General features: G+C 74.4%; 49 protein-coding genes (1 of these 49 cut by a window edge). 29 read left to right on the forward strand and 20 right to left on the reverse strand.

What is annotated here, in order from left to right; translation table 11 throughout:
* The first annotated feature begins 258 nt into the window (after positions 1-258).
* The 4 genes from ACZ45Q_RS19355 to ACZ45Q_RS19370 all read left to right on the forward strand — a co-directional run bounded on the left by ACZ45Q_RS19355 (position 259) and on the right by ACZ45Q_RS19370 (position 4,265).
* Positions 259-1,422, forward strand: a complete 1,164-nt coding sequence (locus ACZ45Q_RS19355) for a WD40/YVTN/BNR-like repeat-containing protein (protein ID WP_468262528.1) — start codon at positions 259-261, stop codon at positions 1,420-1,422.
* Between the two features lie 126 nt (positions 1,423-1,548).
* The gene (locus ACZ45Q_RS19360) at positions 1,549-2,226 is read left to right on the forward strand and encodes a uracil-DNA glycosylase (protein WP_468262531.1); all 678 of its coding nucleotides are present in this window, start codon (positions 1,549-1,551) and stop codon (positions 2,224-2,226) included.
* Positions 2,223-3,203: an N-acetylglucosamine kinase gene (locus ACZ45Q_RS19365; protein WP_468262534.1), complete on the forward strand. Its 981-nt coding sequence runs from the start codon at positions 2,223-2,225 to the stop codon at positions 3,201-3,203. The genes ACZ45Q_RS19360 and ACZ45Q_RS19365 overlap by 4 nt, the downstream gene beginning before the upstream one ends.
* Positions 3,204-3,341: 138 nt before the next feature.
* On the forward strand, positions 3,342-4,265 hold the full coding sequence (locus tag ACZ45Q_RS19370) for a sirohydrochlorin chelatase (protein WP_468262537.1): 924 nt from the start codon (positions 3,342-3,344) through the stop codon (positions 4,263-4,265).
* Between the two features lie 420 nt (positions 4,266-4,685).
* Here ACZ45Q_RS19370 and ACZ45Q_RS19375 read toward each other — a convergent pair whose 3' ends face one another.
* Together ACZ45Q_RS19375 and ACZ45Q_RS19380 are read right to left on the reverse strand one after the other, a co-directional pair.
* Entirely contained in the window at positions 4,686-5,720 is a 1,035-nt protein-coding gene (locus tag ACZ45Q_RS19375; protein ID WP_468262540.1) for a lactonase family protein, read from the reverse strand.
* 105 nt (positions 5,721-5,825) lie between these two features.
* Entirely contained in the window at positions 5,826-7,316 is a 1,491-nt protein-coding gene (locus ACZ45Q_RS19380) for an FUSC family protein (protein ID WP_468262543.1), read from the reverse strand.
* 276 nt (positions 7,317-7,592) lie between these two features.
* On the opposite strand from ACZ45Q_RS19380, the gene ACZ45Q_RS19385 reads away from it, so the two are divergent.
* From ACZ45Q_RS19385 to ACZ45Q_RS19400, 4 genes are all read left to right on the forward strand, one after another.
* Positions 7,593-8,069, forward strand: coding sequence for an Lrp/AsnC family transcriptional regulator (locus ACZ45Q_RS19385; RefSeq protein WP_468262546.1), 477 nt, complete (start codon positions 7,593-7,595; stop codon positions 8,067-8,069).
* A gap of 20 nt (positions 8,070-8,089) precedes the next feature.
* Positions 8,090-8,782, forward strand: coding sequence for an HAD family hydrolase (locus tag ACZ45Q_RS19390; RefSeq protein WP_468262548.1), 693 nt, complete (start codon positions 8,090-8,092; stop codon positions 8,780-8,782).
* Between the two features lie 125 nt (positions 8,783-8,907).
* Complete coding sequence (locus tag ACZ45Q_RS19395) at positions 8,908-11,724, forward strand: beta-L-arabinofuranosidase domain-containing protein (RefSeq protein WP_468262551.1); 2,817 nt, start codon at positions 8,908-8,910, stop codon at positions 11,722-11,724.
* 121 nt (positions 11,725-11,845) lie between these two features.
* Positions 11,846-12,589, forward strand: coding sequence for a DUF4142 domain-containing protein (locus tag ACZ45Q_RS19400; protein WP_468262554.1), 744 nt, complete (start codon positions 11,846-11,848; stop codon positions 12,587-12,589).
* A gap of 16 nt (positions 12,590-12,605) precedes the next feature.
* Here the strand turns inward: ACZ45Q_RS19400 and ACZ45Q_RS19405 are convergent, their stop codons facing one another.
* The gene (locus tag ACZ45Q_RS19405; protein ID WP_468262557.1) at positions 12,606-13,436 is read right to left on the reverse strand and encodes a LysR substrate-binding domain-containing protein; all 831 of its coding nucleotides are present in this window, start codon (positions 13,434-13,436) and stop codon (positions 12,606-12,608) included.
* An 83-nt stretch (positions 13,437-13,519) separates the two neighbouring features.
* Here ACZ45Q_RS19405 and ACZ45Q_RS19410 point away from each other — a divergent pair, with 83 nt between their 5' ends.
* A complete protein-coding gene (locus tag ACZ45Q_RS19410) occupies positions 13,520-13,909 on the forward strand; it encodes a DUF5997 family protein (RefSeq protein WP_468262560.1) in 390 nt (129 codons plus the stop codon).
* 176 nt (positions 13,910-14,085) lie between these two features.
* Positions 14,086-14,514, forward strand: a complete 429-nt coding sequence (locus ACZ45Q_RS19415) for a DUF2267 domain-containing protein (protein WP_468262563.1) — start codon at positions 14,086-14,088, stop codon at positions 14,512-14,514.
* Positions 14,515-14,520: 6 nt separating this feature from the next.
* On the opposite strand, the gene ACZ45Q_RS19420 is transcribed toward ACZ45Q_RS19415, so the two are convergent.
* From ACZ45Q_RS19420 to ACZ45Q_RS19435, 4 genes are all read right to left on the reverse strand, one after another.
* Positions 14,521-15,075, reverse strand: coding sequence for an AAA family ATPase (locus ACZ45Q_RS19420; protein WP_468262565.1), 555 nt, complete (start codon positions 15,073-15,075; stop codon positions 14,521-14,523).
* Positions 15,076-15,080: 5 nt separating this feature from the next.
* A complete protein-coding gene (locus ACZ45Q_RS19425; RefSeq protein WP_468262567.1) occupies positions 15,081-15,572 on the reverse strand; it encodes a DUF1360 domain-containing protein in 492 nt (163 codons plus the stop codon).
* The gene (locus ACZ45Q_RS19430; RefSeq protein ID WP_468262570.1) at positions 15,569-15,994 is read right to left on the reverse strand and encodes a DUF2267 domain-containing protein; all 426 of its coding nucleotides are present in this window, start codon (positions 15,992-15,994) and stop codon (positions 15,569-15,571) included. The genes ACZ45Q_RS19425 and ACZ45Q_RS19430 overlap by 4 nt, the downstream gene beginning before the upstream one ends.
* A 72-nt stretch (positions 15,995-16,066) precedes the next feature.
* The gene (locus ACZ45Q_RS19435; protein ID WP_468262573.1) at positions 16,067-17,461 is read right to left on the reverse strand and encodes an MGDG synthase family glycosyltransferase; all 1,395 of its coding nucleotides are present in this window, start codon (positions 17,459-17,461) and stop codon (positions 16,067-16,069) included.
* 184 nt (positions 17,462-17,645) lie between these two features.
* On the opposite strand from ACZ45Q_RS19435, the gene ACZ45Q_RS19440 reads away from it, so the two are divergent.
* Genes ACZ45Q_RS19440 through ACZ45Q_RS19450 form a run of 3 tightly spaced genes read left to right on the forward strand, consistent with a single transcriptional unit; the run spans position 17,646 to position 20,209 of the window.
* Entirely contained in the window at positions 17,646-18,497 is an 852-nt protein-coding gene (locus ACZ45Q_RS19440) for an SDR family NAD(P)-dependent oxidoreductase (protein WP_468262576.1), read from the forward strand.
* Between the two features lie 22 nt (positions 18,498-18,519).
* A complete protein-coding gene (locus ACZ45Q_RS19445; RefSeq protein WP_468262580.1) occupies positions 18,520-19,404 on the forward strand; it encodes a DMT family transporter in 885 nt (294 codons plus the stop codon).
* Between the two features lie 52 nt (positions 19,405-19,456).
* Positions 19,457-20,209, forward strand: coding sequence for a polysaccharide deacetylase family protein (locus ACZ45Q_RS19450; protein ID WP_468262582.1), 753 nt, complete (start codon positions 19,457-19,459; stop codon positions 20,207-20,209).
* Positions 20,210-20,295: 86 nt separating this feature from the next.
* Here the strand turns inward: ACZ45Q_RS19450 and ACZ45Q_RS19455 are convergent, their stop codons facing one another.
* From ACZ45Q_RS19455 to ACZ45Q_RS19470, 4 genes are read right to left on the reverse strand one after another with little or no spacing between them, the layout of a single operon-like run.
* The gene (locus ACZ45Q_RS19455; protein ID WP_468262585.1) at positions 20,296-21,414 is read right to left on the reverse strand and encodes an XdhC family protein; all 1,119 of its coding nucleotides are present in this window, start codon (positions 21,412-21,414) and stop codon (positions 20,296-20,298) included.
* The gene (locus ACZ45Q_RS19460) at positions 21,407-23,536 is read right to left on the reverse strand and encodes a xanthine dehydrogenase family protein molybdopterin-binding subunit (RefSeq protein ID WP_468262588.1); all 2,130 of its coding nucleotides are present in this window, start codon (positions 23,534-23,536) and stop codon (positions 21,407-21,409) included. The genes ACZ45Q_RS19455 and ACZ45Q_RS19460 overlap by 8 nt, the downstream gene beginning before the upstream one ends.
* A complete protein-coding gene (locus ACZ45Q_RS19465) occupies positions 23,533-24,525 on the reverse strand; it encodes an FAD binding domain-containing protein (RefSeq protein WP_468262591.1) in 993 nt (330 codons plus the stop codon). Before ACZ45Q_RS19465 ends, ACZ45Q_RS19460 begins: the two co-directional genes overlap by 4 nt.
* Positions 24,522-25,085, reverse strand: coding sequence for a 2Fe-2S iron-sulfur cluster-binding protein (locus ACZ45Q_RS19470; RefSeq protein WP_468262594.1), 564 nt, complete (start codon positions 25,083-25,085; stop codon positions 24,522-24,524). The genes ACZ45Q_RS19465 and ACZ45Q_RS19470 overlap by 4 nt, the downstream gene beginning before the upstream one ends.
* Positions 25,086-25,378: 293 nt before the next feature.
* Between ACZ45Q_RS19470 and ACZ45Q_RS19475 the strand changes: the two genes are divergently transcribed.
* The 4 genes from ACZ45Q_RS19475 (at position 25,379) to ACZ45Q_RS19490 (ending at position 31,988) form a co-directional block, all read left to right on the forward strand.
* Entirely contained in the window at positions 25,379-25,960 is a 582-nt protein-coding gene (locus ACZ45Q_RS19475; protein ID WP_468262597.1) for a TetR/AcrR family transcriptional regulator, read from the forward strand.
* 252 nt (positions 25,961-26,212) lie between these two features.
* Positions 26,213-27,652 (forward strand): cytochrome P450, encoded by a 1,440-nt coding sequence (locus tag ACZ45Q_RS19480; protein ID WP_468262600.1) that lies wholly within the window; start codon positions 26,213-26,215, stop codon positions 27,650-27,652.
* 73 nt (positions 27,653-27,725) lie between these two features.
* Positions 27,726-28,802, forward strand: a complete 1,077-nt coding sequence (locus ACZ45Q_RS19485; protein ID WP_468262603.1) for a (-)-alpha-amorphene synthase — start codon at positions 27,726-27,728, stop codon at positions 28,800-28,802.
* A 273-nt stretch (positions 28,803-29,075) separates the two neighbouring features.
* Positions 29,076-31,988 carry an ATP-binding protein gene (locus ACZ45Q_RS19490; RefSeq protein ID WP_468262607.1) on the forward strand — a complete coding sequence of 971 codons (2,913 nt, stop codon included), beginning with the start codon at positions 29,076-29,078 and terminating at the stop codon, positions 31,986-31,988.
* Positions 31,989-32,046: 58 nt separating this feature from the next.
* On the opposite strand, the gene ACZ45Q_RS19495 is transcribed toward ACZ45Q_RS19490, so the two are convergent.
* Positions 32,047-32,967, reverse strand: coding sequence for a response regulator (locus ACZ45Q_RS19495; RefSeq protein WP_468262610.1), 921 nt, complete (start codon positions 32,965-32,967; stop codon positions 32,047-32,049).
* Entirely contained in the window at positions 32,964-34,718 is a 1,755-nt protein-coding gene (locus ACZ45Q_RS19500; protein ID WP_468262613.1) for a sensor histidine kinase, read from the reverse strand. The genes ACZ45Q_RS19495 and ACZ45Q_RS19500 overlap by 4 nt, the downstream gene beginning before the upstream one ends.
* 268 nt (positions 34,719-34,986) lie before the next feature.
* Between ACZ45Q_RS19500 and ACZ45Q_RS19505 the strand changes: the two genes are divergently transcribed.
* The 4 genes from ACZ45Q_RS19505 to ACZ45Q_RS19520 all read left to right on the forward strand — a co-directional run bounded on the left by ACZ45Q_RS19505 (position 34,987) and on the right by ACZ45Q_RS19520 (position 38,697).
* The gene (locus ACZ45Q_RS19505; RefSeq protein WP_468263238.1) at positions 34,987-35,970 is read left to right on the forward strand and encodes a Bug family tripartite tricarboxylate transporter substrate binding protein; all 984 of its coding nucleotides are present in this window, start codon (positions 34,987-34,989) and stop codon (positions 35,968-35,970) included.
* Entirely contained in the window at positions 35,967-36,503 is a 537-nt protein-coding gene (locus tag ACZ45Q_RS19510) for a tripartite tricarboxylate transporter TctB family protein (protein WP_468262616.1), read from the forward strand. Before ACZ45Q_RS19505 ends, ACZ45Q_RS19510 begins: the two co-directional genes overlap by 4 nt.
* Position 36,504: 1 nt before the next feature.
* On the forward strand, positions 36,505-38,022 hold the full coding sequence (locus tag ACZ45Q_RS19515; protein ID WP_468262619.1) for a tripartite tricarboxylate transporter permease: 1,518 nt from the start codon (positions 36,505-36,507) through the stop codon (positions 38,020-38,022).
* A 252-nt stretch (positions 38,023-38,274) separates the two neighbouring features.
* On the forward strand, positions 38,275-38,697 hold the full coding sequence (locus ACZ45Q_RS19520; protein WP_468262621.1) for a DUF350 domain-containing protein: 423 nt from the start codon (positions 38,275-38,277) through the stop codon (positions 38,695-38,697).
* 19 nt (positions 38,698-38,716) lie between these two features.
* Here the strand turns inward: ACZ45Q_RS19520 and ACZ45Q_RS19525 are convergent, their stop codons facing one another.
* Both ACZ45Q_RS19525 and ACZ45Q_RS19530 read right to left on the reverse strand, forming a co-directional pair.
* A complete protein-coding gene (locus ACZ45Q_RS19525) occupies positions 38,717-40,150 on the reverse strand; it encodes a WGR domain-containing protein (RefSeq protein WP_468262624.1) in 1,434 nt (477 codons plus the stop codon).
* Positions 40,151-40,269: 119 nt separating this feature from the next.
* On the reverse strand, positions 40,270-40,692 hold the full coding sequence (locus ACZ45Q_RS19530; RefSeq protein ID WP_468262627.1) for a secondary thiamine-phosphate synthase enzyme YjbQ: 423 nt from the start codon (positions 40,690-40,692) through the stop codon (positions 40,270-40,272).
* Between the two features lie 203 nt (positions 40,693-40,895).
* Between ACZ45Q_RS19530 and ACZ45Q_RS19535 the strand changes: the two genes are divergently transcribed.
* Positions 40,896-41,981, forward strand: coding sequence for an NAD(P)-binding domain-containing protein (locus ACZ45Q_RS19535; protein ID WP_468262629.1), 1,086 nt, complete (start codon positions 40,896-40,898; stop codon positions 41,979-41,981).
* A gap of 12 nt (positions 41,982-41,993) precedes the next feature.
* Here ACZ45Q_RS19535 and mltG read toward each other — a convergent pair whose 3' ends face one another.
* Both mltG and ACZ45Q_RS19545 read right to left on the reverse strand, forming a co-directional pair.
* Entirely contained in the window at positions 41,994-42,857 is an 864-nt protein-coding gene (mltG, locus tag ACZ45Q_RS19540; RefSeq protein WP_468262632.1) for an endolytic transglycosylase MltG, read from the reverse strand.
* Positions 42,858-42,900: 43 nt separating this feature from the next.
* A complete protein-coding gene (locus tag ACZ45Q_RS19545) occupies positions 42,901-44,703 on the reverse strand; it encodes an ABC transporter ATP-binding protein (RefSeq protein ID WP_468262635.1) in 1,803 nt (600 codons plus the stop codon).
* 108 nt (positions 44,704-44,811) lie between these two features.
* Between ACZ45Q_RS19545 and ACZ45Q_RS19550 the strand changes: the two genes are divergently transcribed.
* The gene (locus tag ACZ45Q_RS19550; RefSeq protein WP_468262638.1) at positions 44,812-45,276 is read left to right on the forward strand and encodes a MarR family winged helix-turn-helix transcriptional regulator; all 465 of its coding nucleotides are present in this window, start codon (positions 44,812-44,814) and stop codon (positions 45,274-45,276) included.
* A gap of 87 nt (positions 45,277-45,363) precedes the next feature.
* Here ACZ45Q_RS19550 and ACZ45Q_RS19555 read toward each other — a convergent pair whose 3' ends face one another.
* The gene (locus tag ACZ45Q_RS19555; protein ID WP_468262640.1) at positions 45,364-46,143 is read right to left on the reverse strand and encodes a hypothetical protein; all 780 of its coding nucleotides are present in this window, start codon (positions 46,141-46,143) and stop codon (positions 45,364-45,366) included.
* Between the two features lie 194 nt (positions 46,144-46,337).
* Between ACZ45Q_RS19555 and ACZ45Q_RS19560 the strand changes: the two genes are divergently transcribed.
* The 4 genes from ACZ45Q_RS19560 to ACZ45Q_RS19575 all read left to right on the forward strand — a co-directional run bounded on the left by ACZ45Q_RS19560 (position 46,338) and on the right by ACZ45Q_RS19575 (position 51,285).
* A complete protein-coding gene (locus ACZ45Q_RS19560; protein WP_468262643.1) occupies positions 46,338-48,257 on the forward strand; it encodes an ABC transporter ATP-binding protein in 1,920 nt (639 codons plus the stop codon).
* The gene (locus ACZ45Q_RS19565; RefSeq protein ID WP_468262646.1) at positions 48,254-50,035 is read left to right on the forward strand and encodes an ABC transporter ATP-binding protein; all 1,782 of its coding nucleotides are present in this window, start codon (positions 48,254-48,256) and stop codon (positions 50,033-50,035) included. The genes ACZ45Q_RS19560 and ACZ45Q_RS19565 overlap by 4 nt, the downstream gene beginning before the upstream one ends.
* Before the next feature lie 317 nt (positions 50,036-50,352).
* Positions 50,353-50,823, forward strand: a complete 471-nt coding sequence (locus ACZ45Q_RS19570) for a DUF5709 domain-containing protein (protein ID WP_468262649.1) — start codon at positions 50,353-50,355, stop codon at positions 50,821-50,823.
* 189 nt (positions 50,824-51,012) lie between these two features.
* Positions 51,013-51,285 (forward strand): type B 50S ribosomal protein L31, encoded by a 273-nt coding sequence (locus ACZ45Q_RS19575; RefSeq protein ID WP_468262651.1) that lies wholly within the window; start codon positions 51,013-51,015, stop codon positions 51,283-51,285.
* 53 nt (positions 51,286-51,338) lie between these two features.
* On the opposite strand, the gene ACZ45Q_RS19580 is transcribed toward ACZ45Q_RS19575, so the two are convergent.
* On the reverse strand, positions 51,339-52,133 hold the full coding sequence (locus ACZ45Q_RS19580) for a metal-dependent hydrolase (RefSeq protein WP_468262654.1): 795 nt from the start codon (positions 52,131-52,133) through the stop codon (positions 51,339-51,341).
* 145 nt (positions 52,134-52,278) lie between these two features.
* Here ACZ45Q_RS19580 and ACZ45Q_RS19585 point away from each other — a divergent pair, with 145 nt between their 5' ends.
* Together ACZ45Q_RS19585 and ACZ45Q_RS19590 are read left to right on the forward strand one after the other, a co-directional pair.
* The gene (locus ACZ45Q_RS19585; protein WP_468262657.1) at positions 52,279-54,792 is read left to right on the forward strand and encodes a DEAD/DEAH box helicase; all 2,514 of its coding nucleotides are present in this window, start codon (positions 52,279-52,281) and stop codon (positions 54,790-54,792) included.
* Between the two features lie 19 nt (positions 54,793-54,811).
* Positions 54,812-55,678 (forward strand): acyl-CoA thioesterase, encoded by an 867-nt coding sequence (locus ACZ45Q_RS19590; protein ID WP_468262660.1) that lies wholly within the window; start codon positions 54,812-54,814, stop codon positions 55,676-55,678.
* An 11-nt stretch (positions 55,679-55,689) separates the two neighbouring features.
* Here the strand turns inward: ACZ45Q_RS19590 and ACZ45Q_RS19595 are convergent, their stop codons facing one another.
* Positions 55,690-56,497, reverse strand: partial view of a DUF6397 family protein gene (locus tag ACZ45Q_RS19595; protein WP_468262663.1) — the 3' portion only. The gene runs 71 nt beyond the window's last position; only the last 808 of its 879 coding nucleotides appear in the window; the start codon falls outside the window, past its right edge; it ends in the stop codon at positions 55,690-55,692.

The raw sequence follows: 56,497 nt of genomic DNA on the forward strand, positions 1-56,497 counted from the left end.
CCCCCCCCCCCCCCCCCCCCCCCCCCCCCCCCCCCCCCCCCCCCCCCCCCCCCCCCCCCCCCCCCCCCCCCCCCCCCCCCCCCCCCCCCCCCCTCACCCCCCCCCCCCCCCCCCCCCCCCCCCCCCCCCCCCCCCCCCCCCTTCTCCCCTCCTCCCCTCCCCCCCCCCCCCCCCCACCCCCCCCCCCCCCCCCCCCCCACGGGGGCCGGGCTTCGCCGCGGTGACCTGCGGCGGAGCCCGGCCCGGAGGTGATTGTCAGTGGTGGGGTGCAGACTGGCCGATGACCCGGACGAAGGCGTCGACGAGGACGCCGCGGAGGTGATCGGCATGACCGAGGTACTGCTCGCCGTGGGCACCCGCAAGGGCCTGTTCATCGGGCGCCGGCGAGGTGGCGCCTGGGAGTTCGACGAGAGTCCCTACTTCAACGCGCAGGCGGTCTACTCGGTCGCCGTCGACACCCGCGGTGACACCCCGCGGCTGCTGGCCGGCGGCGACAGCTCGCACTGGGGCCCGTCGGTGTTCCACTCCGACGACCTGGGCCGGACCTGGACCGAACCGGCACAGCCGGCCGTCAAGTTCCCCAAGGACACGGGGGCTTCGCTGGAGCGGGTGTGGCAGTTGCATCCGTCCGCCGCGGAGCCGGACGTGGTGTACGCGGGCACCGAACCGGCCGCGCTGTACCGCTCGGAGGACCGCGGGGAGAGCTTCGAGCTGGTCCGGCCGCTGTGGGAGCACCCCACGCGCTCCCAGTGGATGCCCGGAGGCGGCGGCGAGGGCCTGCACACGGTGCTCACCGACGCCCGTGACCCGCGGGCGGTCACCGTCGCCGTCTCGACCGCGGGCGTGTTCCGCACCACCGACGGCGGCGAGAGCTGGGCGCCGTCCAACTCCGGTGTCTCCGCGGTGTTCCTGCCGGACCCGAACCCCGAGTTCGGGCAGTGCGTGCACAAGGTCGCCCGCGACGCGGCCAACCCCGACCGGCTGTATCTCCAGAACCACTGGGGCGTGTACCGCAGCGACGACGCGGGCGCCCACTGGACGGACATCGGCGAGGGCCTGCCGTCCACGTTCGGCTTCGCGGCGGCGGCCCACCCGCACCGGGGCGACACGGCGTACCTGTTCCCGATCAACGCCGACGCCGACCGGGTGCCGGCCGGCCGGCGCTGCCGCGTCTTCCGGACGGCGGACGCCGGCAAGACCTGGGAGCCGCTCTCGGCCGGCCTCCCGCAAGAGGACCACTACGGCACGGTGCTGCGCGACGCGCTGTGCACCGACGACGTCGCCGACGGCGAGCGCGCGGGCGTCTACTTCGGCAATCGCAACGGCGAGGTGTTCGCATCGGCCGACGACGGCGACAGCTGGCGGCAGTTGGCCTCCCATCTGCCCGACGTGCTGTGCGTGCGGGCCGCGGTCGTCGGATGACGCGGACGGGCGGACGAGGGGAGGCCGAGGGCCCGGGCACCGGGCGGACCGGGACGAGGCCCGGCTTCCGCCGGGTCGTGGCCACCGGTTGATCGCCCTCACCCGTACGGCAGTAGGGTGACGGCCGTGGCACCACGACCCTTGCACGAAATCGTCGAAGCCGGCTGGGCGAAGGCCCTGGAGCCCGTCGCCGGGCGGATCACCGCCATGGGTGAGTTCCTGCGCGCGGAGATCGCCGCCGGCCGCACCTACCTCCCGTCCGGGCCGAACGTCCTCAGGGCCTTCCAGCAGCCCTTCGACGAGGTACGGGTCCTGATCGTCGGACAGGACCCGTATCCGACCCCGGGACACGCGGTGGGGCTGTCCTTCTCGGTCGCGCCCGAGGTGCGTCCGCTGCCCGGCAGCCTCATCAACATCTTCCGGGAGCTGAACACGGACCTGGGCCTGCCCCAGCCGTCCAACGGCGATCTGACACCGTGGACCCGGCAGGGGGTGCTGCTGCTCAACAGGGCGCTCACCACGGCTCCGCGCAAGCCCGGGGCCCACCGCGGCAAGGGCTGGGAGGAGGTCACCGAGCAGGCGATCCGCGCCCTGGCCGGACGCGGCAAGCCGTTGGTGTCCATCCTCTGGGGCCGTGACGCCCGCAACCTCCGTCCGCTGCTCGGCAGACTGCCCGCCGTGGAGTCCGCCCACCCGTCGCCGATGTCGGCCGACCGCGGGTTCTTCGGCTCCCGCCCGTTCAGCAGGGCCAACGACCTGCTGATGCAGATGGGGGGCCAGCCGGTGGACTGGCGCCTGCCGTGACCGACGGCTCCGCCGCCTTCCTGGCGGTCGATTCCGGCGGCTCCGGGCTGCGCGTCGTCCTCGGCAGCGCACAGCGCGGCGAGCTGGGGCGGCTGGCCTCACGGGAGCCGGTGCGCACCGGAGCCGCGGGCATCGACGCCGGGCATCTGCTGGAGCAACTGCTGCCCATGGCGCGATCGCTGGCCGCGCGGGCCGGTACGGCACGGATCAGCACGGTCGTCGTCGGGGCGGCCGGTCTCGCCACCCTCGGCGACGGCCTGCGCGCCGAGCTGCCGGGGGCGCTGCACCGGGAACTGGGAGCGCGCGGGATCGCACTGGCCGCCGACGCCGTCACCGCCTATGCCGGCGCCCTCGGCACGCGGCCGGGCGCCGTGGTCGCCGCCGGCACGGGCCTGATCGCGATCGGCACCGATCTGACCCGGTGGCGCCGGGCGGACGGCTGGGGGCATCTGCTGGGTGACTGCGGGAGCGGCGCCTGGATCGGCCGCGCGGGGATGGAGGCGGCGCTGCGCGCCCACGACGGACGCGAGGGCGGGTCGTCCGCGCTGCTGGCCCGGGCCGAGGAGCGGTTCGGGCCGGTGACGGGGCTGCCGGGTCAGCTGTATCCCCGGCCGGACCGCCCCGCCGTGCTCGCCTCCTTCGCGCCCGAGGTGGCCGCCTGCGCGGACGCCGACCCGGTGGCCGCCGGCATCCTGCGCGCCGCCGCCGGGCACATGGCCGACTCCGCCGCCGCCGTGTGCCCGTCCGGGGGTGCGCCGCTGGTCGCCGTCACCGGCGGACTGACGAAGATGGGCGCTCCCCTCGTCGTTCCGCTGGAGGAGGAGCTGGCGAAGCGGCTCCCGCAGGCGCGCGCGGTACCGGCCGCGGGCGATCCGCTCGACGGCTCGGTGCGGATCGCGGCAGACCTGGCGACCGGTTCCCTCACCCTTCCGGGGGACGCGAGGATGCTGACGGTGACGACCCTTCCGGGTGGCTGACATCCGCCCCTCGGGGGAGGTGAATCGTGCCGATGTCGTCCGATCCGTACATCACTCTTCCGACAAAACCGGACGGATGCCGCTCACCTGCACCCTCCCCGAACAGAGGAGCCCGGTGAGCCAGTAACATGCGGCGCCATGAGTTCCCCCACTGGGCCCGCGTCCGGCCTGCCAGTACGAATGCCGCGCCCCCGCCAGCCAGGACGGCACCGCCGTCCCGAACCCCTGGTGGCCCCCGAGGGCGCGCCCGCGCTCGTCCTCGCGGTGCCGGGCACGCCCAGTAGCGCCACCCGGGGGCTCGCCGAGGAGGTCGTGAGCATCGCGCGCTCCGAGCTGCCCGGCCTGGACGCCCGGATCGGGTACCTCGACGGGGACGAAGGGGAGTTCCCCTCGCTTCAGTCGGTGCTGGCCGGTGCGGCCGAGGAGCGCACCGCCCGCTACGAGCAGGCGGTCGCCGCCGGTGTCGAGGCCAAGGAGCCCGACGGTCCCGTCGCCGTGGTCGTCCCGCTGCTCGCCGGGCCGGACAGCGCGCTGCTGCGCCAGGTCCGCCAGGCCGTGATGGACAGCCGGGTCGCCGCCGAGCTGACCGATGTGCTGGGCCCGCACCCGCTGCTGGCCGAGGCGCTGCACGTGCGGCTGTCCGAGGCCGGTCTGGCCCGCGCCGACCGGGCGCGGCTGTTCACCGTGGCGACCGCGGCCGACGGCATCATCCTGGCCTCGGTGGGCGGGGACGAGGCGGTGCAGGCGGCCGGGATCACCGGCATGCTGCTCGCCGCCCGGCTGGCCGTGCCGGTCATGGCGGCGGCCCTGGACCAGGAGGGTTCGATCGCGTCCGTGGCCGAGCAGCTGCGGTCCTCGGGCTCGCAGCAGCTGGCGCTGGCGCCGTACCTGATCGGCCCCGAGATCGCCGAGAGCCTGCTGGAGGAAGCCGCCAAGGAGGCCGGCTGCTCCGCCGCCGAGCCGCTGGGCGCGTACCCGGCGATCGGCAAGCTGGCCCTGGCCAAGTACACGACGACGCTGGGCATCAGCCCGCAGCAGCCGCAGGGTGCGCCGGTCCGCTGATCCGCACGACGCTTTCGGCCCGCAGGACCTCGAAGGGCCCGCTCCGCACAGGGAGCGGGCCCTTCGCCGTGCCGGGCGGGCCGGCCAGGGCGCCCCGGGGAGCGCTCCGGGCCGCCCAGGGACAGACCCGGGCCGGCCAAGGGGCGCTCCGGGCCGACCGAGGAGCGTCCAGGCCGACCGAGGGGCACACCGGGCCGACCGAGGGACGCTCCCCGCTGGCCAGGGGCGTTCCGGGGCGGCCGAGGGGGACCGCGGGTCAACCGAAGGCGCTCCAGGCCGGCCAAGGGGGACCGCGGGTCAGCCGGGGGGCGACCAGGGCCGGCCAAGGGGCGCTCCGGGGCAGGTGAGGGGGCTCCACGCCGGCCGAGGGGGCACCACGCGGCTGCCGAGGGGCGCTCAGATCAGCCAAGGGGCGCTCGGTCAGTGGAGGACCACGCAGGAGGCCGCCGGTACGTCGATCGCGCCGGTCCGGCGCGGCAGCCCGGTGCGCGGGTCGACCGCGAACCAGGTGACGTCCCCGGAGCGCTCGTTCGCCGCGTACAGGACACCGTGGGACTCGGCGAGCGCCCGCGGCCAGCTGCCACCGCAGGGCACCGTGCCGGTCAGCCGCAGCCCCTCCCCCTCGACGGCGAGGACCGACAGCACGTCCTCGCCGCGCGTCGCCGTCCACACGAAGCGGCCGTCGGGCGAGGCGACGATGCCGGAGGGGTAGGCGTCGCCGGCCGGGGCCCCGGGCAGCACCGGTGTCTCGGTGAGCGGCCTGAGGGTGCCGTCGCCGGCGTCCCAGCGGCAGACGGTCACGGTCGGCGCGAGTTCGTTGGCCACGTAGGCCAGAAGGCCGCCCGGGTGGAAGGCGAGGTGCCGCGGTCCGGAGCCCGGGCGCAGCGCGACCTCCCGGTGCACGGACAGGACGCCGTCCGTCAGCGTGCAGACCCGGACCGAGTCGGTGCCGAGGTCCACGCCGACCGCCCAGCGCCCGCTCGGGTCGGGCTGCACCTGGTGGGCGTGCGGCGCCCGCTGCCGTACCGGGTGCGGGCCGGAGCCGGTGTGCCGGAGCACGCCGGAGGGGGGCCCGGCGAGGGCGCCGTCGGGGCCGACCGGCACGGCGGTGACGCTGCCGGAGCCGTAGTTGGCGGTCAGCACATGGCCGTCGAAGAGGCACAGGTGCGTCGGCCCGCCGGCGGCGACGGGGACCGGGGGCCCGGCCGGCTCGGTCCCGTCGCCGGTCACCCGGAAGGCGGCCACCGCCCCGTGCTCCGTCTCGCTGACGGCGTAGAGCGTGCCGCCGTCGGGGGCGAGCGTCAGGTACGAGGGGTCGGGCAGGGCGTCGGTGCTGCTCAGCACGGTCAGCGCGCCGCTGTCCGGGGCGACGGCCGCGGTCACGATCCCGGGGCCGCCGGCCGCCGTGAACGAACCGATGAACGCCCGCCGCCGCCGTCCGCCGACCTCCGCCACCGCTGTCCCCTCTCGTGTCCGGCCTGCTGTGCCGCCTGCTGTGCCGCCGCAGCGACGCCAGCAGTCGATCACATTTGGTCTGGACCAACCAGGGGGCGTGCCGGCTCAGGCGCCGACCAGTGGCGGCCGGGACGGGCCGCGCAGCGGTGTGGCGAGTTCGGCGAGGGCCCGCTCCAGGCCGTGGAGGTGGGCCAGCGCGGGTTCGGCCGCCTGCGGCCGGTCGGTGTGCGCGGGGACCGCTCCGCCCCCGGTGAGCGCCTCCACCGCGGCCTCGACGCGCCAGCAGGCGGCGGCGAGCCGGGCGTCGTGCGAGGCCTCGGGGTCGGCGGCGACGGCGACCAGGCCGCGGATCTCCCGGGCGCAGTCGTCGAGCAGGGCGAGCACCCGCCGGGCGCGCCGCTTGCGGCCCCGCATCGGGTTCAGCGGGTGCACCAGCGGGGCGACCGAAAGCCTGACCCGGGCCACCAGCTGCTCCAGTTCGGCCACCCGGGGCGCGGGGTCGGCGCCCTCGGTGCCGGCGAGCCGGGCGGCGGCCTCGGCGGTGCAGGCGTGGACGCAGCGCAGGGCGCGCTGGATCCAGCCGTCGGTGACGGCGTGGGTGGTGACCGGCAGCACGAGCAGGACGGCGAGCACGGCGCCGAGCGCGCCCACGCCGGTCTCGACGAAGCGCAGCGCGAGCAGACCGGGGGTGAGCACGCCCAGGAGGCCGTAGAGCAGTGCGGCGAGCAGCGTGACGCACAGCATCATCCAGGAGTACGACACGGCGGCCGTGTAGAAGATGCCGAAGACGCAGACGGCGGCGAGGACGGCGCTGGGCACGGCCGCGCCGTCCACGGGGACGGCGACGAGCAGGCCGAGAGCGATGCCGACGACCGTGCCGAGGACCCGGCGGAAGCCGCGGACCAGGGTCTCGCCGCGGGAGGTGGTGTTGACGAAGATCCACCAGGTGGCGCCGACCGCCCAGTACCAGCGCTGGCCGGACACCAGCTGGCCCACCACGAGGGCGAAGCCCGAGCCGGCGGTCGCCTGGATCGCCTGCCGGGTGGTGATGCGGGCGAGGCCGGTGCCCGCGGGCGGCGCGGGCACGGCGGGCGGCGGCAGCCGGCGCTCGTAGCACCACAGGCCGAAGCGGACGGCGGCGGCGGTGGCCACGGAGAGCAGGACGGCGGCCGTCAGCTCGGGGAGCCGGTCGGTGGTGGCGTGCAGGAACTGCGCCACGAAGAAGGTCATGAACGCGAACACGCCGAGGCTGTGCCCGCGCGGGCCCCAGCGGCGGGCGTAGACGCCCGCGCCGACGACGGCGAGGAAGGTGAGGTCGCGGGCGACCGGATGGTCGTGCAGCTCGGTCGCGGCGACGAGCACCGGCAGGCCGACGACGGGCAGCAGCGCGGTGGTGACCGCCTGTCCGCGCACGGTGGCGTCGGTGACGGTGAACAGGGCGAGCAGCGCGGCGAGGCCGCCGGTGACGGCGCCCGCGAGGGAGTGACCGGCGAGGCCGGTGACGGCGACGGCGAGGCCGATGCCGAGGACGGCCCGGGCGGCGAAGCGCAGTCGCAGCCGCCCCGGGTCCGGAGCCACGAACACCCTCTTCAGCACTGCGTACCGCCCCCTCGAGTCATCGGTGGTCGTTCCGGCATGAAAAAGGCGCCGCGGAGTCCGCAGCGCCATCGACGCCTCCATATCAGCATCCCGGCCGCCACTGGCTCAAGTGAGTCATTTGCAACTGGGCCATTGGTACAGTTGCGATGCCCGTGGAGCGGCCACGGGCGAACCATCGGACCATCGGCGGACCCGTCGGTTCCGCCGGCGGTCCGTCGACGGACCGCCGATCCCCGTCGGCGGCCCCTTCGCCGGACGAGGAGGCCGGGCCCCATGGCCGTGGACGAGCTGGACACCCGCATCCTGCGGCTGCTGCTGGAGCAGCCGCGCACCAGCGTGCGCGAGTACGCCCGCATCCTCGGGGTCGCGCGGGGCACGGTGCAGGCGCGCCTCGACCGGCTGGAGCGGGACGGCGTGATCACCGGCACGGGCCCCGCCCTCTCCCCCGCCGCGCTCGGCCATCCGGTGCTGGCCTTCGTGCACATCGAGGTCACCCAGGGGCACCTGGACGACGTGGGGGACGCGCTCGCCGGGGTGCCCGAGATCGTGGAGGCCTTCTCGATCACCGGTGGCGGCGATCTGCTGACCCGGGTGGTGGCGCGCGACAACGCGCATCTGGAGGACGTGATCCAGAAGCTGATCAGCCTGCCCGGCGTGGTCCGCACCCGCACCGAGGTGGCCCTGCGCGAGCGGGTGCCGCAGCGGCTGCTGCCACTGGTGGAGTCCATCGGGCGTACGGCGGCACGGTGATCGTTTGACATGCTGGTCCCATGAACACGCTCGGCAGCACCTCGGTCATCTTCGATCTCGACGGAACGCTCGTGGACAGCGAGCCGAACTACTACGAGGCGGGCCGGCAGGTCCTCGCCGAGCACGGCGTGGACTTCGGCTGGCGTGAGCACGAGGAGTACGTCGGCATCAGCTCGCGGGAGACGGTCGCCGACTGGGTACGGCGGTACGGCCTGCGGGTGCCGGTGGAGGAGCTGCTCGCGGCGAAGAACCGCCGGTATCTGGAGCTGGCCGGGGCGCGGACGCGGGTGTTCCCCGAGATGCGGACGTTCGTCGAGCTGCTGGCCGGCGAGGGCGTCCCGATGGCCGTCGCGTCGGGCTCGTCGGCCGCGGCGATCACGGCGATCCTGGCCGCGACGGGGCTGGACGCACGGCTGCGGACCGTCGTGTCGGCGGACGAGGTCGCGCACGGCAAGCCCGCCCCGGACGTCTTCCTGGAGGCGGCCCGCCGGCTCGGGGCGGACCCGGCCGACTGTGTGGTGCTGGAGGACGCGGCGCCGGGCGCCGCCGCCGCGCACGCGGCCGGGATGCGCTGCATCGCGATCCCGTACGTGGCCGCACAGGCCGACGCCCCCGAGTTCGCCACCGCCGGCCTGCTGCTGCGCGGCGGCCAGACGGAGTTCACCGCGCGCGCCGCCTACGACTGGCTGGCGCGATCGCCCCGGGCCGCCTGACGCGTACTCGTCAGTACCGTTGACGCTCTCCTGCCCCGTGCCTATCTTCTGGGCGACTCATCGAACGCCGTCCGATATATCGAACGTGCGCGACCCGCCCTGCCCACCGAAGAATCGAGGAGCACATGGCAGCGCCCCTCTCCCGCCGGACCCTTCTGCTGGCCGCGGCGATCACCGCGGGCACCTCCGGGATGTCGTACGCGACCCCCGGCCGGACCTCCGCCGCGGGGCGGTCCGCGCCAGGTGCGGCGCCGGCGGCCTGGTCCGTCCGGCCGTTCGGGCTGGAGGAGGTCACGCTCGGTCCGGGGGTCTTCGCCGACAAGCGGCGGCTGATGCTGGACCACGCCCGGGGTTACGACGTGCACCGGCTGCTCCAGGTGTTCCGCGCCAACGCCGGGCTGTCCACACGGGGCGCGGTGGCACCCGGTGGCTGGGAGGGGCTGGACGGGGAGGCCAACGGCAACCTGCGGGGGCACTACACCGGACACTTCCTCACCATGCTGTCGCAGGCGTACCGCAGCACCGGGGAACGGGTGTTCGCCGAGAAGATCGACACCATGGTCGGGGCGCTGACCGAGGTCCGCGCCGCGCTGCGCCGCGATCCGGCCGTGCTGAGCGTGCCGGGCCGGTTCGGCACGGCCGCGGAACAGGTGCGCGGCTCCTACCAGTACGTCGACCTGCCCGCGCCCCTCCTCGACGGTGCCTCGGCGTTCACGTTCGCCGCCTGGGTGCGGCCCGGGCACGACGCCGCCTGGGCGCGGGTGTTCGACTTCGGCGACGACACCACCCGCTATCTCTACCTCGCCGCCCGCAACGCCGAGGGTGTGCCGCGGTTCGCCGTCACCGAGCGCGGGGCCGGCGGCGAGCAGGGCCTGAACGGCACCGCACCGCTGCCCTTGGACCAGTGGAGCCATCTGGCCGTCACACTCGCCGACGGCGTCGGCACGCTCTACGTCGACGGCGCGCCGGTGGCCCGGAACGAGGCGATGACGCTGACGCCGGCCGCCCTCGGTCCGCTCGCCCACCACTGGCTCGGCCGCTCGCACTATCCGGCCGATCCGGCCTTCGCGGGCGCCTTCGAGGAGGTCAACCTCTACTCGCGCGCGCTGAGTGCCGCCGAGATCGAGGAGTTGCGGCACACCCCCGCCGCCGGCGCGCCGGCCGGGCGCGGCGACCTCGCGTCGTACGCCTTCGACGAGCAGAGCGGCGGGCGCTTCGCCGACGCCTCCGGCCGGGACCTGACCGCCACGCTGCGCCGCACCTGGGGCGGGCCCAGCCACCCCGGGTTCCTGGCGGCGTACCCGGAGACGCAGTTCATCGAGCTGGAGTCGATGACCGGCAGCGACTACACGAGGGTGTGGGCGCCGTACTACACCGCGCACAAGATCCTGCGGGGGCTGCTGGACGCCCACCTCGCCACCGGCGACGACCGGGCGCTCGACCTCGCCTCCGGGATGGCCGACTGGATGCACTCCCGGCTCTCCCGGCTGCCGGCGGCCACGCTCCAGCGCATGTGGGGCATCTTCTCCAGCGGTGAGTTCGGCGGCGTCGTGGAGGCGCTCTGCGATCTGCACGACCTCACCGGGCGTCCCGAACACCTCGCCCTCGCCCGGCTGTTCGACCTCGACCGGCTCATCGACGCGTGCGCCGCGGACACCGACGTCCTCGACGGGCTGCACGCCAACCAGCACATCCCGGTCTTCACCGGACTGGTGCGGCTGTACGACGCGACGGGCGAGGAACGCTACCTCGCCGCCGCGCGGAACTTCTGGCGCATGGTCGTGCCGCACCGCATGTACGCCATCGGCGGCACCAGCACCGGGGAGTTCTGGAAGGCGCGCGACGTGATCGCCGGCACGCTCGGCGCCACCACGGCCGAGACCTGCTGCGCCTACAACATGCTCAAGCTGAGCCGGACGCTGTTCTTCCACGAGCAGGAGGCGGCGTACATGGACTACTACGAGCGGGCGCTGTACAACCAGGTGCTCGGTTCCAAGCGGGACGCGCCGGACGCGGAGAAGCCGCTGGTGACGTACTTCATCGGGCTGACGCCCGGCCATGTGCGCGACTACACGCCGAAGCAGGGCACGACGTGCTGCGAGGGCACCGGCCTGGAGAGCGCCACCAAGTACCAGGACTCGGTGTACTTCGCCGCCGCCGACGGCTCGGCGCTGTACGTCAACCTCTACAGCCCGTCCACGCTGACCTGGGAGGAGAAGGGCGTCACGATCACCCAGCGCACGGACTACCCGCGGGAGCAGGGCAGCACCCTGACCGTCGACCGTGCCGACGCCTCCTTCGCGCTCCGGCTGCGCGTGCCGTCCTGGGCGACCGCCGGGTTCCGCGTCACCGTCAACGGCCGTGCGGTGCCCGGCACCCCGGTGCCCGGCAGCTACTTCTCCGTCTCGCGCCGGTGGCGGCGCGGGGACGTGGTGCGGGTGGCCGTGCCGTTCCGGCTGCGCGTGGAGCGGACCCCGGACGACCCCGCCGTGCAGGCCCTGTTCTACGGCCCGGTGAACCTCGCCGCCCGCAGCGCCGCCACCGGGCATCTGGAGGTCGGCCTGTACCGCAACGCGGGGCTGAGCGGCGACCTGCTGCCCACGCTGACCCCGGTGGCCGGGGCGCCGCTGCACTTCCTGCTGGACGGCGTCGAGTGGGCGCCCTTCGCGGAGGGCACCGAGGAGCCCACGCACGTCTATGTCCGGCGGTCGGAACCCCGGGTGGTGTTCGGCGGCCGGGACTCCGGGGTCGCCAACCCGGCGAAGCCGGACGGCACGACACTGCTCGACGCGATCTGGGACGCGGCCCCGTTCCGGGGCAAGGGCGCCCTGCTGGCGCACGTGCGGACCACCGTGGAGGCGTGGGTGTCCGCCGGTCTGCTCACGCGGGCGGACGGCGACGCGGTGATGCGGACGGCACGGGAGGCGTCGTACGCGGACTGAAGCGCGCGGACTGCCGGGCGGGGCCAGGATTCGGCGCAGGTTTTGCGTGCGACGGTGATTGGTTCGCCCGGCGCATCCGTATCTCCTGGTGTCCGAGCTTGTCTTCGTCCCAGGAGGCCCGATGCGCATCACGCGCACCACGGCAGGAACCGTCTTCGTGAGCGGTGCCCTGGTCCTCACCGTCAGCGCGCTCGCCTACCCCGCCATGCTCGGGGTGCAGAACACCGCCGGCGGCAAGGACCGGGTCGTCGCCAACACGAGGTTCGGTCCCCTCACCGAGGCCGACCGCGACTTCGTGGTGAAGGTGCGGGCCGCCGGGCTGTGGGAGTACCCGCTCGGGATGATGGCCATGGAGCGGGGCACGACACCGGAGATGAAGGAGGCCGGCGAACATCTGGTGGTGGGGCACGCCCGGCTGGACGCCACCTGCCGCAGGATCGCGCCGGAGCTGGGCATCACCCTGCCCAACCAGGCCTCCCCGCAGCAGCAGCAGTTCGTCTCGACGGTGGACGGGACCACGGGCCGGCAGTTCGACACCACCGCGGTCAACATCATGCGGATCACGCACGGCCAGATCTTCCCGGTCATCGCGAACATCCGCGCCAACACCAAGAACTCGCTGGTGCGTCAGCTCGCCGACCAGGCCAACGACACCGTGCTGGACCACATCACGGTGCTGGAGAAGACCGGCATGGTCAACTTCGACCAGGTCAACTTCCAGCAGACCGCCCCGCCGGGCCTGCCCGACGTCCAGCTCACCCCGCCGGCCCCGCCGCCCGGGGAGCCGGTGCTGTCCCTGACGGAGCCTCCCGGGCTGGAGGTGAACACGACCTCCCCGACGCCCACACCGACCACGGCGGGCTGACGGGGTGGGCCCCGGGCTAGGAGCGGCGGCGGGGGCGGCCTCGCCGGGCGCCGCCCTTGGGGGCCCCGGCCCCGGAACCGCGCCGGGAGCCCCTGGCCGCCGGCCGGCCGCCGCCGGAGGTGCCGGACCTGCCGGACCTGTCCGCTGTGCCGGATGTGCCGGTTGTACCGGACGGCTTCTGGGTGGCCCGGGTGCGCTTCCCGCCGCGCTCGTCCGCCGGCTGCTGCGCCTCGGGCCTGCGGCCCCGGGTGCTGTTGACGGTACGGCCGCGGACGATGCCGATGAACTCCTCGACCAGGTCCGTGTGCGCGTCCTGGGGCCAGGACAGCGCCACGCTCGACTGCGGGGCGTCCACGACCGGCCGGTGCGTCAGGTCCTTGCGGTGGTGCAGCCGGGCCAGGGACAGCGGGACGACGAGGACGCCGATGCCCGCCGCGACGAGTTCGACGGCGTCCGCCGTGGTGGCCGGGCGTTCGAGCGCCGGGCGCCCCGGCGGCCGTTCCCAGCCGAGGACGTCGTCCAGGGGGTGCAGCACGATGTCGTCGGCCAGGTCCTCGACGGACACCTCGTCGGCCGCCGTGACGAGGTGGTCCTTGGGGACCACCACGACCGTGAGCTCGGTGTAGAGGGGGATCGCGCTGAGGACGCTCCGGTCCACGGGCAGCCGCACCAGACCGGCGTCGGCGGCGCGGCCGAGCAGGGTGTCGCCGGCCTCCGCGGCGGTGATCTGGGTCAGGGACAGCGGAACGTCCGGCAGCCGCTCGTGCCAGATGCGCACCCATTTGTCGGGCATCACCCCCGGCACGTAGGCGAGCCGGAACGCGGGGGTCTCCTCCGAGCCTGTCACCCGGCCAGGTTACCGGGCGTGTCCGGGGGCCGCCGCCGTCGGTGTGGTCGGGGCCCGCCGGCCGGCTCGTTACCCTGGATGCCATGACGTCGCACCAGAACACCCAGACGATGAAACCCGCCACCGCGGCGAAGAAGCTGGGTGTGTACCTCGAGGCCACCCCTGCCGACTTCCAGGAGGGTGTCGTCTCACGGGCGGAGCTGAACGCGCTCCAGGCCGACCCGCCCGCCTGGCTGCGGGAGCTGCGACGCGACGGCCCCCACCCCCGGCAGGTGGTCGCCGCCAAGCTGGGCGTGTCGATCGCCGGGCTGCGCCGCGGCGGGGTCACCGAGGCGCTCACCACGGAGCAGATCGAGGATCTCAAGCGGGAGCGGCCCGAGTGGCTGGAGCGGGAGCGCGCCGTCCAGGCCGACGTGCGCAAGGAGGCGGCCCGCGTGAAGCAGCTGCACGCCGAGCGGGCGGAGCGCGCCTGACCGGCCCCGGTCCCGGCAGGGCCGGCTCCGGCGCCCCCTTCCTTCCCTTCCCCCCTCTCCTCCAGTCCGTCTCCTCCAGCCCCTCCCCTCCGGCGGTGTCACCGCCGTCCGCCGGGAAACCCGGCTCGCAGAGGAGGACGCTGCGGCGGGCAGCGGCGAAAAGGGGAGTGAGTTCGATGAAGTACGGCGAACTGGTCCACACGGTCCAGGAGCAGAGCGGCTCGATCAGCCGGGACGAGGCGGAGCGCTCCGTGTCGGCCGTGCTGAGCACACTGGTGGAGCGCCTCCCCGTGGGGCTCGCCCGTCATCTGGTCGCCCAGTTGCCGCACGAGCTGTCCGGGGCGGGCGAAGCCGTCGGCGCCGCTTCGGCGTCCCCCGACGGGCAGCCGGCGAGCGGCGAGCGTTTCGGACTGACCGCGTTCGCCGGGCGGGTGGCCTGGCGGGCAGGCATCGGCGAGGAAGAGGCACTCGGGCGCTCGGCCGTCGTGCTGAACGTACTGGACGCCTTCGTCTCCCCCGAGGAGATGACGAAGGTCGCGGGGGCGCTGCCGGCCGACATCCGGGAGTTGCTGCCGGCCACGCGGGCGGTGGAGACCGAGGTCTGAGACCCGTCACCGGGGGCCGGCGGAGGCGGCCCCGGTCTCGTCGGGCTCCACGGTCTCGACGGGCTCCACGGTTTCGTCGGGCTCCACGACGGTCTCGACGGGCTCCACGACGAAGCCGCCGCGGCCGTCGAACCGCACCTCGAGGACGGAGTCGAACCCGTCGGCCACCGTCGGGCGCCGCAGCCGTTTCAGCGTGGCGTGGAGCCCGACGTCCGGCACCCGCGCGCGACCGGTGCGGACGACGTTGCGGCGCAGCGACCCGGCGAGGTCCGGAGGGAACCAGTAGGCGACGACGCGGGCACCGTGGGCGCGACCGCATGCCACCAGCGGACGCCACTCCTCGGGTGAGGGGTTGGTGTTGTCGACCACCACCGGGCGGCCGCCGGCCAGGGCCTGGCCGACCAGCCGCATCTGCCGCGCCTGCCTGTTCCGGGCGCCGCGCGGGAAGAGGTCCTTGCTCACCCGGGCGTACCGCTCCCCCAGGCACTGTTCGCAGAACGTGGACTTCCCCGCGGCCTGGAGTCCGACCAGGACCGCCAGTTCGCCCGGGGCCCGGGGCACCGCGCTCAGCCCTCGGCCTTCTGCTCGGTCAGGCTCCACGCGTACTGGAGCCAGTCGGACACGGCGACGGCGCTCAGGCCGGCGCACACCAGCCGTGCGGCCCGCGGGGCGCAGGCGTAGGAGGCGACGAGTGCGCCGGAGACCCAGGCGGACGTGCAGAACGGGCAGGAGACCAGGTCGCCGACGGCCCGGCGCAGGCCCGTGCCGCGAGGCACGTCCATCACCTCGTCGGCCTCCCCCTCCCGCTCGCGCCGCGTGAACGGCGCCCGCAGAAAGCCGGTGACCTTGTCCTTGCTCAGCAGCCGCGACGCCTTGAACGTCGCGGCGCCGAGGAGCGCCACGTCCCAGGGCGGCACCGTGTCGGGCAGCCGCACTCCGCGCCGGTGTGCCACCGCGGCGAAGAGTCCCACGCCCGCCGCGAAGGTGGTGGCCAGCGTGGCGTAGCCGGCCAGCGGGGTCTCCTCCCCGCCTCCGTAACCCCGCTCCTCGCCGCTCATCGGCGGCCCCCCTCGGATTCGGCCCGCGCCGTCGCCCGCTCGGGTGCGCTGCGCCCGAAGAGGTCCGCCCAGTCCGGTGGCAGCTGGGCGAGGAGGTGGTCCACCTGGCCGGCCGACACCGTGTCGGCGACGGTGGACAGCACGGCGCACGCGTCCCACTCCGCGGTACGCGGCCTGGCACCCGTCTGCTGCGCCACCCGCCGCAGGAACTCCTCGCGGTCGAACGTCTCGGGCGTGCCGCGCTCCCGCCGCAGCGCCTCGTCGAGCGGGGCGGGCAGCTGGGCGGCGAGGTCGTCGGCCTCCTCGGGGACGATCCGGGAGGCCAGGCCCCACAGGACCGCCTCGGTGACCTGTTCGGCCTCCTCCTGGCTGTGGTACTCCCCGCGGTCGCGGACCCGGGCCAGGAACTCGTCGGCTCTCACCACGCGCCTCCTTCTGCAGATCTCCGCCCGGGTGCCCGTCGCACGGACGGCGTAACCGGTGAACGGTCTCTCTCAGCTGCGCGCGGCCGACGCCGTCGTCACGTCGAGCACGCGGGCCACCGCGTCGTCCCGGAACAGTGCCCGGCCCGCGGCGACGCGCTCCCGGCGGGCCGGGCCGTCGGCCGTCAGCCGGCCGAGGGAGCCCAGCAGTCCGGCGGTGTCCCCGGCGGTCTCCGAGACGCCCAGGGCGGCCATCCGCCGGACGCCGTCGGCACCGTGGCCCGGGATCGGCCGGTGACCGACGACGGGGAGCCCCGCGGCGAGCGCCTGCGCGGCGGTCTGGCCGGCGGCGTTGTCGATCAGGGCGCGGGCGGCGTGCAGCAGACCCGGCATGTCCGTGACCCACCCCAGCGGGAGCACGCCCGGGACTCCGTCCAGGGTGCGGCGCAGCCGGTCGTCGCCGCCGCACAGCACGACCGGCAGGTAGCCGTGGCCGGCCAGCAGCCGGGCGGTGTCCGCCACCCGGCTGGCGACACCCCAGGAGCCGGTGGACAGCACCACGGGAGGCCGTCCGGGGCCGCAGCGGTCGAACAACCGCCGCCACCCGGCCGCGCCGGTCGCGGGAGCGCCCGATCCGGGCTCGGGGGCGGCCGGTGCGACCGGTGCCGCCGGTGCCGCCGGTGCTTGTGCGCTCGGTGCCGCTGGTGCACTCGGTGCAGTCGGTGCAGTCGGTGCGTCGAAGGCTCCGGTGGTGCCCGGCACATCGGGGGCGTCCCCCGCGTCGGCCTCGTCACTCCCCTCAGCCCGGTCGGCCCCGCAGGCCCCGCCGGTGAAGAACTCCGGCGCCACGACGGGACCGCACACCCCGGCGGACCCGCCGGTCATCTCCCGCACCTCCCGCGCCGCGTCGTCGGTGAGGCACAGGTAGTGGTCGTTGCCCGGATGCGCCCACTGGCGGTGCACGGCGAAGTCGATCACGAGGACCACGCTGGGGACGGAGAGCAGCCCCCGGCCGCGCAGATGCCCGGTCAGCTGGGCGCCGAGGTGGAAGACGGGCACCACCACGTCCGCGCCCGTGCGCCCGGCCAGCTCCAGCAGCCGGTCGCCCGCCAGCCGGGCCAGCGGCGTGCCGCCGGGGCGCCGGCCCGAGCCCGGCCGCAGGAACAGGGCGTACAGGGCGCCGTACGCCCACGGGAAGTGGCGTACCGAGCCGCGGTAGAAATGCCGCAGCGCGTCGCCCAGCCGGTACGGCAGCAGCGTGAGGACGTCGACGACCAGCGCCTCGTGGCCGCGGTCCCGGGCGCGGCGCGCCAGTTCGGCGGCGACCGTGTCGTGCCCGGCGCCCATGCCGGCGCTGACCACCAGGAGCCGGCGGGCGTCCTGGGATGCGGCGGCACCGGTCCGGCGGGTGCCTTGCGGTGCCGCGGCCCCGGTCCGGCGGGGCGCGGACGAACGGCGAGGTTGCACGGGTGACGGGGTGATCCCCACGCCGCGTCTCAAACCGGGCCGCGTGCCGTGCGCCGAGTGCGCCCCTCCGTCGCCGCACCGGGCCACAACCGGCCCATACCGGATCACACACGGGCGTTTCGGGCGTTAGGCTCCGGGATACTCCGTCACCGCCCGTCCTGCTCGCACGCCAAGGTGGTCCGCCATGGTTCCTGCCTTCTCCCGCACCGGGTCCGCTTCCGCTCCGCCGGTCGCCGCGCCCGACGCGGACTCCGCGAAGGCCGGGCACCGGACCGGCCGGGAGGCCGGGCGGACCCGTACCGCGCTGGTGACCGGGGCCTCCTCCGGGATCGGCGCCGCCGTGGCGCGCAGGCTGGCGGCCGACGGGAACTGGCGGATGGTGCTGAGCGGACGCGACCCGGACCGGCTGCGCGGTGTCGCCGAGGAGGCGGCGGCCACCGCCTTCGCCGCCGACCTCACCCTGCCCGGCGGCGGCAGGCAGCTCGCCGACTTCACGGCGGCCACGCTCGGCCCGGTGGACCTGCTGGTGGCCGGTGCCGGCATCGGCTGGGCCGGCGAGTTCCGCGAGATGCCTCCGCACGCCATCGACGAGGTGATCGGCACGGACGTCGTGGCCACCCTGCGGCTGGTGCGGCTGGTGCTGCCCGGCATGGTGTCCGCGGGCACCGGCCGGATCGTGCTCGTCGGGTCGCTGGCCGGCAGCGTCGGCGTGCGCGGCGAGGCCGTCTACTCCGCCGCCAAGGCCGCGCTCGGCGTCTTCGCGGACGCCCTGCGCTACGAGCTGCGCGGCACGGGCGTGGGCGTCAGCCATGTGGTGCCGGCCGTCGTCGACACACCGTTCTTCGAGCGCCGCGGCGCTCCCTACCGGCGGACCCGGCCGCGCCCCATGCCGCCGGAACGCGTGGCCGACGCGATCCGGGACGCGGCCGTACGGGGCCGGGACGAGGTCTACGTCCCCGGCTGGCTGCGCCTGCCGTGCCGCGTCCGGGGCGCGGCTCCGGGGCTGTTCCGGTCGCTGGCCGCCCGGTTCGGGTGAGCCGGAGCGGGGGGCGGCGCCGATGAGCGCGCTCACCGTCGTCCTGGCCCTGTGCGCGGCGCTGTCCAACGCGGGGGCGTCGGTTTTGCAGCGCAGGGCCGCGGCCCAGGACGCCGACGACGGCTCCCGGGGTCCGCTGCGCTGGCTGTTGCTGCTGGTGCGGGACCCGTACTGGGTGGGCGGCGCGGGGCTGCTGGCCCTGACGACCGTGTTGCAGGGGGCGGCGCTGGCGGTGGGCAGTCTGGCCCTGGTCCAGCCGTTGATGGCCAGTGAACTGCTGTTCACCCTCGCGCTCGGCAGCATGGTGTTCCACCGGCGGCCCGACCGGCGGACCTGGCTGGCGTTCGCGTCCCTGGCCGCGGGGCTCGCGCTGTTCCTCGGCGCCGCCGCCCCGACGGCCGGCCGGGACACCGCGCCGGCGGGCCGGTGGGCCCTGGCGGGACTGGTGGTGCTGGGTGTGGTGGCGGCGCTCGCCGCGGTGGGCCGCCTGGTGCGCGGGGCGCCGCGTGCCGCGCTGTTCGGATCGGCGTCCGCGGTGTCGTTCGCGGCCACGGCGGCGCTGCTGAAGGAGGTCACCGGACGGCTTCCGCAGGGCGTGGGCGCGGTGCTGACGCAGTGGCCGCCGTACGCGACCGCGGTCGTCGGGGTGACCGCCTTCCTGCTGCTCCAGAGCGCGCTGCGGGCGGGGACCCTGGCGGCGTCGCAGCCGGCGCTCACCCTCGGCGACGCCCTGACCAGCGTGGCACTGGGCTGGGCCCTCTTCGGAGAGCAGGTCGCGCTCGGGGTCCGGGTCGTGCCCGAGGTGATCGGTGTGGCGCTGATCGGTCTGGGCAGCCTGGGTCTCGCCCACGCTCCGTCGGTGCACGGCGACTGGGATTCCGCGGCGGCCCGCGGCGGTCCTCGGTGACGGTGGTCCGACGACGGTGGGCACGGCTATGACGTCCGAGGAGGCACGGCTGATGGGTGACCGGTCCCGTACGCGACGGCGCGCGGCCTGGGCGTGCGCGCCGGCCGCCGTGGCGCTGGCACACATCGGCCCGGCGGCGACCTGGCTGCCGGGCGTCCGCCGCCGCTGGTTCCCTCGGCTGGCCGGGCGGGGCCGGCCCGGTCATGTGGCCCTGACCTTCGACGACGGGCCGGACCCGGTGTCCACGCCCCGCTTCCTGGACGCGCTGGACGCTCTGGGCGTACGGGCGACGTTCTTCGTCCTGGGCGAGAACGTCGTACGCCACCCGGAGGCGGCCCGGGAAACCGTGCGGCGGGGGCACGAGCTGGGCGTCCACGGCTGGCGGCACGACCGGCCGTGGTGGCCGGCGCCGGGCAGGGACGTTCGCGAGCTGGACCGCGCCGCCCGCGCGGTGGCCGACGTCACGGGCCGCCGGCCGCGGTGGTACCGCCCGCCCTACGGCATCCTCACCGCCGGGCGCTGGGCCGCCGCCCGACGGACCGGGCTGCGTCCGGTGCTGTGGACGGCGTGGGGCGAGGACTGGACGGCGCGGGCGACGCCCGCCTCGGTGCGCGCGTGTGTCCTGCGGGATCTGCGCGGTGGCGGCACGGTCCTGCTGCACGACACCGACCACGCCTCCGCGCCGGGCTGCTGGCGGGCCGCGCTAGGCGCCCTCCCGGCCGTCGTCGACGCCTGCCGTGAGGCGGGGCTCTCGGTGGGCCCGCTCACGGAACACGGCGTGGCCGACGGCGCGGGCACGCGGTAGAGGGAAGCCGCCCGGCACTCCGTACGTGGGACCGCCCACCGTGCGACAGCCGCTGCGGAGCCGGACGGCTCCCCGGCGGTGGCGGCTCAGGCCGCCGTCCCCGCCACCTCCCGGTGGATCGGTGTGCCCGACCCGGTCAGCGGTACCCCGGTCCCGCCCCGCCGGGCGGCGACGATCTCCGCAGCGATGGACACGGCGGTCTCCTCGGGCGTACGGGCGCCCAGGTCGAGGCCGATCGGCGACCGCAGCCGGGCCAGCTCCGCCTCGCCGAGGCCCGCCGCGCGCAGCCGGCGCTCCCGGTCGGTGTGGGTGCGGCGGGAGCCCATCGCGCCCACGTAGGCGACCGGCAGTCGCAGCGCCTCCGTCAGCAGGGGGACGTCGAACTTGGCGTCGTGGGTGAGCACGCACAGCACGGTCCGGCCGTCGGTCGCGGTGCGCCGCAGAAAGCGGTGCGGCCAGTCGACGACGACCTCGTCGGCCTCGGGGAAGCGGGCCGGGGTGGCGAAGACCGGCCGGGCGTCGCAGACGGTGACGTGGTAGCCGAGGAAGCGGCCGGCCCGCACGAGCGCCGCGGCGAAGTCGACCGCCCCGAAGACGATCATGCGGGGCGGCGGCACGCTCGACTCCACGAGCAGGGTGATCCCGCCGGGGCAGTGCGAGCCGTCCTCCGACACCTCGACGCACCCGGTACGGCCGGCGTCCAGCAGGGCGCGGGCCTCGGCCGCCGCCGCCCGGTCCAGCTCGGCGGGTCCGCCGAGGCCGCCCTGCCGGGTGCCGTCGGGGCGCACCAGCAGGGCTCGCCCGAGGAGGCCGGCCGGGCCGCGGACGACCCGGACCAGGGCGGCCGGCTCGCCGTGGGCGGCGGCCGGCACCGCGGCCCGGACCGCCGGGTCGGCGCCGACCGGCGTGACGAGCACGTCGATGACCCCGCCGCAGGTCAGCCCGACGGCGAAGGCGTCCTCGTCGCTGTAGCCGAACCGTTCGACGACGGCCGTGCCCTCCTGAAGGGCCCGGGTGCACAGGTCGTAGACCGCGCCCTCGACGCAGCCGCCGGAGACCGAGCCGATCGCCGTGCCGTCCTCGTCGACGGCGAGGGCGGCGCCGGGCCCGCGGGGTGCGCTGCCGCCGACGGAGACCACGGTGGCGACCGCGAACCGGCGCCCCTCGGCGAGCCATTCGCTCAGCTCGCCGGCGATGTCAAGCATCGGGGGCTCCCGCCGCGAGGACACGGTCGGGCCGGATCGGCAGCTGCCGGTGGCGGTGCCCGGTCGCGTGCCAGACGGCGTTGGCGATCGCCGCCGCCGCGCCGACGATGCCGATCTCGCCGATGCCCTTGATGCCGACCGGGTCGTCGGGATCGGGGTCGTCCACCCAGTCGGCCTCGATCAGGGGCACGTCGGCGTGGGTGGCGACGTGGTAGCCGGCGAGGTCGGCGCCGTAGGGGCTGCCGGTGGCCCGGTCACGGAGCCCCTCCTCGTGCAGGGCCATGGAGATGCCCCAGGTCATGCCGCCGACGAGCTGGCTGCGGGCGGTGAGCGGGTTGACGATCCGGCCCGCCGCGAAGACGCCGAGCATGCGGCGCACCCGCACCTCGCCGGTGGCCGGGTCGACGGCGACCTCGGCGAACTGCGCGCCGAAGGAGTGCCGTTCGCGCTGGGCGAGGGCGCCGACGGCCTCGGTGGTGTCCCCACGCACGGTGATGCCCTCCGGCGGGATGCCCGCACCGAGGGCGAGCCGCTCGCGCAGTTCCTCGGCGGCGGCGGTGACCGCCCACGACCAGGAGCGGGTGCCCATGGAGCCGCCGGCGATCATGGCGGGCCCGAACGTGCTGTCGCCGATCCGCACCCGGACCCGGTCGGGGTCCACCCGCAGGGCGTCGGCGGCCACCAGGCCGAGGGCGGTTCGAGCTCCGGTGCCGATGTCGGCGGCGGCGATCCGCACGGTGAAGCCGCCGTCGGGCTCGGCGGTCAGCAGGGCGGTGGAGGGCGCGGCGCCCGACGGGAAGGAGGCGGCGGCGGTGCCGGTGCCCAGCAGCCAGCGGCCCTCCCTGCGGATGCCGGGACGCGGGTCGCGGCCGGGCCAGCCGAACCTGCGGGCGCCCTCCCGGAAGCAGGCGGCGAGGTTGCGTCCGGCGAACGGCAGCCCGGACACCGGTCCGCGCTCGGGGTCGTTGCGCAGGCGCAGTTCGATCGGGTCGAGGCCGGTCTTCTCGGCGAGTTCGTCGAGCGCCGCCTCCAGGGCGAACGCGCCGGGTGCCTCGCCCGGCGCGCGCATCCAGGTCGGTGACGGCACGTCGAGGCGGACCACCTCGTTGGCCGTCACGTGCGCATCGGCGTCGTACATGATGCGGGCCGGTCCGGCGGCCGGCTCGACGAACTCGTAGACGGTCGAGGTCCGGTTCAGCGAGCGGTGCTCCAGGGCGCGCAGCCGTCCGTCGGCGTCGGCGCCGAGCCTGACCCGCTGGACGGTGGGGCTGCGGTGACCGGTGAGAGTGAACATCTGACGGCGGGTCAGTACCACGCGCACCGGCCGGTCCAGGGCGCGGGCGGCCATCGCCGCGGCGACCTGGTGGGCGCGCACGCCCTTGCTGCCGAAGCCGCCGCCGACGTGCTCGGAGCGCACGCGCACCGCCGAGGGGTCGAGCGCGAACATGGTGGCCAGTTCGGACTGGACCCAGGAGGCGCCCTGGTTGGAGTCGAGGACGTCCAGCCGGCCGTCCTCCCACCACGCGGTCGCCGCGTGCGGCTCCATCATGGCGTGGTGTTCCTCGGGGGTGGTGTACTCGGCGTCCACGACGACGGCGGAGGCGGCGAGTTCGGCCTCGAGGTCGCCCTTCTCCACGACGCCGGGCATGTGGCCGTCCGCCGGGTAGGCGTCCGGCCGGCCGGCGGTGAGGTCCGTGTCGTGCGGCTCCTCGTCGTAGGTGACGGCGAGGGTCTCGGCGGCCTCCCGGGCCTGCTCGGGCGTCTCGGCGACGACCAGCGCCACCGGCCAGCCCGCGTGCGGCACCCGGTCCTGCTGGAAGACGATGGCGGTCGGGTCGGGCACGCCGAGCATGCCGACGTAGTCGGTGGTGAGCCGGGGGGCGTTGCCGTGGTGGAGGACGGCGAGCACGCCGGGCATGGCCAGGACGGGGGCGGTGTCGATCTCCCGTATCCGGCCGCGGGTCACGGCGGAGACGACGAGCCAGCCGTGGGCGAGGTCCGGGAAGGGGAACTCCCCGGCGTAGCGGGCGGCTCCGGTGACCTTCTCGCGGCCCTCCACGCGGGTGCGCGCGGTGCCGACGGCGCCCCGCACGGTCGTGGGCCGGGTGGTGGCGGTGGTCATCGGGCGGTCTCCTCGGCGAGTTCGGTGAGCACGGCCACGACGAGGTTGCGCATGAGTGTCACCTTGTAGGCGTTGTCGGGCAGCGGCCGGGCCGCGGCCAGTTCGGCGTCCGCGGCGGCGGCGAAGGTGCCGGCGTCGGCGGGGGCGCCGGTCAGCACCCGTTCGGCGGCGCGGGCCCGCCAGGGGCGGGAGGCGACCGCGCCGAGGGCCAGGCGGGCGTCCCGGACGACGCCGTCCCGGACGTCGAGCGCGGCGGCGACCGAGCCGATGGCGAAGGCGTACGAGGCGCGCTCGCGCACCTTGCGGTAACGGGAGCGGGCGGCGGTGGGCGACGGCGGCAGCGTGACGCCGGTGATCAGCGCGCCCGGCGGCAGGGCCGTCTCGCGGTGCGGGGTGTCGCCCACGGGCAGGTACAGGTCGGTGAGGGGCAACTCCCCAGGGCCGTCCCCCGTTTCGTAGTGGACGACGGCGTCGAAGGCGGTCAGTGCCACACCCATGTCCGAGGGGTGGACGGCCACGCAGTGCTCGGACGCGCCGAGGACGGCGTGGTTGTGGTGCTCGCCCTCGACGGCCGGGCAACCGCTGCCGGGTTCCCGCTTGTTGCAGGGCTTGGTCAGGTCGGTGAAGTAGCCGCAGCGGGTGCGCTGGAGCAGGTTGCCGCCGACGGTGGCCATGTTGCGCAGCTGTCCGGAGGCGCCGGCCAGCACGGCCTGGGTCAGAGCCGGGTAGCGGCGGCGGATCTCCGGGTGGGCGGCGAGGTCGCTGTTGGTGACGGTGGCGCCGATCCGCAGCCCGCCCTCGGGGGTCGGCTCGATGCGGTCCAGGGGCAGTTCGCGGACGTCGACGAGGTGCGTCGGCCGCTCGACTCCGGTCTTCATCAGGTCGACGAGATTGGTGCCGCCGCCGAGGAAGCGGGCGTCGGGATCGGCGGCGAGCAGGGCCACCGCGCCGGGGACGTCGGTGGCGCGCCGGTAGCCGAACTCCCTCATGCGGCGCCCTCCTCGGACTCCGGGCCGGCGCCGGCGGCGCGGGCGACGGCCCGCACGATGGACACGTAGGCGCCGCAGCGGCACAGGTTGCCGCTCATCCGCTCGCGTATCTCCTCCGGGCTGAGCGGTGGCGGCCCGGCCTCGGGCCGAACGTCGTCGGTGGCGGCGCTGGGCCAGCCGGCGGCGTGTTCCTCGAGCACGGCGACGGCCGAGCAGATCTGGCCGGGGGTGCAGTAGCCGCACTGGTAGCCGTCGAGGTCGAGGAAGGCCTGCTGCACCGGGTGCAGCCGGTCGCCGTCGGCCATGCCCTCGATGGTGGTGATGTCCCGCCCTTCGGCCGCGACCGCCAGTTGCAGGCAGGCGACGGCCCGGCGGCCGTCGATCAGGACGGTGCAGGCACCGCACTGCCCGTGGTCGCAGCCCTTCTTGGTGCCGGTCAGTTCGAGTCGCTCGCGCAGGGCGTCGAGCAGGGTGGTGCGGTGGTCGACGGACAGCGGGTGTTTCTCGCCGTTGACGGTCAGGACGACGTCGCTGTGCGTCGACGAGGGAGCTGGGGCCATGATCAGCCTTCTTCTGCGTCGGGAGGACGGTGTCGGGACGACGGTGGGGAAGGACGGTGGAGGAACGGGAGACGAGGCGGTGCGCCGCGTGTGCGGCATCGGTCATCGGTCGGAGAACGCGCGGTGCGGCGCGGCGGGGCACGTCGCGGTCGGGGCCGTGGGGCCGCACACACCGGGGGCGTCCGCCGCTATGGTGGGAGACAACCGGACAACTGTCCGCTCACCAAGAACGTAACGGACAGCTGTCCGGTTAGCAAGGCCGTTGTTTCGGCCACAACCCGCCGGGAGGACGCGTGGGGCAGCCGAAGAGAGACGTGCCGCAGCGCAGCGACGCACAGCGCAACCGCGAGCGGATCCTCGCCGTGGCCGTGGCCGAACTGACGCGCTGCGCGAGCGTGCCGCTGAGCACGATCGCGAAGAAGGCGTGCGTCGGGCAGGGCACCTTCTACCGCAACTTCCCCAACCGCGAGGCCCTCGTCCTGGAGATCTACCGCCACGAGATGCAGCAGGTCGCCGACAGCGCCGCCGAGCTGCTCAGCGAGCGGGAACCGGATCGGGCCCTGCGGGCGTGGATGGACCGTCTCGCCCGGTTCGCCATGACCAAGGCCGGGCTCGCCGAGGCCATCCGGCAGGCCGTCGCCGCCCCGGGCGGCCCCGGGCGGCCCGCCAACACGCCCGTGCTGGACGCCGCCGCACTGCTGCTGCGCGCCAACGAGGAGGCGGGCACCATCCGCCCCGGTGTGACCCCGGACGACTTCCTCCTGGCCATCGCCGGCCTCTGGCAGCTGGATCCGCGCGGTGACTGGCCGGAGCGGGCCGGACGGCTGCTGGACCTCGTCATGGACGGGTTGCGCGCGGGAGCGCCCGGGCGGTGAGCCACGGGGCGCTGAGCCACGCGGATGTGAGCCACGCGGAGGTGAGCCACCGCCCCCGGCGGACGGACGGCACGGCCGGGGACGGCCCGGTCATACGGTGGGGTCCGCACGCCTGTGCGTGCACCCGTGCGCCCCCGTGAAGTGGGCACGCGGCGCGGCGACGGGGAGTTGACCGGGCAGAACAATGACCCGAGCGGGCCGGTGCGGTGTCACCGGTTCTGTCCATGTGCCGGCCGAAGCAGGTGGTGATCCATGAGCGAGGCCCTCCCCGAACCCGTCTGGACGTCGGGCACGGCACCCGGCACCCTCCCGTTGGCGGGACACGCCCTCCCGCTGCTGCGCCACCCGCTGGACTTCCTGCTCTCCCTGCCCGCCCACGGAGACCTGGTCGAGATACGCCTGGGCCCCCGGCGCGCCTGGGTGGCCTGCGAACCGTCGCTGGTCCACCGGATCCTCAAGGACCCGCGCACCTTCGACAAGGGCGGTCCGCTGTACGACCGGCTGCGCACGCTGATGGGCGACGGCCTGGTCACCTGCCGCCAGGACGACCACCGGCGGCAGCGCAGACTGCTCCAGCCGGCGTTCCGTCCCGCGCGCATCGCCGGGTTCACCGGCGTGATGGCCGAGGAGGCCGAGGCGGTGTGCCGGGGCTGGCGGGCAGGGCGACGCGTCGACGTCACCGCGGAGATGCTCGCGCTGACGACGGGGGTGACCAGCCGGTTGCTCTTCTCCGACTCCCTGGACGCCCGCCGGGCCGCCGCGGTGCGGGCGTGTCTCGCCACCGTCGTCCAGGGCCTGTTCATCCGGACGATCGTGCCCGTCGACGCCCTGTTCCGGCTGCCGACGCCGGGGAACCGCCGCTGGCGGCACGCGATCGCGCGGCTGCACGCGCTGGTGGACACCATCGTCGCCGAGCGCCGGCAGGGCCCGCCCCGCGAGGACCTGCTGGGCACGCTCCTGACGGCGGCGCGTTCCACGGGGCCCGGGGCGCCCACCGAGCGGGAGGTCCGCGACCAGCTCGTGACGTTGCTGCTCACGGGCGTCGAGAGCACCGCGATGTGCCTGGCGTCGGTCTTCGCCCTCCTCGCCGACCATCCGGAGGCCGAGGGCCCGCTGCACGAGGAGGTCGACTCGGTGCTCGCCGACCGCCCCACGCCCGGCCCACGGGAGCTGACGCGGCTGGTGCACACCCGCTGCGTCGTCACCGAGGCGCTGCGGCTGCGCCCGCCGGGCTGGCTGTTCACCCGGATCACCACGCGGGAGACGGTGCTGGCCGGACGCCGGCTGCCCCGCGGGGCGACGGTGCTGTACAGCCCCTACCTGCTGCATCACCGCCAAGCGTCGTTCCCGGAACCCGAACGGTTCCGTCCCGAGCGGTGGTTGCCGCAGCAGGCCGGAGCCGGCGGTGGCGGTGGCGGTGGCGGTGGCGGTGGCGGTGGCGGTGGCGGTGGCGCGATGGTGCCGTTCGCGGCCGGCAGCCGCAAGTGCATCGGCGACGCCTTCGCCATGGCCGAGGCCGTCACCGCGGTGGCCTGCGTCTCCCGCCGCTGGCGGCTGCGCGCGGTGGACGGACCGGTCGGCCGGCCGCGTCCCGCGGCGACACTGGGCCCCCGGTCCCTGCTGCTGGTACCGGAGCCACGGCACCGGCGCGCCCACGGCAGAGCGAGCGGCGAGCCGTCCGCGGCGCCCTGAGCGCCCCGCCGGCCGCCCGGCGGCGCACGACGCTCCGAGTACCGGACTCCCCGACAGGCAGGTGACAGCGCAGGTGACGAAGATACCCGCGGCGTACGACGCCCTGACGTACGAAGCACCGACGCACGAAGCCCCGATGTACGAAGCACCGGCATGCGAATCCCTGACGCGCCGAGCCCTTGCTCCCGCCCGCGCCGGGAGCCTCAAGGAGCTGATCGAGGCCACCCTCCACATGCCGTTCCCGTTCCGGACCAACCCCCACGAACGCCGGGCGGCGGCAGGTGTCGACGCCTGGCTGGCACGGTGGGGCCTGACCGAGAACCCCGCGGTCGCGGAGATGATCGTCAGGACCCGCCCGGCCGAGCTGGCCGCCTACAACGGCCCGGCGATGGACGCCGAGCTGCTCCAGCTGATGGCCGATCAGATCGCCTACCAGTTCGTCTTCGACGACCGCGCGGAGGAACTCGGCCGGGACGGACCGGAGCGGCTGCTGCCCATGGCCTGCGAGAGCATCGGCGTCCTGCGCGACGACCAGCCGCCCGCCACCCCGCTCGGAGCCGCCCTGGCCGACCTCCACCGCCGGGTCAGGCAGCGGTGCACCCCCGGGCAGGCGGCCCGCTGGGCCTGGCACAGCCGGGAGTACGTGCACGGGCTGCTGTACGAAGCGGTGGCCCAGAGCCGCCCCGCCCCCGTGCGGATCGGCCTGCGCACCTCCATCCGGGCGCTGATCGCGGGCGTGGAGCCGTTCCACCCGCTGTGCGAGGCGGCGCAGGCCCGGGAACTGCCCGCCGAGGAACTGCACCACCCCGTCGTACGCCGGCTGGCACGGCTGTCGGCCGACGCCGCGGTGTGGATACCGGACCTGTTCTCCGCGGTGAAGGAGCAGCGCACGGGCGGGCTGATCAATCTCGCCCTCGCCTACCAGCACGCACGCCGGTGCTCGCTGCCCGAGGCCGTGACACTGGCGGTCGGGCGGATCAACGCCACCATCGCCGAGTTCCAGCGGCTGCACCGGAGCATCGAGCCGGAGCTGAGCCCGGCCGGCGCCGGCTATGTGGAGGGCATGGTGGGCTGGATCCGGGGCTGCTACTACTGGTCGCGCACCGTGCCTCGGTACGCGGACACGGCGACGGTGTCCGCGGCGCCCTGAGGGGGCGGGGGTGTCCGCGGCGCGTTGACCGGCCGGGGGATGTCCGTAGCACCCTGACCGGCCGGGGAGATGTCCGCGGCGCGCTGACCGACAGCAGTCGGGTCCCGGGGGTGATCCGGGCAGGCTACCCGCGCCGGGAAGCACCCAATCCCGAAACGGGGCTTGTTCACCCGTCCTTGTCCTTGTTGTCTCAGATTCCGGTCATCCGGCCCGGGTCAGGGCGTACGCTCGGCGCTGTTCTCCGATGGCCGACGACAGGAAGCAGTACGGCACATGGTGAATGGGCTGCGGCAACCTGGCACCGGACATGGGCCCTTGCTGGAGCGCCGTCGGGAACTCGACGCGCTGGAGACGGCGTTGTCCCTCCTGTGCGACGACCCTGCGGAGGGCGTCCCCCGGGCGCGGCGCGGCGGGCTGCTGGCGTTCACCGGATCGGCCGGTCTGGGCAAGACCACCCTCCTCGCCCAGGCACGGGTCCGTGCCACGGCCCGCGGCTGCACGGTGCTGTCCGGCACCGGCGGGGAGAACGAACAGGAACTGGCCTTCCGCGTGGTGCGCCAACTCCTGCAACCGACGCTGGCCGCCATGGACGAACCGGGCCGCCGGGCGTTCCTGGGCAGCTGGTACGACATCGTCGCCACCGCGCTCGGTCTGGAGGCGACGTCCGCCGCCCGGGCGCCGGACCCGACCGGGGTGCGCGACGGCCTGGACTGGGTGATGACGCAGCTGACGGTGCGCCGCGCGCCCGTCGTCCTGCTGCTGGACGACCTGCACTGGGCCGACGTCGAGTCCCTGGGCTGGCTCGCCTCCTTCGCCCCGCGGACACAGGACCTGCCGCTGCTGATCGTCACCGCCTACCGGCCCGACGAACTGCCGCCGGAGGCGGATGCCTTCCGGGCGCTCGTCACTCGGCAGGGCGACCGCCCGCTGGCCCTGGACCCGCTCTCCCCCGACGCCGTGGCGCGGATCGTCCGGGGGCAGGTGGGCGAGGCGGCCGAGGACGAGTTCTGCGCCGAGTGCTGGGCGGTGACCGGCGGCAGTCCGTTCGAGACGGTGGAACTCGCCCTCCGGCTCGCCGAGGAGCGGCTGCGCGGCACGCGACAGGAGCTGCCGAGGATGCGCAGCCTGGCTTCGGCGGTCAAGGGACCGGGACTGCTGGACCGGCTGCACCGGCTCGGCACGTCCACGGTGCGCTTCGCCTGGGCCGCCGCCGTGCTCGGCACGTCCGTCGCGCCGGACCTGGCCGCGACCATCGCTGTGGTCGGCAGCGAGGAGGCCGTTCAGGCGGCCGAACGGCTGCGCGCCGCCCGCATCCTGGCGGACCCGCCCGCACCCGGGGGCGGACTGGAATTCGTGCACCCGCTGATCGCCACGACCGTCTACCGGTCCATTCCGGCGAGCCTGCGGGTGGGGCTGCACAACGCGGCGGCGGAGGCCGTCCGGGCCGCCGGACTCGGCCCCACCGCCGCCGCCCGCCATCTGCTGGAGGTACCCTGCGAGGGACGGCCGGCCGCCGTCACCTGCCTGCGGGAGGCCGCCCGCGAGTACCTGCGGGCCGGTGCGCCCGAGGCCGCCCGGCGGGTGCTGTCCCGGGCCCTGCAGGAGCCGCCGCCGGAGGAGGACCGGGCGGCGCTCCTCCACGAACTGGCCGGCGCCACCTTCCTGATCGACCCCGCGGCCACCGTCGCCCACCTCCGAGAGGCCCTCGCGGAACCGGACGTCGACCCCGGTCTGCGTGCCTCCATCGTCTACCGGCTGACCCAGGCGCTGGCCCACACCGACCAGGTGGCCCGGGCGGCGTCGGTGGCCGGCGAGGAGGCCCGGCGGAGCCCGAACCCCCGCATCCGGCTGCGCATGCGCGCCGATCACTTCGTGTGGAGCGCCTTCCGCACCGACGAGCCCGACTCCCGGGCGCGCTCCCGCCGGCTGGCCCGGCTCGCCGCGCGGCTGCCCGGCCGCGGCCTGGAGGAGCGCTACATCCTCGGCCTGCGGGCCTGGGACGCCCTGGTGCGCGGTGAGCCGCGGCGGATCGCGCTCGCCCACGCCGAGGACGCCCTGCGCGGCGGCCTGAGCTGGACCGACGACAACCGTGGCTTCGAGGTCCCGGTGTCGGTCGCCCTGGTGTTCATGTACGCCGACCAGCCGGGGCGGGCCGAGGAGCTGTTCGGCAAGGGCATCGCCGAGTGCGAGGCGAAGGGCTGGCGCGGCTCCCACCTGGCGCTCGGGCACACGCTGTTCGGCTACATCCGCTACCGGCGCGGCTGTCTGGCCGAGGCCGAGGTACTGGCCCGGGAGGGGCTGCGCATCGCCGAACGCGTGGAGGGGGCGGTGCCCGCCCAGTGGTTCGCCGTGGGCATCCTCGTCCAGACGCTGCTGGCCCGCGGCAGGACCGCCGCCGCACGCCGGCTCGCCGACACCTACCGCTACGGAGAGGTCGTCCCGAACGCCGTCATCTACCCCGACCCCCGCACGGTCCACGCCGAGCTGCTGCTGGCCGAGGGGCGGCACCGGGCGGCCGAGCGGCAGCTGGCCGAGGTCGGTGAGCGGCTCGACGAGCGGGGCTGGCGCAACCCCGCGTGGTGCCCGTGGCAGCTCCACCTGGCGTCCGCCGTGGCGCCCACCGATCCCGGGCGGGCGGTGCGGCTGGCCGGGGACGCGGTCGCGCGGGCCAGGGACTTCGGTGCCGCCTCCGTGATCGGCCAGGCCCTGCACGCGGAGGCCGAGGCGACCGGCGGGGCGGCGGCGCTGGAGCGGTACGCGGAGGCGGTCGAGGAACTGGAGCGGTCCCCCGCGTCGTACGAACTGGCCCGCGCGCTGGTCGGCCACGGTGCCGCGCTGGCGCGTGGCGGACGGGTGCCCGAGGCCGCCGACCGGCTGTACCAGGGGCTGGAACGGGCCGTGCACTGCGGTGCCGAGGGTCTGGCCGCGCGGGCACGCGCGGAGCTGTCCGCGGCCGGACTGCGTCCGCTGCCGCTGCGGTACGCGCGGGCGGAGACGCTGACCGCGCGTGAGCGCACCGCCGCCCGGCTGACGGCCCAGGGCGAGCCGGTGGCCGTGGTCGCCAAGGAGCTGCGCCTCACGGAGCAGGGCGTGCGGCAGCTGCTGTCCTCGGTCTACCGGAAGCTGGGCACCGACCGGGCGGGCCTGGCAAGGGCCCTGGACGGCTTCTCGCGCTCCCGGCGCTGACTGGGCGCGACGGCTTATCGCGCTCCCGGCGCCGGCCGGGCGGGCGCGCCGCGCGGCGTCAGCCGGGGGCGCCGGCCCTGCCGCCGACCGGCTGCCCGGCGGTCCCGGACATCCCCCGGTCGCGGTGGCGGTAGCGGCGCTCGGGGCGGCCGGCGACTCCGTAGCGCAGGGAGACCTCGGCGCTGCCGGCGGTGTGGAAGTACTCCAGGTAGCGGCGGGCGCTGACCCGGGAGACCCCGGTCAGGGCGGCGCACTCGCTGGCGGACAAGGTGTCCTCGGCCGCGCGCAGGGTGCGTTCGATCAGCTCGGCGGTCTCCACGCTCATGCCCTTGGGCAGCTCCGGGGCCGCGGTGGGCGCCGCCGCCTTGGCCAGGACCCGGTCCACGTCGGCCTGGCTGCGTACGACCGCCTCCCGCAGGCGTCCGCGCTGGGCCGCGTAGCGCTCCAGACGGGCCCGCAGGTCCTCGGACTCGAAGGGTTTGAGGAGGTAGTCGACGACGCCGTGCCGCACGGCACCGCGGACGGTGTCCGCCTCCCGGGCCGCGCTGATGACCATGACGTCGCAGTCGTGGCCCGCGGTGCGCAGCCGGGGTATGACGTCGAGCCCGAACACGTCCGGCAGATACAGGTCGAGCAGGACCAGGTCGGGGCGGAGTTCGTCGACGGCGGCGACGGCCTGCTCACCGGTGCTGGCGACGCCGACGACCCGGAAGGGGTGGACGCGTTCGACGAAGGCCCGGTGCACGCGGGCCACCATGAAGTCGTCGTCGACGACGAGGACACCGATCGGACCGTCCGGCCCGGGCGTGCCGGCGATGCCGGGTGTGCGGCGCGTCTCGCGGGCACGGTCCGTGCGCCGCCCGCCGGACACGCCGGGCGCCTCACGCACGCCGGGCGCCTCGCGCGGGTCGGGCGCCTCGCGGGGGTCGCGGGGGCCGGGCGTGCCAGGTGTCGCGCGCGTGTCGCGCTTGCCGCTCATCCTCTCGCTCCTTCCGCCACCGCGTCGGCGAGGTGGCTGACGGTCATGCGTGCGGTGAACATCGCCCCGTCGGGGGTGTTGGTCACCGATATCTCACCGCCGTGACGTTCGCAGACCAGCCGGGTGAGCGCCAGACCGATGCCGCGCTCGCCCTCCCGGGCGGCCTTGGTGGTGAAGCCGTGCGCGAAGACCTCGCGGGCGAGTTCCGGCGCCACGCCGGGCCCGGAGTCGCGGACGACGATCTCGACGCTGGAGGCGTCCTGCCGCAGCTCGACCTCGACCCACGCCTCGTCCTCGCCGTCTCGCGGCGCGGCGGCCTCCACGGCGTTGTCGACGAGGTTGCCGACCACGGTCGCCACGTCGGCGGCGTCCTCCGGGGCGAGCCGGTCCAGCGCCGTGCGGTTGGAGACGCGCAGGTCGACCCGGCGCTCGGCGGCGAGCGAGGACTTCGCCGTGAGCAGCGCGGCGACGGCGGTGTCCCGCACCCGGCGGCTGAGGGTGACGTCCAGCGACTGGCGGCGCCGGCTCAGTGCGCGGATGTAGCGCACGACCTCGTCCTGCTCGCCGATCTGGATGAGCCCGGAGATGGTGTGCAGCTGGTTGGCGAACTCGTGGGCCTGGGCCCGCAGCAGCTCGGTGGTGCTGCGGAAGGAGCCGATCTCCCGTTCCAGGCGGGCCAGTTCGGTGCGGTCGCGCAGCGTGGTGACCGACCCGAGCGGCCGGCCGTCCTTGGTGACGGTCATCCGGTTCATCACCAGGACCCGGCCGTGCCGGACGACGACCTCGTCGCGCCGGCCGCCCGCCTCGGGTCGCACGGGGGGTGCGGCACCCGGCCCGGGGGCGGCGTCGGTGCCCGGACCGGTACCGGTACCGGCTCCTGCGTCGGTGGCCGCTGCCGTGCCCGCGCCGGCACCGGCTCCCGTGCCGGCGAGGACGTCGCGCAGGCGTCCCTCGATGCCGAGGCCGTCCAGGCTCTGGCCGACGCAGTCCTCGGGCAGGTCGAGCAGACGCCGGCCCATCTCGTTGACGAGGGTGATCCGGTGCTGCGGGTCGAGGGCGACCACCCCCTCGGCGATGCCGTAGAGCATGGCCTCGCGGTGCTCGGCGAGCCCGGCGATCTCGCGTGGCTCCAGGCCCAGGGTCTGCCGTTTCACGCGCCGGGCCAGCAGCCAGGAACCCGCGACCCCGAGTCCGCTGGCGATGCCGAGGTAGGCCAGGAGGTAGGAGGAGGCGCCGCTCAGGCGCTGCCACACCGTCGGGTCGGCCTCGCCGACCACCACCGTGCCCAGGTGCCGGCCGAGGTTGGCCCGGGTGGCACCGAGCACGGGCACCCGTGCCACCAGCTCCCGGCGGCCGTCCAGGGTGAGCGGCCCGGACCAGCCGCGGCCGGCGGCGGCACCCTCCGCCCGCGGAAGCCGGCGGCCGATCGCCGTGGGGTCGGTGGAGCTGACGATGCGGCCGTCGGCGTCGGCGATCGCCACCGTGGTGACGCCCGACTGGGTCTGGGTGGCGTTGACCAGCGGGGCGAGGGCCTGCCCCGGGACCGGACGCTGGAGCTGGCTGCGCACCAGGGGCGTGGCGGCGAGCTGCTCGGCCAGGGCGGTGACCCGGCGGCCCTCGACACGGTTGAAGGTGGCCTTCGCCTGCGCGAGGGAGACCGCGGCGACCGCGAGCAGCACGACCACGACGATGGCGAGCTGGAGGACCAGCATCTCCCCGGCGAGGGTCTGGCGACGGAAGACGGAAACCACGGCTGACTCAATCTGTACGGCGGGCCGGCGGCCGACGCGCCGCTGTACCGGGTCGCCATCATGGCGCCGACCTGCGGCGAAGTGAAGAGACGCGGGCAGGTGGAGTGCGCAGGGTCACGGCGGGGCGGTGACCGCAATGACCACAACCTCCGTTGGTTCCGCAAGGAAGACACGCCGTCGGCGCGCGGGCACCATGTGGCCCACCTCACGCCCCTCACCCCCACAGGGCATCCCGTACCGATCGACGCAACGACAGGTGGTGACATTCGTGCGCCTGCGCACCCCCCTCGCCCTGCTAGGGGCCGCCCTTCTCGTGCTGGTCGGACCGCCGCTGCTGAAGACCGGCAGCGCCACCGACACGGGCACGCAGATCCCGGGCCTGCGCTTCATGGTCCCCAACACCCCCGGCGGCGGCTACGACATCACGGCCCGCACGGCCGCGAAGAACGCCGAGGACGCCGGCCTCACCCACAACATCGAGGTGTTCAACCTGCCCGGCGCCGGCGGCACCGTCGGCCTCAGCCGCCTGGTCAGCGAGCACGGCAACGGCAGGCTCGCGATGTCCATGGGCCTCGGCGTGGTGGGCGCCGTCCGCTCCAACCACGCGCCCAAGACGCTCGCCGACACCACCCCGATCGCCCGGCTCACCGAGGAGCAGGACGTCGTCGTGGTCGCCAAGGACTCCCCGTACCGGACCATCGAGGAGCTGGTCTCCGCTTGGAAGAAGGCCCCGGGCAAGCTGCCGGTGGGCGGTGGTTCGTCGCCCGGCGGCCCCGACCATCTCGCGCCGATGCTGATGGCGCAGGCCGCGGGAATCAAGCCGAAGCAGGTCAACTACATCCCCTTCGACGGCGGTGGCGAGCTGCTCGCCTCGATCCTCGGCAACAAGGTCGCCTTCGGTGTCTCCGGCGTCGGCGAGTACCTCGACCAGATCAAGGCTGGTGAGCTGCGGGTGCTGGCGGTGACCGGTCCGGAGCGGGTCGAGGAGCTGGACGCGCCCACGCTCATGGAGTCCGGCTACGACGTGAACTTCACCAACTGGCGCGGCATCGTCGCCCCGCCCGGTCTGTCCGACGCCGAACGCGACAAGCTGACCCGGCTGATCGAGAAGCTGCACGACTCGCCCGAGTGGCGGGCGTCGATGGAGAAGAACGGCTGGGACGACGCCTTCCTCGCCGGCGAGGAGTTCGGGGCGTTCCTGGACGCGCAGGACAAGCGCGTGGTGTCGGTGCTGAAGGAGCTGGGCCTGTGACCGCACACACCGACCTTCCCGCCGGCGAGGCGCCCGAGAAGCGCTCGTGGTTGCGCGACCACTCCGAACTGGGCGTGTGCGTCCTGCTGCTGGCGCTCGGCGTCCTGGTGCTGACCGACGCCCTCACCATGGACGTGGACATCACCCAGCGCGGTCCCGTCGGCCCCCGCACGGTGCCGATCGCCGTCGGCGTCGGCCTGCTGATCGTCGCCGCCCTGCTCGCGGTGGACGTGCTGCGCGGCGGCCGGGGCGAGGCCGAGGGCGGTGAGGACGTCGACCTGTCCGAGCCCGCGGACTGGCGCACGGTCCTGCTGCTCACGGGGGTCTTCCTGGGTGCCGCCGTGCTGATCGAGCCGCTCGGTTTCCCCGTCGCGGGAGCGCTGTTGTTCTGGGGTGCCGCCTTCGCGCTCGGCAGCCGCCGGGCCGACCGCGATCCGCTGATCGCCGCGGTGCTGTCCCTGATCACCTATGCCGTCTTCGACCACCTGCTGGGCGTGCCGCTGCCCGGCGGTCCCCTGATGGGAGTGCTGTGAGATGAACGCCCTCGACTCCCTGCTGAACGGCTTCGGGACGGCGCTGAGCCCGTTGAACCTGCTGTGGGCCGCCCTCGGTGTGCTGCTGGGCACGGCGATCGGCGTCCTGCCCGGCATCGGGCCCGCGATGGCGGTGGCGCTGCTGCTGCCGGTCACGTACGGGCTGGACCCGATCGCCGCGTTCATCATGTTCGCCGGCATCTACTACGGCGCCATGTTCGGTGGGTCGACGACCTCGATCCTGCTGAACACCCCCGGCGAGAGCGCCGCCGTGGTCGCCGCGATGGAAGGCAACCCGATGGCCAAGGCGGGGCGCGGCGCCCAGGCGCTGGCGGCCGCCGCCATCGGTCACTTCGCGGGCGGCATGGTCGGCACCATCCTGCTGGTGGCGCTCGCCCCGACGGTCGCGCAGCTGGCGGTGGACATCGGCGCTCCGGACTACTTCGCCATCATGGTGCTGGCGTTCATCGCGGTGACCTCCGTGCTGGGCTCGTCGCGGATCAGAGGGATGGCCTCCCTGCTGATCGGCCTCACCATCGGGCTGGTGGGCCTGGACCAGATGACGGGGCAGCAGCGGCTGACCTTCGGCTCGCTGCAACTGGCCGACGGCATCGACGTGGTGATCGTCGCGGTCGGCCTGTTCGCGATCGGCGAGGCGCTGTGGGTGGCGGCCCATCTGCGGCGGCGGCCCGGTGACCCGATCCCGGTGGGCCGTCCGTGGCTCGGCCGCGGCGATGTGCGGCGGACGTGGAAGTCGTGGCTGCGCGGGCCGTTCATCGGTTTCCCGTTCGGTGCGATCCCGGCGGGCGGCGCGGAGATCCCCACCTTCCTGTCGTACGTCACCGAGAAGCGCCTGTCGAAGCACAAGGACGAGTGGGGCAAGGGCGCCATCGAGGGCGTGGCCGGACCGGAGTCGGCGGCGTCGGCCTCGGCGGCGGGAACGCTGGTGTCCATGCTGACCCTGGGCCTGCCGACGACGGCGGTCGCCGCCGTGATGCTGGCGGCGTTCCAGCAGTACGGCATCCAGCCGGGTCCGCTCCTCTTCGAGCGTGAGCCGGAGCTGGTGTGGGGTCTGATCGCCTCCTTGTTCGTCGGCATGGTGCTGCTGCTGGCGCTGAACCTGCCGCTGGCCCCGCTGTGGGCCAGGCTGCTGCGGATTCCGCGGCCCTACCTGTACGCCGGGATCCTGTTCTTCGCGGCGGTCGGCGCCTACGCGGTCGGCGGTGAGGTCATCGACCTGGTGACGCTGCTGGTCATCGGTCTGGTGGGGTTCGGCATGCGGCGCTACGGGCTGCCGGTGCTGCCCGCGGTCATCGGTGTCATCCTCGGCCCGGCCGCCGAGCAGCAGTTGCGGCGGGCGCTTCAGATCAGCGACGGCAGCGTCACGGGTCTGGTCAACACGCCGTTCTCCGTGACGGTGTACGGGGTGATCGTGGTGCTGCTGGCGTGGCCGCTGCTGAGGCGCCTCGTGGTCCGCGGGCGTGGCACGGACCGTGCGGAGTCCAAGACGGCGGCCTGACCACGACGGGCGGCGGCGGACCGATCGCCACCGGCGTCCGAGGGGGGCGGCTGATCCCGTCCCCCTCGCCCCCGTCCCCCTCGCCCCCGTCCCCCTTGCCCCCGTGCTCCTTGCCCCCGTCTCTTTCGTCCCCGTGCCCTTCGCTTTTCGCCCGGCTCCGCCGGTCAGTTGGCCGAACACGTGCGCTACATTTTGCAGCGCCTTGACCACGATCACCACGATCTCCCCCAACGACACGGAGCCGGCTAACCCATGAGCGACATCGTCAACGGACTCGGCAGAACCACCGCGTACGGCGCCCTCGGCCTGGTTCTGCTGGTCCTCGGCATCGTCCTGGTCGACATCCTGTTGCCCGGAAAGCTCGGCCGGCAGATCTGGGAGGAGCGCAACCGCAACGCCGCCGTGGTGCTCAGCTCCGCGCTGCTCGGCATCGGCGGCATCGTGTTCACCTCCATCTGGACGACGTACGACGACTTCGGCAAGGGACTGGTGTCCACCGCCGTGTTCGGGCTGCTGGGCCTGGTGATGATGGCCGTGGCGTTCCTGGTGCTGGACCTGATCACGCCGGGTCGGCTGGGAGCGACGCTGGTCGAGCAGGAGCCGCACCCCGCGGTGTGGGTGACGGCGTCCTGCAACCTCGCGGTGTCCGCGGTGATGTGCGCCTCGATCGCCTGACCCGAGGCGTCTCCGTGCACTACTGGAGCCGCCGGATGTCGCCGCGCACCCGGTAGAAGCCCCCCGACGCGGGGTGGAGGGCGTCGACGACATAGCGCGCGCCCGGTTCGCGTATCGCCCGCGGGAACTGGACGTTCCACGAGGGGTCGTAGCCTTCGCTCACCACGTGGACGCGGGTCCGGCTGCCTTCCCGTACGCACTCGACGACCACCGACCCCGCGGGCGGGGCGGCGACGGTCGCCACGGCGGCGACGGCGGTGGCGGGCGCGTAGGTCGGCAGGGTGGCGGCCAGTTTGACGTCCCGGGCGACCGGCACCGAGCCCTGCTGGGCGGCCGTGACCGCGGCCTCGCTCGCGTCCACGCACACCAGCGAACCGTCGGTGGTGACCAGGTAGAGCCGCTCGTCGCGGTACTGCATGGACAGCGCGGAACCGCCGCCCGTGCCGAGCTTCCACAGCCGGGTGCCGTCCCGGTCGAAGCAGTACACCGAGGAGGCGGCGTCACCGGCGAAGACGTAGCGGCCGCCGGGCGAGGTGGCGCACGAGTACACCGCGCTGTCGCAGCGGTACGTGGCCTCCAGGGCGCCGGTGGCCTTGGAGAGCCGGTGGACGACCTGGTGGGCGGTGCCCGCGTACACCGCGTCGTCCTCCTGCCAGCCGAAGAGGACGCCGCCCTGGGTGGGGGTGTGCCACAACTCGGTGCCGCCGTCGGGTGCATGGGCCGTGACGCCGCGCGAGTGGCCGTGGTACACGGCGCGGTCGTCGGCGCGCACCATCCAGGCGTGCTCCCCGCGTCCGCCGCGGGACCACTGGTGCTCGTCCTCGTGGTCGATGACGGTGAGCCGTCCGGCGCGGTCCGCGACGTTCAGCACGCCCTCGTGGATGTCGAGCCAGAAGATGTCGACGTCGGCGGCGATGTCGTAGGCGGCGAAGGGGAGTTTGGACGACAGGTCGTACACCCGGCCGTCGTCGCAGCCGGCGTAGATCCAGAAGTCGTCGGCGACCAGGCACTTGACGCCGTCCGGCAGCTGGTAGCGGGCGAGGACCTCGCCGCCGTGCGCCAGGGTGTAGACGTCGCCCGACTGGTTGCCCACCCAGCAGCGCTCGTCGTCGATGTGGATGCCGAAGGCCGCGGAGCCGGTGCGGAACCGCCACAGCACCGGCGCGACCGCGCGGGCGGTGGAGGGTGCCGAGGTCACCTGACGCCGGGTGACGGCGCGGGGCGCGCGCTGTCCCGGAACGGCGGGGGCGTATCCCTTGCGCACCTTCTCGCCGATCTTCTTCGCGGCGGCGGCCTGCGCCTTCTCGGCGGTCGGGAACGTGGACGTCTGGGTCTGCCCGGTGGCGCCGATGCGCCCGTAGCGGATGGACACGACCTGTCCCTCGACGGTGACTTCGTAGAACTTGTGCGCACCTCCGCCGTCCTGTGACAGCTCCAGATACGTCTTGGACATCGCAGACCTCTCCCCCAGGCCGGGCCCGCGGCGTGTTCCGCGGGTTCCACTGCCATGAACAGTAGGGGGCACCACTGACAGCCGGTCCGCGACGGTGACGGCCCGCCGGGGCGGGTCCGCTAGCCGAGGAAGGAGAGGCGGACCGTGCGGTCGGGGTTGTCGACGTTGGTGTCCACCAGGCACACCGACTGCCAGGTCCCCAGCTCCAGCCGGCCGCCGACCACGGGCAGGGTGGCGTGCGGGGGGACCAAGGCGGGCAGGACGTGGTCGCGTCCGTGGCCGGGGCTGCCGTGGCGGTGCTGCCAGCGGTCGTCGGCCGGGAGCAGGCTGTGCAGGGCGGACAGCAGGTCGTCGTCGCTGCCGGCGCCCGTCTCGATGACCGCGATGCCCGCGGTGGCGTGCGGGACGAAGACGTTGAGGAGCCCGTCGCGGCCGGCCGCGGCCTCGCGCAGGAAGGATTCGCAGTCGCCGGTGATGTCGACGACCCTCTCCGTGGAGCCGGTGGTGAGGTTCAGGACCCGGGTGGTGAAGGCATCTGACATGGTTCCCATCCTGACGCACGGGGAGCGCCCCGGCACGGGAGGGCCGACGGGCGCGGCATGGCCGAGGGGTGCGTGGCATGACCGGCGGGCACGGCACGACCGACGGGCACGGCATGACCGAGGGCCGTGGGAGGGCCGACAGGCGCGGGAGCGCCGGTCCGGGCCGTGGGAAGATCCGCCCCCGGTCCGCTGTTGGTAGAAGCGTGAACAACACGCGCGAGGTCGAGGTCGAGGTCGTCGTCGTGGGCGCGGGGCAGGCGGGGCTGTCGAGCGCCTACCACCTGCGGCGCGCCGGGTTCGAGCCCGGGCGCGACTTCGTGGTGCTCGACCACTCGCCCGGACCGGGCGGCGCCTGGCAGTTCCGCTGGCCCTCGCTGACGTACGGGAAGGTGCACGGGATGCACGCCCTGCCGGGCATGGAGCTGACCGGCGCCGACCCGGCCCGGCCGTCGTCGGATGTCGTCTCCGCCTACTTCGCCGCGTACGAGAACGCCTTCGACCTGCGGGTACGGCGGCCCGTCGATGTCCGTGCGGTGCGCGAGGCGGGTGGCGGGCGGCTGCTGGTCGAGACCTCCGCCGGTACCTGGTCCACCCGCGCGCTGATCAACGCGACCGGCACCTGGGACCGGCCGTTCTGGCCCCGCTATCCGGGTCAGGAGACCTTCCGTGGCCGCCAGCTGCACACGGCGCAGTACGCCGGCCCCGAGGAGTTCGCCGGCGAACGGGTGATCGTGGTCGGCGGGGGCGCCTCGGGCACCCAGCACCTGCTGGAGATCGCCCCCTACGCCGCTGCCACCACGTGGGTGACGCGGCGCCCGCCCGTGTTCCGCGAAGGCCCCTTCGACGAGGAAGCGGGCCGGGCGGCCGTGGCCCTCGTGGAGGAGCGGGTGCGGCGGGGACTGCCGCCGAGGAGCGTGGTGTCCGTGACGGGGCTGCCGCTCAACGACGCGATCCGGGCGGGCATCGACTCCGGTGTTCTGGACCGGCAGCCCATGTTCGACCGGATCACACCCGACGGCGTCGGGTGGCCGGACGGGCGGCGGGTGGCCGCCGACGTCATCCTGTGGGCGACCGGCTTCCGGCCCGCCGTGGACCACCTGGCGCCGCTGCGCCTGCGCGAGCCGGGCGGCGGCATCCGCCTCGACGGCACGCGCGCGGTCGCCGACCCCCGGATCCACCTCGTGGGGTACGGCCCCTCCGCCAGCACCATCGGCGCGAACCGGGCGGGGCGCGCGGCCGTGCGGGACATCAGGCGGCTGCTGGCCGAGGAGGAACCGGCCGCCGCGTGATGCCCCGCGGGATCAGCCGGCGGCCTTCGGCGAGGCCTTGCGCTGGAGCTCGTTGAACTCGGCGACGTTGCGCTGGTGTTCCTTGTAGTCGGCGGTGAAGCGGGTGTCGCCCGGCTTGACCGTCACGAAGTACAGCCAGTCCCCCGGCGTCGGGTTGACGGCGGCCCGCATCGCCGCCTCGCCGGGGTTGTCGATCGGCGTGGGCGGCAGGCCCATGCGCTGGTACGAGTTGTAGGGGCTGTCGATCTTCGTGTCCTTGACGGTCGTCGTCAGGGTCGAGCGGTTCAGCGCGTAGTTGATGGTGGAGTCCATCTGCAACGGCATGCCGCGTTCCAGCCGGTTGAAGATCACTCGGGCCACCTTGCCCATGTCGGCCTCGGTGGCGGCCTCGGCCTGGATGATGCTGGCGATCGTGACGGCCTGGTAGACGTTCATGGCGTTGCGCTGTGCGCCGGCCGCGATCGGGGCCCCGTGGAACTTGGCGTTGGCCTTGTCGACCATGGCCGACAGCAGGTGCTCCGGCGTGGCCCGCTTCCCCTTCTCCTCCAGGGGGTACGTCGCCGGGAAGAGGTAGCCCTCGGGGTTGCCCTCCGCGTCGTTCGGCAGCTTCAGACGCGCTTTGGCGAGGGACTTCTTGGTGGTGCCCGGCGGTAGTTCGAGCGCCTTGTCGACGGCCTGGTAGACCTGGCTCGCGCGCCAGCCCTCGGGAATCACCAGCGAGGTCGGACGGGAGTCCTCCTCCTCGCCCATGGTCAGCAGCGGCACCGCCACGGCGGTGCCGGCCACGACGGCTCCGGTCGCGATCAGGGCGATGCGGCCCCGACGCGTCAGTCGAATCGTGCTCCTCGTGCTCCGTGGCGGAGTGTTCGTCTGCATGCGGGCACGGTAACCCGCGCAACGCCACAAACCTGGCATATCGTCATTTTGTCGGCTCCAGTCGGGCGTCGCGCCTGACCAGTGCGGCGTAGCGTCCGTCCCGCTCCAGCAGTTCCTCGTGCGTGCCGCGCTCGACCACACGCCCGGAGTCGAGGACCACGATCTGGTCGGCGCCCCGGACGGTGGACAGGCGGTGCGCGATGGTGAGTGTGGTGCGGTCGGCGGACAGGGCGTCGACGGCCCGCTGTACGGCGGCCTCGGTACGGGTGTCCAGCGCGCTGGTGGCCTCGTCGAGGATCAGGACGGGCGGGTCGCGCAGGATGGTGCGCGCGATGGCCAGGCGCTGCTTCTCGCCACCCGAGAAGCGGTGGCCGCGTTCGCCGACGACCGTGTCGTAGCCGTCGGGGAGGGAGGCGATGTGGTCGTGGATCTGGGCCGCCTTCGCCGCCTCGACCAGTTCCTCGTCGGTGGCGTCGGGCTTGGCGAAGCGCAGGTTGTCGGCGACGGAGGCGTGGAAGAGGTACGTCTCCTGGGAGACGACGCCCACCGCGCGCGCCAGGGTGTCGAAGTCCAGGTCCCGTACGTCCACCCCGTCGAGGGTGACCCGGCCGTCCGTCACGTCGTAGAGCCGGGGCACGAGATGACCGAGGGTGGACTTGCCGGCGCCGGTCGGCCCGACGACGGCGAGGCTGCCGCCCGCGGGGACGGTGATGTCGATGCCCTCCAGGACGGCACCGCCCTTGCCGTCGTAGCGGAATTCGACGTTCTCGAAGCGCACCTCGCCCTTGACGCGGTCGAGGCGGACGGGGTTCTCGCGTTCGGTGATGTCGATCGGCAGGTCCAGGTACTCGAAGATGCGCTGGAACAGCGCGAGCGACGTCTGGATCTGGACGCCGGTGGACAGCAGGCTGACGGTCGGCCGGAACAGCCCCTGCTGGAGCGAGACGAAGGCGACGATCGTGCCGATGGAGACGCCGGGACCGCCGAACCGGAGCGCCAGTCCCGCGGTCCAGTAGATGACGGCGGGCATGGCGGCCATGACGACGGTGATGACGGCCATCCGCCAGCGGCCCGCCATGTTGGACTTCACCTCCAGCTCGACCAGGCCCTTCGACTCGTCCGCGAAGGCGCGGGTGAGCGAGTCGGAGCGGCCCATGGTCCGGCCCAGGAGGATGCCGCTGACGGACAGCGACTCGGTGACCGTGGCGGCCATCGCGGCCATCTGCTTCTGCCGCCGGGTGGTGATCTTCTTGCGTTCGTTGCCGACGCGGCGGCTGATCCAGACGAAGACCGGCAGCAGCAGGAGTGTGACGACGGTCAGCCGCCAGTCGAGGGCGAGCATCGCGACGATCGTGGCGACGACGCTGGTGAGGTTGGAGACCAGGGAGGTCGCGGTGGAGGTGACGGTGGCCTGCATGCCGCCGATGTCGTTGGCGATGCGGGACTGGACCTCGCCGGTGCGGGTGCGGGTGAAGAAGGCGAGCGACATGCGTTGCAGGCGGCCGTAGACGGCGGTGCGCAGGTCGTGCATGACCCGCTGGCCGACCGTCGTGGAGATCAGCGTCTGGAGAACGCCGAAGACGCTGGTGAGGACGGCGCCGAGGATCATGCCGAGGGCGAGCAGGCTGAGCAGGCCGGTGCGCCCCTCGGGGATGGCGACGTCGAGGATCTCCTTGAGCAGGAACGGCGTGGCGACCGACACCAGCGACGAGGCGCCGACCAGCAGTCCGACGACGGCGAGTCTGCCGCGGTAGGGGCGGAACAGCCTCAGGATGCGGCGCACCTGCCGGGGCTGCTCCTTCCCGCCGTCGGGCGGGCTCCAGGCGGGTTCGTGATCGGGGTGCATGGGCTCCTACGGGGGTCGACATGTCGATGGAGGGACGGGCATCGACATCGGATCGTAGCTCATTGTTACCTATACTCACAATGAACGGCGTCCTGATATTGTTCCCGCATGACCGCCTCCGACCACGACGGCCTGCTCGCCGAGCAGTTGCTCCGGCTCACCCGCCGTGTGCACCGCATCCAGAAGCGCCACCTGGAGCGGCGCGGCCTGGGGGTCACCCCCGCCCAGTCCCGGCTGCTGCGCACGCTCGCCCACTACGGCTCCCCGCCGCGCATGGCCGACCTCGCCGCGCGCCTGGAGGTCGTGCCGCGTGCGGTGACGACCCTGGTCGACGCCCTGGAGACGGCGGGCAAGGTGCGCAGGGTGCCGGACCCGGCCAACCGGCGGGTGATCCGCATCGAGCTGACCGACGACGGGCTGGCGGCCCTGCGGGAGCTGCACGCCGCGCGGCGGTCGGCGGCGGAGGAGATCCTCGCCCCGCTGACGGACGAACAGCGGGGCCTGCTGGGCGGGCTGCTGGACACACTGGTCGACACGGACGGGGCCGAGCACGGCGGGGCTGCCGGGGCCTAGTGCGGCCGGGGTCTGCTGCGGTCTGAGCGTGCGGCGGCATGGGCCTAGGCGGTCGGGGCCGGCCCGGCTGTCGCCGGAGGGGCTCGGTCAGGACCTCAGTTCCGCCCGGTCCCCCATGACGACGACGGGGTGCCGGTCCGGGTCGAGCGTGCGCAGCAGGTGTTCCATCGCCGGCCTGGCAAGGCTCACGCACGCCGAGGTGCCGCTGCCGTGGTCGAGGTGGAGCCAGATCCCGCCGCCCTTGTGGGCGCCCTCGGGACGCGTCGGGTCGTTCGGCGGGGTCCCCTTCACGCGGTTGTAGTCGATGGCGATGACGTAGTCGAAGTCGTGCCAGTGCGACTTCGCCCACCAGCGCGGCGCCGCGAAGGAGGCGGAACGCGTGTACGGCAGCCGGGCGCCCGGATCCGGCAGGACGCCGCCCGCGTCGCTGAGCGTGAACACGCCCACGGGGCTGCGTCTGTCGTTCTCGTGGTGGTCGGTCGTCCAGCCCTTCGCGCCGTTGTGCGCGGGCCAGCCGTGCGTGCGGTGCCAGCCGGCACCCCGCTTCTCGTACAGCACGACGGTGGAGTCCGCGGAGTCCTTGTCCTCCCCGTACACGGCGACGACCTGGCGCGTCTCGGCCGGGATGCGCCGCTGGTACCGCTCGCCGACGCCCGGGACGCGGGTCGGGGCGGCGGTGGCGCGGGGCGGGGTGGCGCGGGGCGGGGTGGCGGTGGCGCGGGAGTCGGCCGTGGCACCGGCCGACGGCCGGTCGCCGCCGGTGTCCACGGCGTGACCGGCGCCGCCGCCGCAGGCGGTCAGCGCCGCCAGAAGGGTTACCAGGGCCGCCGTCGCGACCCCTGTCCGCACAGCTCGGCCGTTCCGCATCGCTCCATCGTCGCACCCGTGTCCCGGGGGCCGGCGGCGGGCGCCGTTCCGGGGGCGTGACATGCGGCAGCCGGTGCTGTGCGCCGCCGCGGAAAACCGGTTGCCTTCCACCGCGCCGCGGCGCGAACCTTGCACGGTTTGCAAGCACTTGCCGCCGTGCGTCACGGCGCTCCCGACCGAGCCACTGGGACGTCATGCAGATCCAAGACCTTCCGTTCCCCGACCCGGGCGTGCCGGACGCGCGCTCCGGGCCCCGATTCCTGCGGTGGCTCTTCCGCAACCAGCTGCGCGGCCAGCTGAAGTCGCTGGCCTGGGGTCTGCTGCACTTCGCCTCCGTCTCGTCACTGCCCTTCTGCGTCGGTCTCGCCGTGCAGGCCGTCGTCGACCGTGACGGCGGGCGCCTCGCCCTGGCCGGCGCCCTGATGGCGCTGGCGTGCGCCGGCAACGCCCTCGGCGACACCTTCCTGCACCGCGCCGCGGTCACCAACTGGATCACCGCCGCGGCCCGCGTCCAGCAGCTGCTGGCCCGCAAGGCCGCCGTGCTGGGCTCGGCCCTGACCCGTCGCGTCGCCGCCGGAGAGGTGGTGGCCGTGTCCACCGGTGACGTCGAGAAGATCGGATGGTTCGTCGAGGCCCTGTCCCGGTTCACCGCGGCGGCGTTGACGATCGTCCTCGTCTGCGTGGGCCTGGTCGTCTACGAGCCGGCCCTCGGGGTCGTCGTCGCCCTCGGCCTGCCGGTGCTGGCGCTGGGGGTGCTGCCCCTGCTGCCGCGGGCCACGCGGCGCGCCGACGTCCAGCGCGAGAAGGCCGGCCGTGCCACCGAGCTCGCCTCGGACACCGTCGCCGGACTTCGGGTGCTGCGCGGCATCGGCGGCGAGGAGCTCTTCCTCGACCGCTACCGCCGCGCCTCCCAGGAGGTCCGCCACGCCGCCGTGCGCAGCGCCCGCATGTGGTCCCTGATCTCGGCGATCCAGGTGCTGCTCCCGGGTCTGCTGCTGATCGCCGTGGTCTGGCACGGCGTCCACCTGGCCCGCGAGGGCCGCATCGCGGTCGGCGAACTCGTCACCGTCTACAGCTCGGTGATGATCCTCACCTACCCGCTGCGGCACTTCGAGGAGATCGCCATGGCGTACTCCTTCTCGCGTCCCTCGGCCAAGCGGGCCGCGCGCGTGCTGTCGCTGGAGCGGGCCACGGACACCGGTGGGTCGCGCACGGACGGCGTGCCGACCGGTGACCTGTACGACCCGGCCACGGGACTGCGCGCCCCGAGCGGACGGCTCACGGCCGTGGTGTGCGGCGACCCGGACGCGGCGGGCCGGCTGGCGGAACGGCTCGGCGGGCATCCGGCCGAGCAGGGCCCGTCGGTGCTGCTGGGCGGGGTGCCGCTGGACGAACTGCCGCTGGACCGCGCCCGCACCGCCGTCCTGGTCCAGGACAAGGACCCGGTGCTGCTCTCCGGCACGCTGCGCGAACTGCTCGACGTGCCCGCCTCCGGTGCCGTCGGCGCCGAGGAGGCGCTGGCCGCCGCCCAGTGCGGGGACGTCCTGGCCGCGCTCGTGCAGGGGTCGCTGGGTGCCGAGGACCCGATGGACGCCCTGATCACCGAACGCGGCCGCTCGCTGTCCGGAGGCCAGCGCCAGCGGCTCGCGCTGGCCCGGTCCCTGGTCACGGACCCGGAGGTGCTCGTCCTGGACGAGCCGACCTCCGCCGTGGACTCGCACACCGAGGCCCGGATCGCCCAGGGCCTGCGGAGCCTACGCGAGGGGCGGACGACGGTGGTCTTCACCTCCTCGCCGCTGCTGCTGGACCGCGCCGAGCAGGTGGTGTTCCTGCACGACGGCGAGGTCGCGGCCGTCGGCCCCCACCGCGACCTCGTGCGCACCGAGCCGCGGTACCGCGCCGTGGTGACCCGCGAGACCGACGACGAGGCCGCCGCCGCGGGGGCGGCCGACGCCGCTGCGGCGGTGCCCGACGCAGCCGGCGCGGGGGCGGCCGACGAGGCGGCGGTGCGGGGGGTTCTCGGCGGGCGCGGCGCACTCGGCGGCGGCGACGGCATGCGGCACCGGGACGACGCGGTGCTGCACCGACTGGAAGAGATCGAGGAGACGGCATGATCGGCGTGGCCCCACCGGCGTACGACCCGGCGGCGCCGACGACGGCGAGCACGCTGCCCGTCGGCGCCCCCGCCACCGTCCGCGCCTACGTGGCGGAGCTGCTGCGGCGGCACCGCCGTGCCTTCCTCCTCCTCATCACGGTCAACACCGTCGCCGTGGTCGCGTCCATGGTGGGCCCCTACCTGCTGGGCGGACTCGTCGAGCGGGTGGCCGACGGCGCCCGGGAACTGCACCTGGGGCTCACCGCGACACTGTTCGTCACGGCGCTCGTCGTCCAGGCCGCTTTCGTACGGCAGGTGCGGCTGCGCGGCGCGATGCTCGGCGAGCGGATGCTGGCCGATCTGCGCGAGGACTTCCTCGTCCGCTCGGTCGGCCTGCCGCCGGGTGTGCTGGAGCGGGCCGGCACGGGCGACCTGCTGTCCCGGATCACGACGGACATCGACCGGCTGGCCAACGCCATGCGCGAGGCCGTGCCCCAGCTGGCGATCGGCGCCGTCTGGGTGGTGCTGCTGCTCGGCGGGCTCGTCGTCACGGCGCCGCCGCTGGCGCCGGCCGTGCTGCTCGCCGTGCCCGTGCTGGTGATCGGCTGCCGGTGGTACTTCCGGCGGGCCCCCGCCGCCTACCGCTCGGAGGCCGCCGGGTACGCCGCCGTGGCCGCCGCGCTCGCGGAGACCGTGGACGCCGGGCACACCGTCGAGGCGCACCGCCTGGGCGCCCGCCGGGTCCGGCTCTCGGACCGCCGGATCAAGCAGTGGACGGCCTGGGAGCGCTACACCCTCTGGCTGCGGTCGGTGCTCTTCCCGGTCGTCAACGTCACCCATGTGACCGTGCTGGCCTCCGTGACGCTGATCGGCGGCGTCTTCGTCCTGCAAGGATGGATCGGCGTCGGTCAGCTGACGACGGGTGCGCTGATCGCCCAGATGATGGTCGACCCGGTGGGTCTGATCCTGCGCTGGTACGACGAGCTTCAGGTCGCCCAGGTGTCCCTGGCCCGGCTGGTGGGTGTGCGGGACATCGAGCCGGACGCGGGGGATGCCGAGCTGGCCCCCGAGGGCCGCGACGTGCACGCCGACCGGGTGCGGTTCGGCTACGTCGACGGCGTGGACGTGCTCCGCAAGGTGTCCCTGGAGGTGGCACCCGGCACCCGGCTGGCGCTGGTGGGCCCGTCGGGCGCCGGAAAGTCCACCCTGGGCAGGCTGCTCGCCGGCATCTACACCCCCCGCGAGGGCCGGATCACCCTGGGCGGTACCGAGCTGTCCCGGATGTCCGCCGAGCGGGTCCGCGCGCACGTCGCCCTGGTCAACCAGGAGCACCACGTCTTCGTGGGCTCGCTGCGCGACAACCTCCGGCTCGCGCGCACGGACGCCGGCGACGCCGAGCTGTGGGCGGCGCTGGGCGCGGTCGACGCGGACGGCTGGGCGCGCGCCCTCGACGACGGCCTGGACACCGAGGTCGGCTCCGGCGGCTTCGCGATCACTCCGGCGCAGGCCCAGCAGATCGCGCTGGCCCGGCTGGTGCTGGCCGACCCGCACACGCTGGTGCTGGACGAGGCGACATCCTTGCTCGACCCGCGGGCGGCGCGGCACCTGGAGCGGTCCCTGGCCCGGGTCCTGGAGGGCCGCACGGTCGTCGCGATCGCCCACCGCCTGCACACCGCGCACGACGCGGACGTCATCGCCGTGGTGGAGAACGGCCGGATCAGCGAGCTGGGCAGCCATGACGAGCTGGTCGCCGCGGACGGCGCCTACGCGGCGCTGTGGCGCTCCTGGCACGGCTGACCGCCCCGGCACCAGCCCCGCCCCGCGCCGTCGGGGCACCGGCCCGCGGGTGGGCGTCGCCAGGACGCCGGGCTCTCGAGGCGGGCGGACAGCCCCGGCCCGTCCCGCCCGGAGCGGGTGACGGCCGGCGTCCCCGCGGCCGGGCCCCGTGCCGTTGCGCGGTCCCGAGCCAGGGTGGAACTCTGGGAAGAGGCACCGGCTCGGGGAACGCCCCGCAGCCGCGCCGCGCGGCGCCGGGCGAGGCCTGTGCCCCGTGCAGCGGCGGCCCGCCGCCGTCCGCGGAGACGAGCGGCCGGTCCCCACCCCTGGAGGTACCCGTGAACAGCGCCGACGGATGGGGAGACGACGTCTACCAGCCCGACAACGACGACCAGCGGGAGGACACCGGGCTGCTCGACGCCGAGGACACCCTCGAGTACGACGGCGTCGACGACCCCCTCGACCGGGGCTGGTCCCCGCCGGAACGGCCCTGGGCCGTGGAGCACACCGGCGTGACGGCGGCGGAGCGCCTCCGGGGTGAGACGCTGGAGCAGCGGCTCGCCGAGGAACAGCCGGACCTCCTCGCGCCCGACGGCGACGGCCTCGGCGACGCCCGCGGCACCGACGGCGAACTGCTGGACAACGAGGTCGGCGCCGCCCGCTCGGGCCGGCTCGTGGCGCCCGACGAAGGGACGCACGAGGACGAGGAACCGGCGCTCGTCGCCCGGGACGTCGGCATCGACGGTGCCGCGGCGTCCGCGGAGGAGGCGGCGGTGCACGTCGTCGACGAGGACACCCTTCCGCGGTGACCCCGCCCCGCGGTCCCGTTTCCCCCGAGCGACCGGCCAGCACCGCGGGACCACCGCGCCGCAAGCCCCGCGCGTCCCGTCCGGCCACGCGCCCGCGCCGCCGCCCGGGACGCAGGACCCACGCAAGTCGCACGAGCCGCGCAGAGCGCGCCGGCCGTGTGAACCGCGCCAGCCGCGCAAGGAGCCCCCATGCAGCAGGACAAGCACCCCGACTACCACCCCGTGGTCTTCCGCGACCGCGCCGCCGGGTACGCCTTCCTCACCCGGTCCACCGCGACCAGTGAGGAGACCATCGACTGGGACGACGGCGAGACCTACCCGGTCGTGGACGTGGAGATCTCCTCCGAGAGCCACCCCTTCTACACCGGCAAGGCGCGCACCGTGGACACGGAGGGACGCGTCGCCCGGTTCGAGCGGCGCTACGGCGGCGAGGCGGGCCCCGGCGCCGCGGACACCGGCTGACCGCACGGACCGGACGCGTGGCCCGCGCCGCGGAGGGCGCCCGCCGGAGGGCGTCAGATGAAGTTGAGCGCCGCCGCGCCGCCCACTCCCCCGAGGAGCATGAACGCCGGCATCAGCACCTTGAGCTCCACCCAGCTGCCCGCCCGGAACCGCATCGCCTTCGGCGGGCCGACCGGGTACCAGCGCTTGCGGCCCACCGGGATCGGCCAGAGTATCGGGCAGCCGGAGACGGTCAGCGCGTCGCCGATGTCGTGCACCAGCGCGCCCAGGACGATCGGCAGCCCCAGCCACAGGTACTCCTGGCCCGGGGCGCTGAACAGCCAGTCCGCGCCGCCGCCCGGCCCGTCCAGGACGCCCGCGAGGATCCACGCGCTGGTCGCCGCCAGCAGCCACACCAGCACGTCGCTGCTGGAGCCGCGGGTCGCCCGCCACAGCAGGCCCTCGATGGCGAGCACCATGTGCACGAAGAGGATCGCCAGCACGGCCCACCGGCCGCCCGTGATCGCCAGCACCGAGGTGCCCCCGCCGATCAGGACCGCCCACAGCCAGGTGTGCGTGAGGGTGCGGTGCCCGCCGGTGCGGCGCGCGTCGCCCGGCTTCTTCGTGGCCTGGTAGACGGCGTACGACAGCTTGTCGACGATCTCGCACAGTCCCCGGGAGACCGGTCCGAAGGCCCGCGAGATGGTGGCCGCCTTGTGGTCGAGGTCCGGGGCGAGCGCGGCGCCGGCGCAGATCAGGGCTCCGGCGAGGAGGACCGGCCAGGGCATCGCGTGCCCGGCCGCGGCGGTCGCCGCCCCGACGCCCAGCCAGGCCGCGGCACCCGACAGTGAGTGTGCTGGTCCCATCATCGCCGTTGCCCGCCCCATTCCTCGTGTGCCGCTGTCCAGTTGTCCGGGTCCGCTGACGTGTCGTCGGCCGTCCAGCGTAGCGGTCGTGATCTTCGGCCCGGCATCCGATTCCCGCATCCGGGACGGGGCCAGGCAAGATGGGGGCGTGACCCTCATCGATCAGCTGCCGCAGACCGCCGACCCCGACGCCCTCTACGACGCCTTCGAGTCGTGGGCCCAGGAACGCGGTCTCACGCTCTACCCCCACCAGGAGGAGGCGCTGATCGAGGTGGTCTCCGGCGCGAACGTGATCGTGTCGACGCCCACCGGGTCCGGCAAGAGCATGATCGCGGCGGGCGCCCACTTCGCCGCCCTCGCCCGGGACGAGGTCACCTTCTACACCGCGCCGATCAAGGCGCTGGTGTCGGAGAAGTTCTTCGAGCTGTGCAAGCTCTTCGGCACCGAGAACGTCGGGATGCTGACCGGCGACGCCTCCGTCAACGCCGACGCCCCCGTGATCTGCTGCACCGCCGAGGTGCTGGCGTCGATCGCGCTGCGTGACGGCAAGGACGCGGACATCGGCCAGGTCGTCATGGACGAGTTCCACTTCTACGCGGAACCGGATCGCGGCTGGGCCTGGCAGATCCCGCTGCTGGAACTGCCGCAGGCGCAGTTCGTGCTGATGTCCGCCACGCTCGGTGACGTCTCCTTCTTCGAGAAGGACCTCACCCGCCGCACCGGCCGCCCCACCGCCGTCGTCCGCTCGGCCACCCGTCCGGTGCCGCTGTCCTACGAGTACCGGTACACGCCGCTCGCGGAGACCCTCACCGACCTGCTCTCCAGCAAGCAGGCACCCGTGTACATCGTGCACTTCACCCAGGCGCAGGCGGTGGAGCGGGCGCAGGCGCTGATGAGCATCAACATGTGCACGCGCGAGGAGAAGGACAAGATCGCCGAGCTGATCGGCAACTTCCGCTTCACCACGAAGTTCGGCCGCAACCTCTCCCGCTACGTGCGGCACGGCATCGGTGTGCACCACGCCGGGATGCTGCCCAAGTACCGGCGGCTGGTGGAGAAGCTCGCCCAGGCCGGGCTGCTGAAGGTGATCTGCGGCACGGACACGCTCGGCGTGGGCGTCAACGTCCCGATCCGCACCGTGCTGTTCACGGCCCTGACCAAGTACGACGGCAGCCGGGTGCGCACGCTGCGGGCCCGGGAGTTCCACCAGATCGCCGGCCGGGCCGGGCGCGCCGGTTTCGACACGGCCGGATTCGTCGTGGCGCAGGCGCCCGAGCACGTCATCGAGAACGAGAAGGCGCTCGCGAAGGCCGGCGACGACCCGAAGAAGCGCCGGAAGGTGGTCCGCAAGAAGGCCCCGGAGGGCTTCGTCGGCTGGACGGAGAACACCTTCGAGAAGCTCATCGCCTCCGAGCCGGAGCCGCTGACCTCCCGCTTCAGGGTCACGCACACCATGCTGCTGTCGGTCATCGCCCGGCCGGGCAACGCCTTCGAGGCGATGCGCCGCTTGCTGGAGGACAACCACGAACCGCGCAAGCAGCAGCTCAGGCACATCCGCCGGGCCATCGCCATCTACCGCTCCCTGCTGGACGGCGGCATCGTCGAGAAGCTCGACACCCCGGACGCCGAGGGCCGCATCGTCCGGCTGACCGTGGACCTCCAGCAGGACTTCGCGCTGAACCAGCCGCTGTCCACCTTCGCCCTGGCCGCGTTCGAACTGCTGGACCCGGAGTCCCCGTCGTACGCGCTGGACATGGTGTCGGTCGTGGAGTCCACGCTCGACGACCCCCGGCAGATCCTGGCCGCCCAGCAGAACAAGGCGCGCGGCGAGGCCGTGGCCGCGATGAAGGCGGACGGCGTCGAGTACGAGGAGCGCATGGAGCGCCTCCAGGACATCACCTACCCGAAGCCGCTGGAGGAGCTGCTCTTCCACGCGTACAACACCTACCGGCGCAGCCACCCCTGGGTCGGTGACCACCCGCTGTCGCCGAAGTCGGTGATCCGGGACATGTACGAGCGGGCGCTGTCCTTCACGGAACTGGTCGCCCACTACGAGCTGGCCCGCACCGAGGGCATCGTCCTGCGCTACCTCGCCAGCGCCTACAAGGCCCTGGACCACACCGTCCCCGACGACCTGAAGTCCGACGACCTCCAGGATCTGATCGAGTGGCTGGGGGAAATGGTCCGCCAGGTCGACTCGAGCCTGCTGGACGAGTGGGAGCAGCTCGCGAACCCGGAGGAGATGACCGCCGAGGAGGCCCAGGAGAAGGCCGACCAGGTCCGCCCCGTCACCACCAACGCGCGCGCCTTCCGCGTCCTCGTCCGCAACGCCCTGTTCCGCCGGGTGGAGCTGGCCGCCCTGGACCAGGTGGAGGAGCTGGGCGAGCTGGACGCCGACTCCGGCTGGGACGCCGACGCCTGGGGTGAGGCGATGGACAGGTACTGGGACGAGTACGACGACCTCGGCACCGGACCGGACGCGCGCGGCCCCAAGCTGCTCCTGATCGAGGAGGAGCCGCAGCACGGTCTGTGGCGGGTGCGGCAGATCTTCGACGACCCCGCCGGCGACCACGACTGGGGCATCAGCGCGGAGGTCGACCTCGCGGCCTCCGACGCCGAGGGCCGGGCGGTCGTCCGCGTCACCGACGTCGGCCAGCTGTGACCCAAGGAGAATCGCATCCATGACGAATCCGGCCGAGAGCCTCGTCTCCCTGCTCGACCTGGAGCAGATCGAGGTCAACATCTTCCGGGGCCGCAGCCCCGAGGAGTCGCTGCAACGGGTCTTCGGCGGCCAGGTGGCCGGCCAGGCGCTGGTCGCCGCGGGGCGCACCACGGAGGGCGACCGCCCGGTGCACTCGCTGCACGCGTACTTTCTGCGCCCCGGCCGACCGGGGGTGCCGATCGTGTACCAGGTCGAGCGGGTCCGGGACGGGCGGTCCTTCACGACCCGGCGGGTCACCGCCGTGCAGCAGGGACGCACGATCTTCAATCTCACCGCCTCCTTTCACAAGCCTGAGCAGGGGAGCTTCGAGCACCAGCTGCCGCCGGCCCGGCAGGTGCCGGACCCCGAGTCCCTGCCGACTGTCGCCGACGAGGTCCGGGAGCATCTGGGCGCGCTGCCCGAGCAGTTCGAGCGGATGGCCCGGCGCCAGCCCTTCGACATCCGCTATGTCGACCGGCTGCGCTGGAGCACCGAGGAGATCAAGGACGCCGATCCCCGCAGCGCCGTGTGGATGCGCGCGGTGGGGCCGCTCGGTGACGATCCGCTGGTGCACACCTGCGCGCTGACCTACGCAAGCGACATGACACTGCTGGACGCCGTGCGCATCCCGGTGGAACCGCTGTGGGGGCCGCGGGGCTTCGACATGGCGTCGCTGGACCACGCCATGTGGTTCCACCGGCCCTTCCGCGCGGACGAGTGGTTCCTGTACGACCAGGAATCACCGATCGCGACCGGCGGGCGCGGGCTGGCCCGGGGGCGGATCTACGACGTCGAGGGGCGTCTGCTGGTGTCGGTCGTCCAGGAAGGTCTCTTCCGGGCGCTGTAGGGCGACGCGGCTCACCCGCTTCTGCGGCGGAGCCGGTCCAGCAGGGCGCGGATGCGTGGGGGTTCAGGGGCCGGCCGGGGCGCCGGGTCATGGTCGCGGGCTGCCCGCACCGCGCGTACCAGGTCGGCGCGGAGCCAGCCGATCTCGTCCGGATCTGCCGCCGTCATGATCTCCTCGGCGGTCCGCGCCGTCGGTGATCCCGGTGAGCCGTGCGTCGCCACCGTCGGACGGAACCGGTCGAGATGGGCGCGCTCGTGGGGGTCCGGGACGGTCTCCGCGACCTGGGCCGCGTCGAGCAGCGACGCCACGGCGGCGGCCCGTGCCCATGGCCCGTGGGCCTGCCGGAGCAGGAAACCGAGGTGGCGGCCCCGCCAGTTGCGCGGTCGCAGGTCCGCCCCCGCGGCCAGCCGGTCCCGCAGCTCCTCGGGCGTGCGGCCCTTGAGCAGCGGGGCGTTGGTGTCGTCGGTGCCGAACTGCCGCAGTTCCTCGGCCAGGTAGAGCCAGACCACGGCCCGGTAGCGGTTCAGGTAGAACTTCACCGGCACCAGCAGTCCGAGCCGGGCCAGGCGGGTGAACCGCGTCTTCGGCACCTCCATGAGGGCGGAGCCCTCCGTGGTGCCCACGGTCCGCACGCTCTCGCACAGGGCCTGAGGGAAACCGGGCCGGCCGCGCAGCCGTTCCAGCTCGGCGTGGGTGACACGCCGGGCACCGCCGCCTCCGTCGCCGTCGGGAACGGTGCGGATGCGTCCGAGCCACACGGCCAGCTCGAACTCGCTGCGCTTGATTCCCAGTTCGCGTGCGGCACGGCTCACCGTCAGT

The sequence above is a fragment of the Streptomyces sp. NPDC031049 genome (assembly GCF_055571015.1).

Excerpts from the sequence above, each read along its gene's own strand:
- ACZ45Q_RS19370 (WP_468262537.1), top strand. The coding sequence starts at position 3,342 with ATGAGTTCCCCCACTGGGCCCGCGTCCGGCCTGCCAGTACGAATGCCG.
- ACZ45Q_RS19385 (WP_468262546.1), top strand. The coding sequence starts at position 7,593 with ATGGCCGTGGACGAGCTGGACACCCGCATCCTGCGGCTGCTGCTGGAG.
- ACZ45Q_RS19390 (WP_468262548.1), top strand. The coding sequence starts at position 8,090 with ATGAACACGCTCGGCAGCACCTCGGTCATCTTCGATCTCGACGGAACG.
- ACZ45Q_RS19395 (WP_468262551.1), top strand. The coding sequence starts at position 8,908 with ATGGCAGCGCCCCTCTCCCGCCGGACCCTTCTGCTGGCCGCGGCGATC.
- ACZ45Q_RS19400 (WP_468262554.1), top strand. The coding sequence starts at position 11,846 with ATGCGCATCACGCGCACCACGGCAGGAACCGTCTTCGTGAGCGGTGCC.
- ACZ45Q_RS19410 (WP_468262560.1), top strand. The coding sequence starts at position 13,520 with ATGACGTCGCACCAGAACACCCAGACGATGAAACCCGCCACCGCGGCG.
- ACZ45Q_RS19415 (WP_468262563.1), top strand. The coding sequence starts at position 14,086 with ATGAAGTACGGCGAACTGGTCCACACGGTCCAGGAGCAGAGCGGCTCG.
- ACZ45Q_RS19425 (WP_468262567.1), bottom strand. The coding sequence starts at position 15,572 with ATGAGCGGCGAGGAGCGGGGTTACGGAGGCGGGGAGGAGACCCCGCTG.
- ACZ45Q_RS19440 (WP_468262576.1), top strand. The coding sequence starts at position 17,646 with ATGGTTCCTGCCTTCTCCCGCACCGGGTCCGCTTCCGCTCCGCCGGTC.
- ACZ45Q_RS19445 (WP_468262580.1), top strand. The coding sequence starts at position 18,520 with ATGAGCGCGCTCACCGTCGTCCTGGCCCTGTGCGCGGCGCTGTCCAAC.
- ACZ45Q_RS19450 (WP_468262582.1), top strand. The coding sequence starts at position 19,457 with ATGGGTGACCGGTCCCGTACGCGACGGCGCGCGGCCTGGGCGTGCGCG.
- ACZ45Q_RS19455 (WP_468262585.1), bottom strand. The coding sequence starts at position 21,414 with ATGCTTGACATCGCCGGCGAGCTGAGCGAATGGCTCGCCGAGGGGCGC.
- ACZ45Q_RS19460 (WP_468262588.1), bottom strand. The coding sequence starts at position 23,536 with ATGACCACCGCCACCACCCGGCCCACGACCGTGCGGGGCGCCGTCGGC.
- ACZ45Q_RS19465 (WP_468262591.1), bottom strand. The coding sequence starts at position 24,525 with ATGAGGGAGTTCGGCTACCGGCGCGCCACCGACGTCCCCGGCGCGGTG.
- ACZ45Q_RS19470 (WP_468262594.1), bottom strand. The coding sequence starts at position 25,085 with ATGGCCCCAGCTCCCTCGTCGACGCACAGCGACGTCGTCCTGACCGTC.
- ACZ45Q_RS19480 (WP_468262600.1), top strand. The coding sequence starts at position 26,213 with ATGAGCGAGGCCCTCCCCGAACCCGTCTGGACGTCGGGCACGGCACCC.
- ACZ45Q_RS19490 (WP_468262607.1), top strand. The coding sequence starts at position 29,076 with ATGGTGAATGGGCTGCGGCAACCTGGCACCGGACATGGGCCCTTGCTG.
- ACZ45Q_RS19495 (WP_468262610.1), bottom strand. The coding sequence starts at position 32,967 with ATGAGCGGCAAGCGCGACACGCGCGCGACACCTGGCACGCCCGGCCCC.
- ACZ45Q_RS19515 (WP_468262619.1), top strand. The coding sequence starts at position 36,505 with ATGAACGCCCTCGACTCCCTGCTGAACGGCTTCGGGACGGCGCTGAGC.
- ACZ45Q_RS19520 (WP_468262621.1), top strand. The coding sequence starts at position 38,275 with ATGAGCGACATCGTCAACGGACTCGGCAGAACCACCGCGTACGGCGCC.
- ACZ45Q_RS19525 (WP_468262624.1), bottom strand. The coding sequence starts at position 40,150 with ATGTCCAAGACGTATCTGGAGCTGTCACAGGACGGCGGAGGTGCGCAC.
- ACZ45Q_RS19530 (WP_468262627.1), bottom strand. The coding sequence starts at position 40,692 with ATGTCAGATGCCTTCACCACCCGGGTCCTGAACCTCACCACCGGCTCC.
- mltG (WP_468262632.1), bottom strand. The coding sequence starts at position 42,857 with ATGCAGACGAACACTCCGCCACGGAGCACGAGGAGCACGATTCGACTG.
- ACZ45Q_RS19545 (WP_468262635.1), bottom strand. The coding sequence starts at position 44,703 with ATGCACCCCGATCACGAACCCGCCTGGAGCCCGCCCGACGGCGGGAAG.
- ACZ45Q_RS19550 (WP_468262638.1), top strand. The coding sequence starts at position 44,812 with ATGACCGCCTCCGACCACGACGGCCTGCTCGCCGAGCAGTTGCTCCGG.
- ACZ45Q_RS19555 (WP_468262640.1), bottom strand. The coding sequence starts at position 46,143 with ATGCGGAACGGCCGAGCTGTGCGGACAGGGGTCGCGACGGCGGCCCTG.
- ACZ45Q_RS19560 (WP_468262643.1), top strand. The coding sequence starts at position 46,338 with ATGCAGATCCAAGACCTTCCGTTCCCCGACCCGGGCGTGCCGGACGCG.
- ACZ45Q_RS19565 (WP_468262646.1), top strand. The coding sequence starts at position 48,254 with ATGATCGGCGTGGCCCCACCGGCGTACGACCCGGCGGCGCCGACGACG.
- ACZ45Q_RS19575 (WP_468262651.1), top strand. The coding sequence starts at position 51,013 with ATGCAGCAGGACAAGCACCCCGACTACCACCCCGTGGTCTTCCGCGAC.
- ACZ45Q_RS19580 (WP_468262654.1), bottom strand. The coding sequence starts at position 52,133 with ATGATGGGACCAGCACACTCACTGTCGGGTGCCGCGGCCTGGCTGGGC.
- ACZ45Q_RS19590 (WP_468262660.1), top strand. The coding sequence starts at position 54,812 with ATGACGAATCCGGCCGAGAGCCTCGTCTCCCTGCTCGACCTGGAGCAG.